33 protein-coding genes and 1 pseudogene (1 of these 34 only partly in view) are annotated in these 42,057 nt (G+C 45.1%); 1 reads left to right on the top strand and 33 read right to left on the bottom strand.

Translation table 11 applies throughout. The features are described 5' to 3' along the window. Positions 1 to 266 precede the first annotated feature (266 nt). Positions 267 to 1,007: a helix-turn-helix domain-containing protein gene (locus tag ACTQWB_RS10085; protein WP_441501125.1), complete on the top strand. Its 741-nt coding sequence runs from the start codon at positions 267 to 269 to the stop codon at positions 1,005 to 1,007. A 13-nt stretch (positions 1,008 to 1,020) separates the two neighbouring features. On the opposite strand, the gene ACTQWB_RS10080 is transcribed toward ACTQWB_RS10085, so the two are convergent. The 33 genes and pseudogenes from ACTQWB_RS10080 to hutI all read right to left on the bottom strand — a co-directional run. Continuing rightward, positions 1,021 to 3,882 (bottom strand): GH36-type glycosyl hydrolase domain-containing protein, encoded by a 2,862-nt coding sequence (locus ACTQWB_RS10080; RefSeq protein WP_441501124.1) that lies wholly within the window; start codon positions 3,880 to 3,882, stop codon positions 1,021 to 1,023. A gap of 138 nt (positions 3,883 to 4,020) precedes the next feature. Next, positions 4,021 to 6,438, bottom strand: a complete 2,418-nt coding sequence (locus ACTQWB_RS10075) for a GH36-type glycosyl hydrolase domain-containing protein (protein ID WP_441501123.1) — start codon at positions 6,436 to 6,438, stop codon at positions 4,021 to 4,023. A 105-nt stretch (positions 6,439 to 6,543) separates the two neighbouring features. Continuing rightward, positions 6,544 to 6,798 carry a hypothetical protein gene (locus ACTQWB_RS10070; RefSeq protein ID WP_441501122.1) on the bottom strand — a complete coding sequence of 85 codons (255 nt, stop codon included), beginning with the start codon at positions 6,796 to 6,798 and terminating at the stop codon, positions 6,544 to 6,546. Positions 6,799 to 7,169: 371 nt separating this feature from the next. After that, positions 7,170 to 7,862, bottom strand: a complete 693-nt coding sequence (gene rplA / locus ACTQWB_RS10065; RefSeq protein WP_441501121.1) for a 50S ribosomal protein L1 — start codon at positions 7,860 to 7,862, stop codon at positions 7,170 to 7,172. Positions 7,863 to 7,918: 56 nt separating this feature from the next. Next, positions 7,919 to 8,344, bottom strand: a complete 426-nt coding sequence (rplK, locus tag ACTQWB_RS10060) for a 50S ribosomal protein L11 (RefSeq protein ID WP_117852954.1) — start codon at positions 8,342 to 8,344, stop codon at positions 7,919 to 7,921. 68 nt (positions 8,345 to 8,412) lie between these two features. After that, the gene (gene nusG / locus ACTQWB_RS10055) at positions 8,413 to 8,928 is read right to left on the bottom strand and encodes a transcription termination/antitermination protein NusG (protein WP_441501120.1); all 516 of its coding nucleotides are present in this window, start codon (positions 8,926 to 8,928) and stop codon (positions 8,413 to 8,415) included. A 16-nt stretch (positions 8,929 to 8,944) separates the two neighbouring features. Further along, positions 8,945 to 9,169 carry a preprotein translocase subunit SecE gene (secE, locus tag ACTQWB_RS10050; protein WP_173718538.1) on the bottom strand — a complete coding sequence of 75 codons (225 nt, stop codon included), beginning with the start codon at positions 9,167 to 9,169 and terminating at the stop codon, positions 8,945 to 8,947. 25 nt (positions 9,170 to 9,194) lie between these two features. Next, positions 9,195 to 9,344 carry a 50S ribosomal protein L33 gene (gene rpmG / locus ACTQWB_RS10045; protein WP_117853039.1) on the bottom strand — a complete coding sequence of 50 codons (150 nt, stop codon included), beginning with the start codon at positions 9,342 to 9,344 and terminating at the stop codon, positions 9,195 to 9,197. Between the two features lie 181 nt (positions 9,345 to 9,525). Continuing rightward, positions 9,526 to 10,170: a 4'-phosphopantetheinyl transferase family protein gene (locus tag ACTQWB_RS10040; RefSeq protein ID WP_441501119.1), complete on the bottom strand. Its 645-nt coding sequence runs from the start codon at positions 10,168 to 10,170 to the stop codon at positions 9,526 to 9,528. Positions 10,171 to 10,235: 65 nt separating this feature from the next. Further along, complete coding sequence (locus ACTQWB_RS10035; RefSeq protein WP_441501118.1) at positions 10,236 to 10,625, bottom strand: ATP-binding protein; 390 nt, start codon at positions 10,623 to 10,625, stop codon at positions 10,236 to 10,238. A 107-nt stretch (positions 10,626 to 10,732) separates the two neighbouring features. Further along, positions 10,733 to 11,050, bottom strand: coding sequence for an STAS domain-containing protein (locus tag ACTQWB_RS10030; protein WP_441501117.1), 318 nt, complete (start codon positions 11,048 to 11,050; stop codon positions 10,733 to 10,735). Between the two features lie 89 nt (positions 11,051 to 11,139). Continuing rightward, positions 11,140 to 16,056 (bottom strand): amino acid adenylation domain-containing protein, encoded by a 4,917-nt coding sequence (locus ACTQWB_RS10025; RefSeq protein ID WP_441501116.1) that lies wholly within the window; start codon positions 16,054 to 16,056, stop codon positions 11,140 to 11,142. A 24-nt stretch (positions 16,057 to 16,080) separates the two neighbouring features. Then, positions 16,081 to 16,167 (bottom strand): annotated as a pseudogene (locus tag ACTQWB_RS10020) (hypothetical protein); the annotation flags it as partial. Next, a complete protein-coding gene (locus ACTQWB_RS10015; protein ID WP_441501115.1) occupies positions 16,164 to 17,558 on the bottom strand; it encodes an amino acid adenylation domain-containing protein in 1,395 nt (464 codons plus the stop codon). The gene ACTQWB_RS10015 and the pseudogene ACTQWB_RS10020, both read right to left, overlap by 4 nt. A gap of 13 nt (positions 17,559 to 17,571) precedes the next feature. Beyond that, a complete protein-coding gene (locus ACTQWB_RS10010; RefSeq protein ID WP_441501114.1) occupies positions 17,572 to 19,317 on the bottom strand; it encodes an MATE family efflux transporter in 1,746 nt (581 codons plus the stop codon). Between the two features lie 230 nt (positions 19,318 to 19,547). Further along, positions 19,548 to 20,534 carry an ABC transporter ATP-binding protein gene (locus ACTQWB_RS10005; RefSeq protein ID WP_441501113.1) on the bottom strand — a complete coding sequence of 329 codons (987 nt, stop codon included), beginning with the start codon at positions 20,532 to 20,534 and terminating at the stop codon, positions 19,548 to 19,550. Beyond that, positions 20,531 to 21,502: an ABC transporter ATP-binding protein gene (locus ACTQWB_RS10000; RefSeq protein ID WP_441501112.1), complete on the bottom strand. Its 972-nt coding sequence runs from the start codon at positions 21,500 to 21,502 to the stop codon at positions 20,531 to 20,533. Before ACTQWB_RS10000 ends, ACTQWB_RS10005 begins: the two co-directional genes overlap by 4 nt. A gap of 345 nt (positions 21,503 to 21,847) precedes the next feature. Further along, positions 21,848 to 23,428 (bottom strand): ABC transporter substrate-binding protein, encoded by a 1,581-nt coding sequence (locus ACTQWB_RS09995; protein ID WP_441501111.1) that lies wholly within the window; start codon positions 23,426 to 23,428, stop codon positions 21,848 to 21,850. A gap of 66 nt (positions 23,429 to 23,494) precedes the next feature. Next, positions 23,495 to 24,364 carry an ABC transporter permease gene (locus ACTQWB_RS09990; protein ID WP_441501110.1) on the bottom strand — a complete coding sequence of 290 codons (870 nt, stop codon included), beginning with the start codon at positions 24,362 to 24,364 and terminating at the stop codon, positions 23,495 to 23,497. A gap of 19 nt (positions 24,365 to 24,383) precedes the next feature. Continuing rightward, a complete protein-coding gene (locus ACTQWB_RS09985; protein ID WP_441501109.1) occupies positions 24,384 to 25,340 on the bottom strand; it encodes an ABC transporter permease in 957 nt (318 codons plus the stop codon). Further along, the gene (locus tag ACTQWB_RS09980) at positions 25,337 to 26,635 is read right to left on the bottom strand and encodes an L-cysteine desulfidase family protein (protein ID WP_441501108.1); all 1,299 of its coding nucleotides are present in this window, start codon (positions 26,633 to 26,635) and stop codon (positions 25,337 to 25,339) included. The genes ACTQWB_RS09985 and ACTQWB_RS09980 overlap by 4 nt, the downstream gene beginning before the upstream one ends. Before the next feature lie 89 nt (positions 26,636 to 26,724). Further along, positions 26,725 to 27,462 (bottom strand): SDR family NAD(P)-dependent oxidoreductase, encoded by a 738-nt coding sequence (locus ACTQWB_RS09975; RefSeq protein WP_441501107.1) that lies wholly within the window; start codon positions 27,460 to 27,462, stop codon positions 26,725 to 26,727. Between the two features lie 684 nt (positions 27,463 to 28,146). After that, positions 28,147 to 29,976, bottom strand: coding sequence for a thiamine pyrophosphate-binding protein (locus tag ACTQWB_RS09970; RefSeq protein ID WP_441501106.1), 1,830 nt, complete (start codon positions 29,974 to 29,976; stop codon positions 28,147 to 28,149). 15 nt (positions 29,977 to 29,991) lie between these two features. Continuing rightward, entirely contained in the window at positions 29,992 to 31,149 is a 1,158-nt protein-coding gene (locus tag ACTQWB_RS09965; protein ID WP_441501105.1) for a LicD family protein, read from the bottom strand. Further along, on the bottom strand, positions 31,146 to 33,425 hold the full coding sequence (locus tag ACTQWB_RS09960) for a LicD family protein (RefSeq protein WP_441501104.1): 2,280 nt from the start codon (positions 33,423 to 33,425) through the stop codon (positions 31,146 to 31,148). Before ACTQWB_RS09960 ends, ACTQWB_RS09965 begins: the two co-directional genes overlap by 4 nt. A 3-nt stretch (positions 33,426 to 33,428) precedes the next feature. Next, entirely contained in the window at positions 33,429 to 34,760 is a 1,332-nt protein-coding gene (locus ACTQWB_RS09955; RefSeq protein ID WP_441501103.1) for an adenylyltransferase/cytidyltransferase family protein, read from the bottom strand. Between the two features lie 248 nt (positions 34,761 to 35,008). Then, the gene (locus ACTQWB_RS09950) at positions 35,009 to 36,166 is read right to left on the bottom strand and encodes an acyltransferase family protein (RefSeq protein WP_441501102.1); all 1,158 of its coding nucleotides are present in this window, start codon (positions 36,164 to 36,166) and stop codon (positions 35,009 to 35,011) included. 198 nt (positions 36,167 to 36,364) lie between these two features. Then, complete coding sequence (locus ACTQWB_RS09945) at positions 36,365 to 38,197, bottom strand: ammonium transporter (protein WP_441501101.1); 1,833 nt, start codon at positions 38,195 to 38,197, stop codon at positions 36,365 to 36,367. Next, a complete protein-coding gene (locus tag ACTQWB_RS09940) occupies positions 38,194 to 39,402 on the bottom strand; it encodes a lactate racemase domain-containing protein (RefSeq protein ID WP_441501100.1) in 1,209 nt (402 codons plus the stop codon). The genes ACTQWB_RS09945 and ACTQWB_RS09940 overlap by 4 nt, the downstream gene beginning before the upstream one ends. Before the next feature lie 114 nt (positions 39,403 to 39,516). Continuing rightward, entirely contained in the window at positions 39,517 to 40,134 is a 618-nt protein-coding gene (locus tag ACTQWB_RS09935; protein WP_441501099.1) for a HutD/Ves family protein, read from the bottom strand. Between the two features lie 143 nt (positions 40,135 to 40,277). Beyond that, positions 40,278 to 41,108 (bottom strand): ABC transporter ATP-binding protein, encoded by an 831-nt coding sequence (locus ACTQWB_RS09930; RefSeq protein ID WP_441501098.1) that lies wholly within the window; start codon positions 41,106 to 41,108, stop codon positions 40,278 to 40,280. A gap of 51 nt (positions 41,109 to 41,159) precedes the next feature. Then, the gene (locus ACTQWB_RS09925; protein WP_441501097.1) at positions 41,160 to 41,966 is read right to left on the bottom strand and encodes an ABC transporter permease; all 807 of its coding nucleotides are present in this window, start codon (positions 41,964 to 41,966) and stop codon (positions 41,160 to 41,162) included. Positions 41,967 to 41,984: 18 nt separating this feature from the next. Next, a protein-coding gene (gene hutI, locus ACTQWB_RS09920) for an imidazolonepropionase (RefSeq protein ID WP_441501096.1) crosses the window boundary here: on the bottom strand, positions 41,985 to 42,057 show its end. The gene runs 1,178 nt beyond the window's last position; the window shows 73 of its 1,251 coding nt (coding positions 1,179-1,251); its start codon lies off the right edge, out of view; its stop codon occupies positions 41,985 to 41,987.

Here is a 42,057-nt window from a genome sequence, read left to right as displayed (position 1 = left end):
TACCTCTCTGTATAATAAGATTTTTACTAACCTGCCAGTCAGTAGTCTTATTGTACTCTGAGGTATTTTCAATTTTCAACATCCACGCTTTTTATTATACAGGAAGCTCCTTTTCAAGCATTCCTCTAATGCTTTCTCTTTTTGATGGAACTTAATATACCATTTTTATCCAGTCCATTATATTATTTCTCTTAACAAAATGTCAGATTCATGTCATAATATAAAAAAGACACATTTATTAATTATTAACACAAGGAGATACACATATGGAACTTTCCAAAGACTGGTATAACACCGAATTTGAAGCAAGCGAACAGGATTCAAAGCATCGTCCGCCATCTGTTGAGTATTCCTTTTACACAGCCGTCAAAACCGGAGATATGGAAGCCGTGCTCCAGAACTGTAATGCGGATTCCTTTTCCCAGCTGGAAGGCACAGGTGTTCTTTCCAGGAATCCGGTAACCAACCTGAAATATCATTTCGTCGTTACAGCAGCCATGATCACCCGGTATTGTATTGACGGTGGAATGGAGCCTGAGCAGGCATACCGGCTCAGCGATTTCTATATTTTAAAAATGGATTCCTGCACTACGATCCAGCAGATTTCCAGCCTTCATCATGTTATGGCGAAGGATTTTACCGGAAAAATGGCACTCCAGAAGAAAAGCTCTGTTCTCTCCAAACCAGTAATGCAATGTGTTGACTATATTTACAGCCATATCAAGGAACGTATAACCATTGAAGATCTGGCTGCCCATACAGGATTATCCACAAGCTACCTTTCCAGGGTTTTCAAGCAGAACCTTGGCGTTTCCATCAGTGACTATATCCGGGAGAAAAAAATAGAGAAGGCCACCCATCTGCTGCGTTATTCAGACAAAGCCATCATAGACATTGCCAATTACCTTGCTTTTTCCTCCCAGAGCCACTTTATACAGGTTTTTGAAAACTTTACCGGAATGACACCAAAAAAATACCGAAATAAATATTACAGGGCAATGTGGTAAATAAGCGTGGTTTTTATCCCAGAATTATATCAATTTCATGTACTTCCCCAGCTGGAAGGTTTTCAATTTTTGCTCTTTCCAGGCGGGCTCTTTTTTGTTGCTTAGAAACAGCTTCGCCCGAAGCTGTTTTTTCTTCCAGAACCTCTTCTACCAGTAATGTCTTTCCATCACAGAAGGCTTTCTGTATCTGTATTTCATCCCATTCTTTCTTCTTCGGGTTAGAGATACGGATAACAAATTTCCTGCCTGCAAATTCCAGATGCAAGGCTGCGTTTCCGTTCTCATCATACTGCTCTGCCATAAGTGCAGGTGCAATTACCAGATCACCAGACCGGCCTTTTACACCGAATACCTCTGTGATCATCGTCAGCATATACCAGCTGGCAGCACCTGTAAGATAGGCGTAAAGTCCTCTTCCCTGGTTATCGAAATATTCTGGAATTCCAGGATACATTTTGCTTCGTTGGAAATCCATGGCAGTATCCAGAAGAGTCTGCAGCACTTTATGCCCCTCTTTTGCATGACCTGTCTTGTACAATGCGTTGGCATACATAACTGCCATATGGGAAAAGACAGCTCCATTTTCTTTCTCCCCATAGGCGAAGCCAAACATTCTTCCCAGGTCAAATTTCTCCTCCTGAAAGTCTGTGTTCAGACGATAACCACCAGCTTTTTTGTCATACAGATACGTATCCGCACTTTTACAGATTGCCTGGATCTGTTTTCCCGTTGCAGTTCCACTCATAATGGCAAAAACCTGTCCGGTTAGCATCATGCGCACATTCTCTTTTTCTGCAGCACTGTGTTCAACTGCATTTCCGTGATTATCGTAATATCCGTTAAACCATCCCTTATCTTTGTCCTGGATCCACTCGTTTTTGCGGATATGGTCCATGAGCCATTCCGCTTTCTCCTCCAGATTTTTGTATACCAGATTCAATGGGAGTACAATGGTATTTCCGCATAGATTATGGGCACAAAGCTCTGTGTACTGCTGCAGAAGCTTCTGTTTATTTTGTGGACTGTTGTATAGCTGTTCTCCATAAGCAAACAGACACTCAATTTCCTCCGCAATTTCAATTTTATTCATCCCCCGGACGCGTTCAAGCTCCCGCAGTACAGCGGCGATCTCTTTCAGGTTTCCCGCATATGCACAGGTAAAAGCCACGCTCTCCCCTTTTTCCCATGCCATATCCAGCGCATCATTCCAGTCGGCTCCGTGAAGGCGCATCTCATTGTGGTCGCCTACATCGAAAAACGCACACAGATTCTGTAAAAGAATATGTTCCAGCACAGTTCCCAGATATACCTTTCCGTCATCTGTTTTCTGTCTGTTTCCATAACTGCTGTCCCACTTCTCATCATGCTTTGTTCCCCGTTTTGACTGAGGATCCTTGAAATACGGTATTTTTTCAAAAAGAATATCGAAGTCTCCTGTCTGATCCAGATACAATTTCGTCGTGACAAACGGCCAGAAACTATGATCCATCCATACTCGGGTAATATTGTTTCTGTCTGCAATAAATTCGCCCTGTTTGTTTCCTATTATAGTTGCATTTGTTCCGTCAATTCGGACACCAGCATAATTGTCAACGATCATCTGGCGTACGTCAGATGGCTCCATGATCAGAAGCGCCAGACAGTCCTGCCACAGGTCGCGCCAGCCCCGGCCACCTTTTCCATAATCATGATATGGAAGAAAAGAACATCCGTAAATTCTTCTGAGAATTGGCTGAAAGCAAATCCATTTCAGATAATTATCCGCTTCCTTGTCTCCGGTTTCAAAAGCCACATTTACCTTCTGGATCCAATGCTTTTTTACATTTTCAAACATTTCCATTACCTGGGCTTTCGTCCGTAATGAAGAGGTAAGCTTCTCAATTGCTTCAGAAATTTCGCATAAATGCTTTCCGATTTCTGTTTCTGAGCCCCCAAAACCACACTCGGCAATTCCTGCCAATAAAATATAACCGGTCTTTTCCCCTGGCTTCAGCATTTTTCTGCTAAATTTAATACCGCCTACAGCCTCTTTTCCCTGGATGACATTTCCACTTTTTATCCCGTGTTTTTCACTTCTCACAGCTTCCGGATTCAGGAACGAACCGCCTTCTCCTATAAACGCTTCTACTGTAGGATAAAATTCTTCTGGTTTTTCCCCGTTTTCTGTAGAGCCTGATACAAAATATGTGGTTCTGTTCTTCTGGTGTCCTCTCTCATCAAAAGATAATACAGGTGTCACTTCTACACCATAATCGGTCGTATGGATTCTGTGAAGCAATGACGTTACATGCCGGTGATCCCGGAGATTGTCTGCACTTCTTCCGTATATTGGAATTGCTCCTATTGGCACGATTTCCACATTTTTTTCAGAAATATTAGAGATTTCCACATATTCCACTTCCATGGCCCCTTCAAGGGTTATAAACGAGGTTACCTCTGCTTTTAAACCGTATCTTACTGACTTTCTGGAAAGCTTTTGCCACATAAAGCCAGCTTCCAGGATGCTTTCCTCCTGCTGGTCTGTGAACTTCTCCGCTTCCTGCCGTGCGGATTCCCCACATACAGACCAAATCCCCCATTTACCAGACTCTGCTTTTTTTTCAGGTTCTGAGCCGGTTTCCGTTGTGGTTTCTTCTTGCCCACTATATACGCGGCACCAGAAGTTCCTGGTATTGCGGTTATTATGCAGGTTTTCAATGCTTACCGGTTCCAGAAGGAAATGATTCTGATCCGTCTTGCAATCTCCACCCAGATTAGGCGTTATGCTGGACTTCAAACCTTTTTCACCGGCCATCGGCAGATATAGGCCACTGTAGTTTTCCGGGTTATGTATGATAAAGGTTCCGTTTTGGTCCTGAAATTCTATGTATTTCATCTTTTATTTCTCTCTTTCTGTTCCCATAATTATTCTTTTTTATAGCAAACGGACATGTCTGCTTACGCAGACATCACCATGAATAAAAGCCGATTGCTATAATTATTCAGAGATGATTCCCCCAATTTTACATATTATTTAAGAAAGATAAAGTTCCACTTCAGTCTCAGCCGACATTTCCTCCTGTGGAATGTAATTGCTCTCCATTTCCCTGCCATTCACCAGCAGCTTCTTAAACCCACTTTCAACATGTCCAGGATTTTTCACCACAATATGCAGGTGACAGCCACGGAAATCCTTTTCGATCTCAAATCCATCCCATTCCTTTGGTATGGATGGTGCGATCCGAAGTCCATAAAAATCAGGGCGCATTCCAAGAATTCCCTCCACGCATCCAACCATAACTGTAGATGCAGTTCCGGTAAGCCAGTGCACATGAGAGCGTCCAAAGTTCGGGCTTGCTTTGCCTTCTGTGAACTGTCCATAGCAATACGGCTCCAGTCTGCGGATCTGGGCTCTGTCATTCTGTGCGGCAGGAGCATTTTCCATAAAGTAACCAAACGCTCTTTCTCCATGTCCCATAAGTGCCTCTGCAAGAATGATCCAGCCCTGTGACTGGGAAAAAATCCCTGCATTCTCTTTCGTTCCTGCATTGTAGATAACAGCCAGTGCCCCCTCAAAGGCATGTGCATGATAAGGCGGATCCATAAGAATCGCACCATATTCCGTATTTAACCGTTCATAAACCTGCTCAAGTGCCTGCTCCGCCTGTTCTTTTTTGGCAAGTCCGCTGATTACCGCCCAGCTCTGGGGATTCAGCCACATATTCGCTTCTGGGTCTGTACGTTTCCCGATTACTTCTCCATTCTCTGTAAATCCACGGATAAACCGGTCTTCATTCCAGCAAAGCTTCTGGATCAGCTTTCCAAGCTTATCCTGGTTCTCATTCAGATACTCTATATATGCTTCATCCTTTTTGTACGCTGCAAACTCTTTCATGATCCTCATTGCATAATAGAACTGCAGTGCCACAAAAGTAGATTCCCCATCTTTTCCAAGTCTCAGACAGTCATTCCAGTCTGCATAAAGTCCTGCCGGCATTCCATGTTTTCCAAGATGATCCATGGAAAAACCAATCGCACGCTTCAGATGCTCATATACAGTTCCTTCATCTTTATTGGCAAAAGGAATCACTTCATCAATAAAGGACAGGTTTCCAGTTTCTGAAACATATTTATATACAGTTGGGAACAGCCACAAGGCATCATCTGCACGATAGGCCGGATGTCCGGTTTCCTGCACATAAGATGCATCATCCGGTGTATCCTCATGTCCTGGATTGTGCGTGAATTTCACCAGTGGAAGTCCGCCTCCATTGTCTACCTGCGCGGAAAGCATAAATCTTATTTTATCTGCTGCCATTTCCGGCGCCAGATGAATAACTCCCTGGATATCCTGTACCGTATCACGGTATCCATATCCATTGCGCAGACCACAATAAGTAAAGGACGCCGCTCTTGACCAGATAAATGTCATAAAACAGTTGTATGCATTCCAGGTATTGATCATTGTGTTAAATTCATTACTTGGAGTTTTAATCTGGAAATGCGAAAGCTGTCCATGCCAGTATCCGATCAGCTCTTCCAACTCTTTTCTGCACACTTCCTGACAATTTTCTTCATAATGAGCTATGATTTTCTCAGCTTCATTGTCCTTTTTCATCCCAACCAGAAAAGCAATTTCTTTGCTTTGTCCAGGTGCAAGCTTCAACACTGCCGTCAATGCACCACAGCTATTCTCATTGTAATTTCCCTGGCAATTCAGTCTGCCTGTGCTTACTCCGACCGGATTCCCATAACCATGATACCTTCCCAGAAACGCTTCTCTTTCCCCGCACCAGGAGTCCACCGGTACCCCTGCTAATCCAAGAAAACGGTCTGTTACATCCTTGTTATCAACTACTTCACCCTCATCAAGACAATCCAGATTCGCATGAATCATCTGACGCACACGATTTCCCCTGAACAACGTCCGCGTAATATACTGGGAGTACTGCAAATTCACCTGATCCTGCTCATAATTACTGTTGTTGGTAAATTCCGCATACCCCGTCACATTGATCTCCCGATCCCTATCCGAACAGTTTTCCACGCAAAGACTCCACACTTCATAAGACTGTCCCAAAGGTACATAATAACGGACCTCAGAATGAATTCCACTATAATCAGCCATCATTTTTGTATAAGCCGTACCATGATGACATTCACTCTTATACTTCTCAAGATCCTTTCCCACCGGCTGCCAGGAAGCAGACCAGAAATCCCCATTCTCATTATCCCTCAGATAAATATACCTTCCCGGCTCATCAAACTGATTAAAAATATATCTGAGAATCCGTCCATTCGCCCCCGACTTTGCGAAACTATATCCTCCCGCATTATTCGAAACAATCGCCCCATACTCCGGATCCCCCAGATAATTCACCCAAGGTGCCGGCGTATCCGGCCGCGTTATCACATATTCCCTTTTCTCATCATCAAAATATCCATATCTCATACCCAAATCCTCCTCGGCCCATACCCGGCCCCTATTTTCCCATATCATACCCCCTTTCTCCACTCCCATATACAAACCTCCCCCATAAAATGTCAAATCCATGACCTAACCGTCCCACCACTCCCCTTCGCCCTCCACCACCAGCGCAGCGTCCGCGTCCCTCCTTCTCCACTCCACCCTCCTCCCTTCCCGCACCTCACCGCCCTCCACCACCAGCGCAGCGTCCGCGTCCCTCCTTCTCCACTCCACCCTCCTCCCTTCCCGCACCTCACCGCCCTCCACCACCAGCGCAGCGCAGCGTCCGCGTCCCTCCTTCTCCTTCTTTTCTCCCCGTTCCGCCTCCCACCGCCAGCGCAGCATTCTCTCTTTCCATCCCCCCTCCTCCCTTCCCGCACCTCACCGCCCTCCACTACCAGCGCAGCGCAGCGTCCGCGTCCGCGTCCCTTGTACACGATTTTCCCGCCTTGAATACACAGCCGGGGGATGGTGCTGGGGCCGGGGGCTTCGTGGCGGGTTCTTGCAGGGACTTAGAGGGCTGGTGGTTACGTTGCCCAAAGATAAGGACACTGTCTGAGCTCCAACGGAGCGAGTTTGTCCTTATCTTTGGGCGCCCTTAGTAACCACCAGCCCTCTTAGACCCTGCAAGGTTCCTCCACCAGACCCCGGCGTACCTCATTCCACAACGCAAAAAAAGCACCCACCTCGCGGTGAGTGCTCTTCATTCTCATCTATTAAGCTAACTTGATCGGGTTGATCTTCACACCAGGTCCCATAGTCGGCGCAATAACAACGCTCTTTAAATACTGTCCCTTAAGTGTGCTAGGTCTAGCCTTAGCAATAGCTCCAATCAGCGTCTGGAAGTTGTCGCTTAACTGCTCCTCAGTAAAGGAAGCTTTACCGATCGGCACATGGATAATGTTTGATTTGTCAAGACGATACTCAATCTTACCAGCTTTGATATCATTGATAGCTTTTGTAACATCCATAGTTACTGTACCAGCCTTCGGGTTAGGCATTAAACCTTTCGGTCCAAGTACACGGCCAAGACGTCCAACTACACCCATCATATCTGGAGTTGCAACAACAACGTCGAAGTCAAGCCATCCTTCATTCTGGATCTTCGGAATAAGGTCCTCAGCGCCTACGAAATCAGCACCTGCAGCCTTAGCTTCCTCAGCTTTTGCATCCTTAGCGAATACAAGAACGCGAACAGTTTTACCTGTACCGTGTGGCAGAACTACTGCACCACGGATCTGCTGATCTGCATGACGTCCATCGCAGCCTGTGCGGATATGAACTTCGATAGTCTCGTCAAATTTGGCAACAGCAGCTTTTTTCACTAAGCTGATAGCTTCATCAGTATCGTATAATGTTGCGCGGTTTACTGCCTTAGCAGCTTCCACGTATTTCTTTCCTCGTTTCATTTCTATAACCTCCTGTGGTATTTGCGGGGAAAAGCCCTCCCACTTACTATTTGTGATTAATCAACTACTTCAATTCCCATACTTCTTGCAGTACCAGCAATCATGCTTGCTGCTGCTTCGATGGATGCTGCATTTAAGTCTTTCATCTTAAGCTGAGCGATTTCCTCAACCTGTGCTTTTGTAACTTTAGCAACTTTTGTCTTGTTCGGTACGCCGGAACCGGATTTAATGTTTGCAGCTTTCTTAAGAAGAACTGCAGCCGGCGGAGTTTTGGTTATGAAGCTGAAACTTCTATCTGCGTAAACAGTGATTACTACAGGAATGATCATACCATCCTGATCAGCTGTTCTTGCATTGAACTCTTTTGTAAACTGAACGATATTTACACCGTGCTGTCCAAGAGCCGGACCTACAGGTGGTGCTGGAGTTGCTTTACCAGCGGGAATCTGTAATTTGATATATCCTGTTACTTTCTTTGCCATTTTCGGCACCTCCTATGTGGTATTGGCGGGGGTATGTCCCTCCCACGATATTGTGTTACCTTTGTCTGTTACATTTTCTGAACTTCTGCGAAACTGATCACAACCGGTGTTTCGCGTCCAAACATCTCTACATTGATCGTTACAAGCTGCTTCTGCGCATTGATGGCAGTCACAATGCCTGTAGTCTCTTTCCAGGCTCCGCCTGTTACTACTACGGTATCGCCCTCAGCGAAATCAACGTGGACAGTCTCATCTTTGATGCCCAGCGGCTTCATTTCCTCTTCTGTGAGCGGTACAGGCTTGGATCCCGGACCAACAAACCCAGTCACTCCACGGGTATTCCGGACAACATACCAGGTATCGTCGTTCATGACCATGTTGATAAGAACATAGCTTGGGAACATTTTTCTCTGGACCTGCTTGGAAACACCATTACGCATCTCCACAACGTCTTCCAGAGGAACCCGTACTTCCAGAATCTGATCCTCAAGATGTCGGTTTTCAATTGTCTTCTCAATGTTGGCCTTTACCTTGTTCTCATAACCGGAATAGGTATGGACAACGTACCATTTTGCTTCTGACATACAATCACCTTTGTCCTTATTTGATTAAAAGATTAATGCATTCCAGAATGCCTGCATCCATCACACTGATGATCACACCGAGAATTACGGTTATGACAATAACAACAACTGACTGTTTCATCAGTGTATCGCGGTCTGTCCAGACAATTTTGTTGAACTCTGCCTTCAGCCCCTGGAACCAGGATTTCTTCGGCTCCTTAGCCTTGGCGGTCTTGCCTGCAGATTTTTCTTTTTCTTGCATAGCCTAACCTCACAATCTAAAGTGACTATTTTGTTTCCTTGTGCATTGTGTGTCTCTGGCAGAACTTACAATATTTCTTGGTTTCCATTCTCTCAGGATGGTTCTTTTTCTCCTTGGTCATATTGTAGTTACGCTGCTTGCACTCTGTACATGCTAATGTAATCCTAACGCGCACAACTTCCACCTCCAGTGTTTTCATTTGCATGGTCTTCAATCGCCTTTACAGTGTATCCGCCACCGCTTTTCAGGCATAAAAAAAAGACCTAACTTCCATGTCGCTTGTACAGTTTACCACACAGCGGACATATCCGTCAAGTCTTTTGCATATAATTCTTCATGATTTTTGAGGCAAAAAGTTACTGTTTTATAATATCTGTAAAGCCTTTCTGCATCAAAATAAAATCCGTTTCATTACAGACTGAAAAAATATAATCTTCGAATTCTATTGTCTTAAAAAAGCATTGTTTTTCTGAAGATTTTCCTAGTGTAAAGCCATCTGCTGTCCGGATTATTTCGAAGGAATCAAGGGGCAGACTCATTCCTTTACCTGTCATTTTCATATAGCTTTCTTTTAATGTCCAAAGTGTAAAAAAAGCCTTATTCTTGTCAGACGCATATTTTATATACTCATATTCTCCCGGGGTAAAATAATGCTCCGCAATCTCAAGTGGCGCATTCTCTGCTTTTTCAATATCGCACCCCACTTCATGGTCTGACAGGACTCCTACAACAAAATCGCCTGCGTGAGACACATTAAAATAGATCTTCTGCTTTTCCGCCACAGGCTTCCCATTTTCACCGTACTTCAGATCGTTTTCCGAAAGCCCGTTTTCATTTAAGATCTTTTTGATAATGATTCCTGCGCCAAGGCTTCTTTTACGGTCATCCGGTCTGTGATACCGGATGACCTTTTTTCTTCTTTCCGGCCCTGCCAGTTCCAGAAATCTTTCATTTTGCAAAGGATCTTCAAGATTATTAATATTGATTCTGTATAATTTCATTTTTGGTAACATTCAGCACAGGCTCACTTCTCCATTTAGGTGATAAATATGGTGTTTTGAAAAAACTAAGCAGTAAATTCCAGGCTTAAAATATTTTTCCCTTCTATATTACTGTAGTCAATATGGGAGCACAATTCTTTTACAAGGTTGATTCCCATTCCCCCCAGGTCAAAATCCTCGAAATCCTTTTCGATTTTGCTTTCCAAGGGATTAAATGCAATTCCATTGTCTGTGAAAGTGATCGTTACCTTATCTGTATTCTTAATACAACAAAACTGTATCCACTTTGCTCCGGAATAATTTGTAATATTGGAAAAAATCTCGTCACATGCAAGAAAAATTTTCTTCTTTATTCCATTTTCAACCGGAATCTCAAAGATACACGCTTTTATTCTTTCAAGTTCTGACAAATCACAGGACAGTTCCAGATATTTTTCTTTTTCGTTACCAGACATTGTAACCTCATCTCCCTGTTCCGTTTTATTGTTTCTGTTTACGATCCCGATTCATAACCGTTTCGCCAAGTTCAGAAATCATATGTTCACACGATTCAGGCTGCCTTTTATAAATAATTAATTGCTTCGTCTCTCAATATCAATTTTCTGGTCGAATCCGGTAAGGCTGAAAACGTCAAATACTTCATCCGAAACATTGATAATTTTGAAGCCGTCCTTGCCAGCCATTTTTTGTATGCAGCGATCACCAGACGCAGTCCTGCTGAAGAAATATATTCCAGCGCAGCAAAATCAAATACAAGACTGGTAATATCCCCGCCAAGAGCTGAAAGCTCTTTTTCCAGCTGAGGTGCAGTCTGGGTATCCAGCCATCCGCTGATTTCCATAGTCATTTTGCTTCCTTCTGTTTTGCTTACGATTTCCATTTGTATTTCCTCCTCTTAATCAGCTGCTATTTTGCAGTAATTCGCTTTATAATAATTTTTCTTCCTGTGAAAGTATTGTACTATTATGATTAATCAAAAAATGCAAGTCTGTCAAGTGCTTCTATTGCACTTTCCAGATATCTGTCATCTGTAACAGGCCATTTATAATCCAGTCTGTAAAGAACCTGTGCAGTAAACCGGTTGCTGTAATCCAGAGTGTAAATCTCATTCTCATTATGTGCCGTGTATGCGATAAGTCCGGAAACAACATCGGAGTCTTCACTGTTCTTTGCAAATTCCTTTACAGCGTTCTCGAATTCATCATCTTTTACAATATCAAGGTCAAATCCATAATTACGCATTGCATAGATCAGATCCGCCATATAAATATGGTGACTGTTGCATGCATGGAATACGGTAAATCTTCTGTCCGTCTGTACAAGCCTAAGTACCGCAAGTGCAGTGCAGTCAATTGGAGAAAGCTCTGCGATTTCATGCATACCGCCGATCGGGAATTTTCCAACAGCTTTATAACCTCTCAGACTGCGTAAGAATCCGTTTGTAATAAAGTTGATCTGGAATTCACCGTCGGAATTTCTGCTCATCAGATTTCCTACACGGATGATTTTGCCGTCAAGGCCGGCAGAAACAGCTTCCAGCACTGCCCTTTCAGCAAGGAATTTGGTGCGGATGTACTCGTTGGTAATATTCTGTCCAATATACAGATCATTTTCACAGAAAACCCTGGACATTGGCGGAACACCATCAGAGCCTTCCCCTGCAACAGAAACCGTGGAAATCTGGATCAGCCTGCGGCCATTATTTTTACAGAATTCAATCAGATTTTCAACTCCATGTACATTTATCTTTTCAAGTACATCTCCTGCTGCAAAGTGCTTCACACAGGCAGCGCAGTTGATAATGGTACTGAATTTATAGTCTGCAAATTTTTCCACCTGTTCTTTCGAGGTAATGTCTCCATCTACACAGATGATACGGTTCCTGAAGAGCTCCTGGCATGGATTATCGAAATAATACATCAACATATGCATCATTCGTTTCTCCATGGATTCATATTTACCCTTCCTTACCAGACAGTAAACCTTACCGTCATAATTGTCAAGATACGCTTTCAGAATATGAATACCCAGGAAGCCGGTTGCACCTGTGATCATAATATCGCCCAGCTGTTCCTTTGTTACCCGGTCAATATTTTCTTCCACGTTTCCACTGATAACGCTTTGGATCCTGTTGTAATTATAATCTGCAAATTCATTTCCACTCTGTGAATTTTCAAATGCCTCGCTATTGTCCACAATCGCCGCAAGCTCACGGATCGTAGGATATTTGAAAATATCCGCATATACAATGGAAATATTCTTGGAAAGACACATAACGGCAACCTTTGATGCGGTAAGTGAGGAACCTCCAATTTCAAAGAAATTATCCTCGATTCCTACCTTTTCAATCCCCAGTGCTTTTTCAAAAATCTCGCAAAGTGTTCTCTGAACCGTGGTAACCGGCTCTACATAATCCGCATTTGCTGCCGTGGTGATCTCTGGCATTGGAAGCGCCTTTTTGTCAATCTTGCCGCCTGGAGTGATCGGCAGCTCATCAATATGAACGAAAAAGGACGGCATCATGTAATCTGGGATAAGCGGCTCCAGGAAGGTCTTAAGCTGGTCATCCGGAATACTTTCGCCTGTATAATAAGCGGTTATATACTTGTTTCCACCTTTTTCAACCACCGTAACTGCAGCACCCTTAACAAGCTCATGCTTCAGAACGGCACCTTCGATTTCCCCAAGCTCAACACGGTATCCTCTTATTTTTACCTGGGAATCAATTCTTCCAATATATTCTATGTTTCCGTCACCTTTCATACGGACCATGTCACCGGTTCTGTAAAGGCGCTTGTCCTCCTCACATACAGAGAATGGATTTTCCACAAATACGGAGGCTGTTTTCTCCGGAAGATTATGATATCCCCTTGCGATCTGCCGGCCGGCATGGCAAAGCTCACCAGATGCTCCCACCGGAAGTCTGTTCAGGTTTTCGTCAACAATATAGCTGCGAATGTTCCGCTGGGATTTTCCGATCGGTATATTGTCATACTGTCTGTCAACCCAGAACTCTGTAGAAGATACTGTATTCTCGGTAGGACCGTAACCATTGATCATCTGGTAGGTTCTTTCCCGGTAATACTTGAATTTTTCGCCGCCCAGTGTAACGAATCTAAGTGCCGGGGCATCGTCAAGAAGCTCTGCAACCAGCTCACCCATCTGGGTTGGGAATGTTGCTGTTGTGATTTTTTCATCTTTTATGAATTTTCCAACCGCAACTGCATCTTTTCGTATGCTCTCTGGAAGGATATACAGTACTGCGCCTGCTGTAAGTGGGGCAAACAGATCTATCACCGATGCGTCAAAGCAGAAGCTTGCAAATTCTGCCACAATATCATCCAGTGTAAGTTTTCTTGTTATAAGGATATACTCAATCAGGTTCAGCAGATTCCTCTGCTCCAGCATAACACCTTTTGGTTTGCCTGTTGAACCGGATGTATAAATCATATAGGCAAGGTTCTCAGGAGCCGGAGGTGTAAGCTCTACAGAAAGTTCGAAATCTTCTGCTTCCTCTGCCACTTCGTCAAGGCTGATGATATTTTGGTCATAGAAGCCCACAAGACTGCGGTAACGGTTTATTACAAGCAGGTTTTCGGCGCCAGAATCCTTCAGCATGTACTCGATTCTGCTCTGGGGATATTCCGGATCAAGCGGAACATATGCTCCGCCTGCTTTCATAACGCCCACATATGCTACGGCAAATTCCTTTGTTCTTCCACACAGAATGCCTGCTGCCTTCTCCCTTCCAAATCCATTTTCGGTAAGCTTCTGTGCAACGTAATCCGACATCTTGTCCAGTTCTTTGTAGGTGATCTCGCCCATTCCGTCTCTGACTGCCGGTCTGTCCGGATATTTTTCCACAGCTTCCCGGAACAGATCTACAAAGGTCTTTCCAGCATGGAACGGATCATCCTCCATCCTTGTCTCTTCTTCAAACATAAGCCGGATGTCTGACGGATCACATTCCCTGAGGATTCCATCCGCTGTAGCTTCAAGGTTGTCAGCAAGATATTGAATGGTCTCCTCGTTATACATATCCCCTCTGTATTCAATCTCAAAGACAAATTTATTTCTTTCAATTGAAATACTGATGGAAACAGGTGCCTTCGCCATATTTAACTGAACAGGCTCTTCCTTTGCATATTCCCCGCCGATGTTATCAAATGCAAAATTATCTCCCTGATAGATGACCATTGCGTCTGCTTTGATGTTAAACTCATGGCTGATCTGTGAGAACGGATAAATATCATTGTTCATGGAATTGATCAGCTGCTGCTGGACATCATTCAGACAGTCCTCCGTGCTGCCTGAGAAATCACAGTAAACAGGAAGTGTCTTAACAAGCATACCAACGGTATCGGAAAGCCTGGAATCGTTTCTGCCATGATAAATCGTGGTAAACACAGCATCCTTCCTGAAATTGTATTTTCCAAGTGTGATACCAAAAGCGGAAATGAAAAATACATTTTCCGTAATTCCATGCTTCTTACAGAAAGCCTTCACATCCTGTACAGTAAATTCACTGGTCTCTCTGTGATAAAGCTCTGCTGTTGGAACCGGCCCGTTTTTATCCGGGTAGAAGTTTATACTTCCACCTGCTTTTTCAAAAATGGATCTGTAGTAATCCTCTGCATTCTTATATGTCTCACCAGCCAGCGCATCCCGGTTATCAAGGGCAAGGTCATAGGAAGTATAGACTTCCGTTTCAAGCGTTTCTCCACTGTAGGCCCTGTTGATATCATTAATGATAATGCCCAGGGATGTACCGTCAGCAATAATGTGGTGAATGTCAAGGAACAGATAATTTCCATCACAGGTTCTGTAAATCTCGAAGCGGAAAAGCTGTTCGTTAAACAGCATGTACGGACGAACCAGGTTTTCTTTGTTCATTCCGTTTATGATCTGTGTTTTATAGGCCAGGGCATCATCACGTTTCTGAAGAACCTCTCCTTCTTCGCTCATAAAGAGACGGGTCTTCAGATAAGGATGTGCCGCAACTGTACTGTCAATAGCCCTCGCAAGCTTGTCCAGATCTACCTTTTTGTCCAGCTTCAGAAGATATGGAATGTTGTAAATGGTGGATCCCATATTGGCAGTACACTCAATGAAAATTCCCTCCTGGGTATTGGTAAGAGGATAATTTTCCTGTATTTCTCTTGTTGTTTCTTTTCCCGCAGTTTTGACAAAGCCCTCCAGCAGCTGAATGGTCGGATTGCTCTTGATATCTGATGTTTTGATGACAATGTCAAAGGCTTTTGAAATCAGAATGTTCAGCTTGATGGCACTGATGGAGGTCAGTCCTGCTTCATAAACATCTGTGGTGATTCCAAATTCCGTATAACCCAGTAACTCTGCAATGCAGTCAAATAATTTCTGCTGGGTCTCATTCTGTGGCGGAATGATCTCTGCCACTTTTCTCTCAGGCATCGGAAGCGCCTTTTTGTTCACCTTCTGATTCTGGTTCAGCGGTATTTCGTCAATCTGCATGGTAACAGCAGGTACCATATATGCAGGCTTCGTTTCTTTGATAAATGCATTTAATCCATTTATGTCAACTTCGCTGTCAGATACCACATAGGCAGCAATGTACTTACCGCCGCCAGCTTCATCAAATGCAACTACCGTTGCATCCTTTATGCCTTTGTATCTTCTTATGACTTCCTCAACCTCTGAAAGCTCAATTCGGAAGCCTCTGATCTTAACCTGGGAATCTTTTCTGCCGATGATCTGGATATTTCCATCCGGAAGATATCTTGCAACATCACCGGAATGGTACAGCACTTCATAGCCTTCTGTAGCATCATAAATATTTTTCGTGTAAACCTCAGCGGTTTTCTCCGGTTTATTAAGATATCCTCTGGAAACCTGTAAGCCGGAAATCATCAACTCGCCACAGGCACCGTATGGCAGCAAATGCCCGAATTTATCGGTTATATAAAGCTTGAAATTGTCAAGTGCCTTTCCGATCGGTACGTTGGAATAATATTTATCTATTTCAAATATGGTGGTAAAAATCGTACATTCGGTAGGTCCATATATTTATTATCAACCGGTACGGTAATACTGGTGACAATTCCAGGGAAACTGTTTATTACTTCTTCAATTTCTCCAAGCTCGATTCGCAGGCCGCGAAGCTTGATCTGATTATCAATTCTTCCGAAAAATTCAATCTCGCCATCCTGGTTGATCTTTGCAAGGTCGCCTGTTTTGTATGCCCGTTCTCCATTCAGTTCAATAAAAACCTGGGCTGTTTTTTCAGGCAGATTAATATAGCCCCTGCCGACTCCCAGACCGGCAACTACAAGCTCTCCTGTTTCCCCGTCCGGAAGGACTTTATTCTCTTTGTCCACCACGTAGACCTTAACATTCCCATTTGGCGCACCAATGGTAATATTTTTGCCTTCGGTAATTACCTTCATGGTACAGCTTATGGTTGTCTCCGTCGGTCCATAGCCATTCATAATATAGGCATCCGGATTCACCAGACGGATTTTATCATAGAGAGCAGGTGGAAAAGCCTCTGCCCCTACATCAAAAACCTTAATTCTGGAAGCAGCTTCCCGCAGCTGCGGCAGGTCGATCATATTGGACAGATAGGTCTGTGTTGTGGTCATAATATCCACATTGTTTTTTACAATTAAATCACCAAGCATGACTGGATTCAGAATCTCTTCGTCACTTGCGATCACCGCAGTAAGCCCGTTTGTGAGAGGAATAAATTCCTCCAGTACAGATACGTCAAATGTCATAGCAGCCATGGAAAGAGAAACACTGCCTCGGCTTACATAGCCATAGGTTTCTCCATTCCTTGGATCTGGATTTACGAAGTTCGCAAGATTAATATGCTCGATCATAACCCCTTTGGGTTTGCCAGTGGAGCCGGAGGTATAGATACAATAGCAAAGGTCATGTTCTTTAATTTCGGTATCCGGGTTTCCGGTATTTTCGTTTTCAAGCAGTTCCGAAAGCAAGAGTACGGTGCCGGAAAGCCTGGAAAATAATTCCCCTCGTTCCTCCGCGATTTCCTTGGTTGTGATAATAAAAGGCACACCGGCATCTTCGAAAATAAACTGGATTCTGTCGTCCGGATAGTCAGGAGCTGCAACAGCAAACGCACCTCCGGATTTTAAAATGCCCTGCCGTACCGCATAGAAATCACAGCAGCGTTCAAGTACCACACCCACGATTTTCTCGCGGCCAACACCTTTTTCAATAAGTGAATTGGCAATTTTGTTTGCTCTTTCATTTAGCTGGGCATAAGTAAGGCTTTCCTTACCAGAAACCACAGCACATTTGTCAGGATGAAGCCGCACCTGCTCTTCAAACAGTCTCGTTACAGGTTGAAACGCAAAATCAAAATTGCTTCTTTCGTTGATCACAGACATTTTCCTGCACCTCCTAAAACGATATTATGGTATTGTTCATATCAATTGCACGGATATAATCCATGGATTTGGAAATCTTTTTCACCAGCTCGATTCCGTGGATATCAAAATCCTGATGGTCATAGCTGTATTCCAGCGGATTAAAATTAATTCCGTTATCTCTGATTCTTAAGCGGCAGATATCATCCTCCAGACAAAGATTAATGTCGATCCAGTTGGAGGTTTTTCCACCAAATTTAATAATATTCACGGTCATCTCTTCTGCACATACAGCAGCAAGATTTGCACGTTTTCCGGATACCCCATTTTCTTTACAGAAATCCATAATCTTTCTATTAACTGCCCCAGCTTCTTCCATGGTGCTTTTAATGGAAAAATCCAGATTGATTCCAGGATTTTTGTCCGGAACAATATAAAAGGTGGAATTTTTATGTTTCAATCTTCGGAAAATCCAGGCTGCGATCACGGTTATCAGCTCAGTAGCAACAAATCCTACCGCAATTCCATTGATGCCGATTCCGTCAATCTGCTTCCAAAGATAAATTCCCACAAATGTAGCCGGTAAAACTGCCACTGCATTTTCAAGAAATGTAACAAAGCTTGCGATTGCTGTTTCTTCAATAGATTCGTAGTAACTTACTATGAATTTATTCCAGAGATAAGGAATTACACAGAAAGCAAAAATACGCAGCGCATGAACCATCTGTCTGCCCAGTTCTCTGCCGCCGCTTCCAAAGAGAACAGTGATCTGTTCGGTAAACAGCATGATAAGCACAAAGATAACGGCCAGCACAATATAACTGTATTCCAGCATCTTTTTACAGAGGACACGGATTCCCACGTAATCCTTCTCTCCAAAAAGAATCCCTGCAACATTGGGAATCACGCCAATGATTCCGCCTGTAAGCATTTCCACGATCAGCAGAACATTGTCACAGACTGTGAATACTGCCATACCATCTTCCCCGATCTGATTCATAATGATCGTATTCAGACCAAAGGCTTTTATAAAATTGGCAGCCATAAAAACCAGCATGGGAACTCCTGTTACCACTGCTTCTTTGATTATCACGAAATCCTTTGCCTGCAGCCGGACAAAGCATAGATTCCGTTTCTCAGAGCGAACGTAAAACAGGAACACCACCATGGCAAGCAGAAAACCAAGTACCGTTGATAAGGACGCACCTGAGATTCCAAGAGGAGTAAATCTGAGGAATATGTAATCTAATATAAGATTCAGCACATTTGCTGCGATCAGATATACAGATGCAAGCTCCGGATGATTTTCCACCCCAAGGTAGTTTACCATCAACAGACCAATTCCAATTACCGGAGCACCAAACATACTAATGCGGATATAATCTCTTGTGTAAGTTGTCAGAATTCCATCCCCTGGTACCAGAAGTCTGGAAACAGGGGCTGCCGCGGAAAATGCACAGATGGAAAAAAGAATGCCGACCACAAGTGTCACTAAGAAAGTGGCTGTGAACAGCTTCGAAGCACTTTCCTTATCACGTTTTCCCAGCATATTTCCAACTGCTATGGAACCTCCTACACCAAGACAGTAACCTGTGAGCTGGACTATGGTCTCAACAGGAAGGCTCATTGTAACTGCCGACATGGCCTCTACGCCAATCAAATTACTTACCAGAATCGTGTCCACAATGTTTCCCAGCTGAAGTGCCAGCGACATCATAATCCCTGGAATGATATACTTGTTCAGCTTTGCATTCAGCAATCTGTTGTTTCTTTTTTCCACTGCTGCATCTCCTTTCGCCTTTGCAAAATATAACGAAATGAAACCAAGGCTTCCCTTATCATTTATACTTAGCCAAAAGCATTTTGTATTTTAATCCTCATAAGGAAAAAGGGGCTGCCAATATGGCAGCCCCCATATGTTATGGAGTAATTATAGCAATAAATAAGTCTTTTTTCTGATGCAGGGAACGAATCGAGAGCTTAGGGAACGAAATATATCAGAATATTTTTTCAGGCAAGCTCTTCTGCCCTGTGACAGGCTACCTGATGTCCTTTTTCCACCTCATGCATTGCCGGAATTTCCTGCTTGCACCGGTCTGTGGCATAAGGACAACGGGTATGGAATTTACATCCGCTTGGCGGATTATAGGCACTTGGCACATCCCCTTCCAGAATGATCCTCTGGCGCTTCTTCTTCACATCCGGAAGAGGAATCGCGGAAAGAAGAGCCTTTGTATAGGGATGCATCGGGTTGGAATAAAGCTGGGCTTTTTCGGCAACCTCTGCCACACTTCCAAGATACATAACTGCGATCCGGTCACTGATATGGCGGACCACGCTCAGGTCATGGGAAATGAACAGATAAGTCAGATTTTTCTTCTGCTGCATATTTCTCATAAGGTTCAGAACCTGGGCACGAACTGATACATCCAGGGCAGAAACAGCCTCATCACAGACAACAAATTCCGGATTCAGGATCAGTGCCCTGGCGATTCCGATTCGCTGTCTCTGTCCACCGGAAAACTCATGGGGAAAACGGTTCAGATACTGTTTATCAAGACCAACCTCCTGAAGGATCTCTTCCACCATTTCCCGGCGCTCTGCCTTGGTACCAACCTTGTACACCTCAAGAGGTGCACTGATCAGATCGTAAACTGTCATTCTGGGATTCAGGGAGCTGTACGGATCCTGGAAAATAATCTGCAGCTTCCGGCGCATTTCCCACATTTTCTTTTTGTCATATGTAAGAAGATCCTCTCCATTGTACAGCACCTGTCCTTCTGTTGCCGGAATCAGACGGAGGATCGTTCTTCCCAGAGTGGATTTTCCACAACCGGACTCTCCTACCAGTCCCAGAGTCTCCCCTTTCTTTACAGAAAGACTGACATGGTCAACTGCTTTTACTACGGATGGCTGACGGTTCAGAAGACCTTTTTTTGCCGTAAAATATTTGGATAAATCTTTCGTTTCCAACAAAATATTCGTATTCTCACTCATTCTTTCTCACCCTCGTATCTGAAGCAGCTTACCAGTGAATTTCCAGCATGGTAAACGCCTGGTTTTTCTTTCATACAACGATCCTTGTGATATGGACATCTGGGGGCAAAGCGGCAGCCTGCCGGCATTGCATCCGGCGCAGGGACGGTTCCCTCAATGGTATTCAGCATTTCCACATCCTCATCCAGCCTTGGGATTGAATTCAGAAGTCCCTGTGTGTATGGGTGCTTCGGTCTTTCGAAAATATCCTCGATACTGCCGTATTCCACTGCTTTTCCTGCATAGAGAACAAGAACATCATCCGCAGTCTCCGCGACCACGCCCATGTCATGGGTAATCAGCATGATAGCAGTTCCCATTTTTTCCCGGAGTTCACACATCAGCTCCAGAATCTGTGCCTGAATGGTTACATCCAGGGCAGTGGTGGGCTCATCTGCGATAAGAAGCCTTGGTTCGCAGGAAACCGCCATAGCAATCATAACTCTCTGGCGCATACCACCGGAAAGTTGGTGGGGATATTCCTTCATTCTTTTCTCCGGTGCTGCGATTCCCACACGCTTCAGCACATCCACAGCTCTCGTCCAGGCTTCCTTCTTATTGCAATTCTGGTGAAGCATGATCGGCTCCATCAGCTGGTTTCCAATGGTCAGCGTGGGGTTCAGGGCAGTCATGGGGTCCTGGAAGATCATGGCAATATCATTTCCTCTGATCTTGCACATCTCCTTCTCCGGAAGTCCTACCAGTTCTTTTCCGTCCAGCTTGATGCTGCCGCCGGAAATCCGGGCATTGCTGCTAAGAAGCTGAAGGATAGACATGGAGGTAACACTCTTTCCACATCCGGACTCTCCTACGATTCCAAGGATCCTGCCTTTTTCCACGGAAAAGCTTACGCCGTCAACAGCTGTATTGATTCCTTTTTTTGTCTGAAACTGTACCTGTAAATTCTCTACTGAAAGCAAAGATGCCATAACTGCACTCCTTTTTCTAAGCTGTAACTATTCAAATCCAGCTACAAAATAAATAACTATAAACTGCGTCTCTGCGATAAGCTTCGCAGACAAGTAAATGGTCTGGAATCCTTGGTTCCAGACAAATCCCGCAATCCGCCAAGCATGGGAAAGGTGCCACTGTTCACAAAAACGGAAAAGTTTCTGTATTCTCTCATGTTTGGCGCGTTCCAGGATTTTTCTGATTTCTTTCATTCATGGACATATCATGCTTCCGGCCGGCACTGCCTGTGCCCGCCAGGAAGCATGTCCCACTTTACGGTATATTTGTCCGAAGACCAATATAACACGCTTTATTGCTCTTTATTACTCTTTATCCCACTCCCAGGAAGACCAGTTCAGACCATTGAAGTCTGCAACGTTCAGGTTCTTCATGCTCTTGTTGTAAGCAGTGAGAAGGTTCTTTGTGTATAAGTATCCCATAGCAGCTTTTTCTACAACTTTTTCCTGATACTCATCAAAGTATGGTTTTCTTGCCTCAAAGGTCAGCTCTGCATTTCCTTTGTCGATCAGATCTGAAAGCTCTGTATCCTGAAGCTGGCAGAAGTTGCAGGAGCTTCCTGGATAGATCATCTCACGGCTCTCACTTGGATCCAGAGTTCCGCCGGAACCAATGATTCCAAGGTCATGCTCACCGTCAAGCATACGGCTCATCAGTGTCGCAAAGTCCATCTGCTCGATTTCTACCTTTACGCCAACATTTGCAAGATCCTGTACGATCAGGGCTGCACATCTCTCTGTAATGCTGCTTCCGGAAGAAATGAAGAATTTCAGTGTCTGGTCAGCCGGGAATCCAGCTTCTGCAAGCATCTCTTTTGCCTTTTCAGGATCGTACTGAACCTGTACTTTGTCATTGTAATATGGACTTACCGGTGCGATCGGGGTCATGATAGGAGTTCCTTCTCCCATGAGAAGACCATTTATCAGTACGTCACGGTTGATTGCCATGTTCAGTGCCTGACGGACTTCCTGTGTAAGATACTCCTTCTGGGTATTGAAGATCAGAGTAGAATAGGAAGTTGTAGGAACAGACTCTGTTACCAGGTTGTCCTGGGATTTCGCTGTTTCCCAGTCATCGGTAAGTACGGAACCGAATCCGATCATGTCAAGCTCGCCGTTCATAAGACCGGAAAGAACGTTTGCAGGCGGTACTACACGGATGATAAGACGGTCGATCTTCGGAGCGCCAAGATAATAGTTTTCGTTCTTTGTGAACTCCATACGCTCACCGTTGATCTCGCTGTCATAGATGAATGGGCCGGAACCAACCGGATTTGCCCAAAGGTCAGGGGCGTTGATCTCTTCTGCTGTTTTTCCCTCAAACACATGCTTCGGGATAATGAAAACAGTGTCGATATCCTGAAGGAATGTGTCCGGATACATAGCTTCTTTTAATTTGAAGGTTACTTCGTATTCGCTGTCTGCTGTTACTTCGATGGAATCCTCGGAAAGCTCTGCACCGGAATCATCAACACCTGCGATATACTCCAGGTGGTAACGGCTCTTTGCGTCTACAGAAGGATCAGAATACATCTGATAGCTGAATACAACATCGTCTGCTGTTACAGGCTCGCCATCAGACCATACTGCGTCCTCATGGAGCTTGAAGGTTACTGCATCACTGGCATCGTTTACTGTCCAGGATTCTGCAAGACGTCCCTCGATGGTTCCGTCTGCGTTTGTCTGTGTCAGACGGTCATAGATCTGGTCACAGATAAAACGGGTGTAGTTGCTGGTGGTGTTCAGCGGCATCATGGTATCCCATGCCTGGTCCATAGCTGCAGTTACCACTTTTTCTTCTGCCTCAGCGGCTGCAGGTACAGCAGAAGCTGCCACCATGCTTCCGGCAAGCAGAAGTGCTGCTGCTTTTTTCATGTTGAATTTCATAGGTTCCTCCTTTTTGCCCGTAGGCATATTTTTTTACCGTTACAGCTCACACCATGAACCGTAACTTTAAATCTTAATTTTCGGGTCTAAGGCATCGCGGATACCGTCGCCCAGGAAATTAATACTTAACACAGTGATCAGAAGTGCAAGTCCCGGCGGGAGCCAGATCCATAACTTCTGGGAAAGCACAGTGATGGACTGTGCATCATAGAGCATATTTCCCCAGCTTGCTCCCGGCGGCTGTACACCCATGCCAAGGAAGCTTAAGGAAGATTCGGAAAGGATGGCACTTGCCATCTGGAATGTAATTGCGATCAGAATCGGGGCAAAAGAGTTTGGAAGTACATATTTTGTCACGATTTTGAAATTGGAGGTTCCGATTGCTCTCGCAGATTCTACATACTCTTTCTCCGATACAGAAAGTACATTTGCATAGATCAGTCTGGCGAACTGGGTCCAGCCGAGCACACCGATCACACAGGTTACCGACCAGACGGACGGTCCGAGAACTGCAACCAGTACCAGGATCAATACAATTGACGGGAAAGACATGAAAATATCTGCAATTCGCATAATGATTGCTTCTGCCTTTCCTCTGGCATAACCAGCAACCAATCCAAGGGGTACACCGATGGCACAGCTGATCAGTGTGGAAACAAATCCAACCAGCAGGGAGGTTCTTCCACCATACATCAGGCGGGCAAAAACATCACGTCCGATGGCATCTGTTCCAAGGATATGTGCGCCGCCCGGTGCTACTGAGAAAGCCGTGTAATCAGAGGTATAAGGATCCAGGTTCAGTATGATCGGAAGAAAAACCACCATCAGGATTTCTACGATCAGGACTACCAGACCTGCCATAGCCATTTTATGTTCTTTCAGTTTATCAAGTACCTCGGAAAGATAGCTTACGTTTTCATTTTTCTGTTTTTTCATTTCTGTCTTCTATCCTCCCTTATTTATAGCTGATTCTCGGATCCAGGATTCCGTATGCCACATCCGTAAGAATATTGGCAATCAGTACTGCGGCTGCGATCATAACCGTAATTCCCATGATAACCGGATAATCCCTGCCATTAATGGCGGTTACCATAAGGGAACCGATTCCCGGCCATCCGAAAACCTGCTCTGTTACTACCGCTCCACCTACGATGGACGGAATGGACATTCCCACTACCGTAACAACAGGCGTAAGAGCGTTTTTCAGAGCATGTTTCATGATCACCTTCCATTTGCCAAGACCTTTGGACTTGGCGGTACGGATATAATCGTCCTGCATGACCTCAAGCATACTGCTTCGCATATGTCTCACCCAGCCACCGATCTGCTGGAAAGAAAGAACCAGACAAGGTAAGATTATGTGTTTCATCAGATCCCCGAAGGTATGGACTCCGCTGGAGCTGTACATTCCGCCAGATGGCAGAATATTGAACACGATGGCAAACAGGTAAATAAATACCAGACCAACAAAGAAGTTTGGCGTAGCCATCATCAGCATGGAAAGTCCACCGGAGAAATAATCTCTCTTGGAGTTTGGCTTGGATGCTGCAAAAATTCCAAGAGGAATGGAAACGATCAATGACAGTACAATGGAGCTTGCTGCCAGGATCGCAGTTGCAGGAAGTCTCTCCAATATCATAGCCGCCACCGGACGCTGGGTACTATAGGAAAATCCCAGATTTCCCGTAAGCAGCTGCTTCAGCCAGGTAAAATACTGGACGATCACCGGCCGATCCAGTCCCAACGCCACTCTCTTACGCTCCAGCTCTGCCGGGGTAATTCCCGGATCAGCCAGAAGTGCATCCAGCGGGGAGCCGGGTGCCAGATTCAGAATAAAATATGCAAGTATGGTGATTCCGAAAAAAGTGGGAATGGCGATCAGTATTCTTTTTAATATGTATTTCCACTTCATAATGTTTTCTCTTCATCTCCTTTTCCAACCATAATCCGGATGATTTCCTTATCCGTCTCGCACATGCCGTCTTTCGCCAGCTGGCCTACGTTACGGATGGTATTCTCTACTCCACGGGTAACGATTCCGTCTCCTCCATAGAACTGCTGCCCCTGTATATACATCTCGTAGCCCATGATTCCAGCGTCAACTGCAGCAGAAATCTTGGCTGCACAGGAAGCTTTCGCCCCATCACAGATGATTCCGGAAACAATTGCCAAAGAATTCACGACTGTATGTGCAATTACCTCATAATCGCCTCCATAAAGGTAAGCGATTCCGGCGCCACTTCCACAGCCTGCACTGACAGCGCCGCAATAAGCGGAAAGGGTTCCGATACCGGTTTTCAGATGAATGGTCACAAGATTGGAAATGACCAGTGCCCGAAGCATTTTCTCATGGGAAACCTGTAATTCCTTAGCAAATTCAATGACCGGAATGCTGGCCGTCATGCCCTGGTTGCCACTGCCGGAATTGATCACAACCGGAAGCTCACAGCCGTTCATTCTAGCGTCAGAACCAGCCGCAGCCTTTGCCCTGGCACGGATCTTAATGTTATCTCCATAGGTATGAAGGAGCACTTTTCCAATGTTTGCCCCATAATTTCCCCGAAGGCCTTCTTCTGAGATAGCCATATTATAGCGGATCTGACGCTCCAGAACCTCTTTCACATCTTCCACATCCACAGAATTGGCAAAATCAATAATATCTTCTATATTTAATATAGAATGATCGGTCTTCGTCTCTTTCCTGTCGGAACAGTCTGTCTTCTGGAAAACAGGCTGGCCGTTTTTCTCAACCAGGATAATATTGGTATGGGTGTCTACAATGCGGACACGGGCATTCTCATTCCCTTTCCCCACTGTCACATCAATTTCAAACACATAGCCATTAGATGCCGGTGTAATCTTTGGCTTCACCTGTTCCATATAAGCCTTGATTTCTTCTTTCTGTCCAGGGGTCACACCTGCGATCACTTCCAGAAGTGCTTCCGCATCTCCGGCGATCACACCTGCGCACAGGGCTGCTGCAATTCCCCGCATTCCTCCTGTGTTTGGAACAATAACGCTTTTTACATTCTTGATAATGTTCCCGCTTACTTTAATATCCAGAGTCTCTGGCAAACAGCCAAGGGTTTTCCTTGCCACGGCGCCTGCATAGGCAATGGCAATCGGCTCTGTGCACCCCATTGCCGGAATCAGCTCTTCCTCCAGAATCTTCACATAGCTCTGGTATTTTTCATCACTTTTGTGCAATGTTTTATCCTCACTTTCGCACAGCAATATAAATATTTTATCACACTGTTCCTCTAAAATCAATTGAATCTGGAAACAAAATATAATAGTTAAAAATAATCATACCCTCCGTGGATATCCACGATACTTCCATTCATATATCCATTTTTCAGAATCTCATAAGCCATGTCTGCCACCTCGGAAATCTCGCCGAATCTGTGCAGCGCGATCTTGCGGTTGATCCGCTCATAGCTTTCCGGGGTGCGGTTCTTATGCCAGCTGGTTTCAATAAATCCAGGAGCAATGGCATTTACCCGGATCTGCTTCGGCTCCAGTTCTTTCACCAGGGATTTAGTAAGGAAATGGATGGCTGACTTGGTTACACCATAGACCAGGGAGGAGGAATATGCCTGCTGTCCTGCATAGGAGCCTGTGAAAAGAATGCTTCCACCTTCGCTCATAACCGGGCGGAGTTCTTTTACCAGAAATACCGGGACGGACAGATTGGTGTTTACGATTTTGCTCCATTCTTCGAATGTATAATCTTCATATTTGGCGTAGGTGCTGATTCCCACGTTGTTTACCAGCCAGTCTACATGGTCTGTCTCCACTTTGATCCTGGTGACAAAGTTCATCATCTCTTCGTAGGAGGACATGTCTGCCTGGAGCAGACGTATTTTCTGCTGATTTTCTGTGGTCTGCTCCTGGAGAAATTTTTCTGCCTGCTCTTTGTTGTGTCCGTAACTTACATATAAAATATCCCCAGGCCTAGAATTCGCCAGAATTTTTTCTGCAATCCCTCTTCCGATCCCGGAGGTTCCACCGGTGATTATGGTAACTTTGCTCATGTTTTCATCCTCTCTTACATTGTTCTCGTGATCTTGCTATTTAATGTGCTAATTATTGGTTTCCCATACGCGGTCTGACAATGTATATTCACCGCCGTGCGGAGCAACGTTCCGGCAAGCTAATGACTAACTACGACTAAGACGCTCAGGAGAGCCTTCGCGCCTAAGTCTCCGTAAGTCATGGATCTCGCCTCCACTAAAACCGCTCCTGAAATGCACGGCTACGTGAATATACATTGCCAAACCGCTGGTTATTGACAACTGCAACTAACCAAACAGGAATTTATCGGCTAGAACACAAGTATCTCACAGCTATTGATTGTAGTGGGGGAACTTTCAGTTACCAGTTACCCACAACTGAAAACAATTAGTTCCAGCCAGTTCACAGCAGTTGGACAACTGTTATTGCCTAGCGGGCCATTTCAGGTGCGCTCTTAGCGAAGGTGAAATCCGATGCTTACGTAGACTTGGCGCGAGGGCTCTCCCGAGCGTCTTAGTCGAAGTTAGCAGCTAGTTCACCGTAGCGTTGCACCGGCCCGCGGTAATAACAATTGTCCAACTGCGTCCGGCTTCGATAAACTACAGCAGAAACCAGGAAACTTCCCCAATATGGTAATTGAAAAGTCCCCTGGTTCCTGCAATATACTCTATTGAAAATCCTCTGAATTCCGTCGCGTGGATTCTCTACAAACTCATCAGTCTTTCGTAAACATCCTTCGGAATATATGGCTGCTGGTTATGGATCGGCTCACCAAGACAGGTCTTGGGATACGCGAAAGTCCCCGGCTCCATACGAATCTCAAGCAGCTTCGGTACACTGGTCTCCTGCAAAAAGCCCGGCGCTTTCTCCTTCACCTGATCGGCTTCCATACAGATACTGCTGATTCCATAGGCCCTGGCAACCTCTGCGAAATCACAGGATGAAAATCCGCTTCCCTCTGAGGTATCTGCATAAACCTGTTCGAAGTAATCTCTCTGGAGATGGCGGATCATTCCAAGGGCATGATTGTTCATTACCATCATTGTAATAGGAAGATTCTCTCTTTTTACCCATTCCAGCTCCTGGATATTCATCTGGAAAGCTCCGTCCCCGCAAATGCAGGCAACCGGTTTGCCAGTCGCATAATAAGCTCCAATCGCAGCCGGAAGTGCATATCCCATAGCGCCATGCCCACCAGAGAAAAGAAGCTTCTGGTCTTTCTGGTTGTGGAATGACTGATAACTCCATACCATATGCTGGCCTACATCTACTGCCACTGCAGATGTGTCTGCAAGGGCATCACTTAAAGCGGCGATCATACGGTTCGGATAGCGCTCTGGGGTGGCATCGTCCACTTCCCGTAAAGAGGTCCGTATATCCGTACAGATATCCAGCCAGCTGCTAAAATCATACTCCCGCACAGCATCCTGTGATGTCTCTATCGTCTGCTCCGTCTGCACATGCTTCGCATTTTGTATAAGCTGCGCATCCTCTGCAAGTTTCCGGATTACCAGGGCGGCGTCTGTACAGAAATTCCGTTCATCCGTACCGTTTTCGTGTATGTTTCGCTGCAAATTATAGTTATCAATATCTACCCGGATAATTTTCGCATTTTTCGCAAATTCATGGACTTTCGTACCGATCTGACGGGTGCAAAGGGAAATACCAAGGCAGATCAGAAGGTCACTTTTTGCATTAGCGATCATATTGGCATAACGGTGTCCATATGCGCCTCCGATACAGCCAAAGTTCAGCGGGTCATCCCAGGGAAGCGCAGACATTTCCAGGACGCTTGTAATCACCGGGATTTTCCACTGGCGGGCAAGGGTAAACAGACTCTCACGTACTGCTTTGTCGCTGACGCCATGGCCCAGCATGATCACCGGACGGCTGGAATGAGCAAGCGCCTCGCGGATTGCTCTCGCAGCCTGGGATGCGGTCTCTGCAACACCTACCGGATGTTTCTCACTTACAAGTCCCATCTCTTCTGGTTCCATGTCATACACCGGGTTCTTCACATCCCCGCGCTGGATATTCATAGGTAGGTCAATAAGCACCGGACCCTTCCGGCCGGAATTTGCGATATGATAAGCTTTATTCAGCTCTTTTACAATGTCTTCCGCCTCCCGGATCTGCACGGCATATTTGGTCACAGGCTTCGCCATGGCTACAATATCAATCTCCTGGAAGCCCTGCTGTCTCAGTCCCGGAATTCCGGAATATTCGTAGGTATTCAGCTGTCCGGTAAGGAAAACCACCGGCAGAGAATCAAAATATGCATCCGCGATTCCCGAGATCAGATTGGCAGCTCCCGGACCGCTTGTAGCATAGGCACAGGCGCACCGTTCACCGGCCTGGGCATAGCCGCAGGCTGCAAAAGCCGCTCCCTGCTCATGATAGCTGGAATGGCTTCTGGTATGGGGATTTTTCTCTATGGAATCAACCAGATGGGCGATCATGGTTCCCTGGTAGCCAAAGAAATTATGGATTCCCTTTCTCTGTAAAAACTCAACAATGTAATCAGTTACTTTCATATATAATCAGCCTTTCTACTTCCAGAACTTCTCAATCCTCTTTTTCAGCTTGGTGCGTCCGGCTTTTTCCAGCACATCCAGATAAATATGCAGGATTTCTTCATCCGGGATAAAAATCTCATCATTTTTAAGGCTCTTCACCGTAACTTTGGTATAATCCTTGAAAATCTTTTCCAAAGCCGGATAATCCTTATTCTTATACAGATTTATAATATAATCCTTATTGTCCAGATAATATTTCTCGAGCTCAATCTTATAAGCGCAGAATTTTACATAATTCCAGCTCCAGTTCAGATACTTCTTTTTTCTGTTGGCGCGGCCGGATTTCCTTCTTACGCGGATACGCTTCTTGATAAAACTTTTCTGGCTTCCCACTTCCTGGAAATAATCTTCATAACGGATGCGGGCACTTACCATCTCCGATACCTTCGGAGTATAAACAGGCAGGATCTTCTGCTGATAGTCTGCCCCGTAATATTTCCTTAAATACATGTCCGTGTCTGCTGGAACCGGGAATTTCTTCCCTTCAATCTCCACAGTTCCGGTTTCATCAAAGGTCTCCCTTGGAAAATAAACCGCCTTTTTCTTCAAACGGACTACATATTCCTGGGTGTCCTCCACATCCATCCGTCTGCAAAGCATACGGTATAAGCCCTTCGCCAGACGGCCACGGCCTGTGATCAGACGCAGCCGCATTGCCAGACGGCACACGGCTTTCTTCTTGCCCCACCGGTCACCATAATAATCCGCCAGCTCGTTCCAGCCCACTTCCTGGGCTCTTGTCCACAGATGAGCCAGGCGGAAATGCTGTTTTCCACGCAAAGGAAGGATATCCACACCCATACCCGGATATTTGTAATTCCTTCCCTCATTCAGCCGGAAACATAAGGTGTCAAGATCTGTATAACGAAGGAAAAATCCATAAAATCTCTTATTATTATTCATGGATTCCACAATTCTTCCGTCTACGGGTTCTCTTTCCACAGCCAGGCGGAACCGCTCCATATCCGCAACACGCATATAAACCACTCCGGCATGAGGACTGGTGATCTCCTGTCCGGTAACACAGCACAAAGTAAGCTGAGGTCCCAGGTAATAAGGGATTCCTTCTCTTTTACATATTTTGTCTATTTCGGTCAGAAGCTTTACAACTTCGTTAATTTCTCTGTTCATATCAAATCCCCTACAAACTGCTGCAATTCCTCTGTACTTCCATATCTTCCAAGCCACTGGTCCAGGAAATCAGACGCATCCCCGGATTTTGCATAAACAGCCGCCCGTCTGCTTCCCTCATAAAGGTCTGTAAGAAAGATTCTCGCAAGCTCTGTGCGGACAAAGCCATTTCCCATATGACGGACAGCTTCCCTGTAATTCCGGAAAGCTTCCTCTGTCTGTCCCTGTTTTTTCTTCACATCCCCGATTACCTTGTATACCTGCGCCCGTTTTTCTTTGCGGATCTGACAATCCTTCGCCCGCTCCGCAAGCCATTCCAGGTCATCCATCTCAGTTGCATAAACCAGGTCTGTACGCACCTGTGCCAGTTCTCCCGGGTATCCCAGGCGCTCCCACGCTCTTGTCAGCGCCTTCTTATAAATCTGCGTATCATTGTTCTGGGCAGGACCTTCTGCATTCTCTGTATCGATCCGTTTCAGGATTTCTTCTATAAGCTCTTCCATCTCCTGCCGTGTCTTCGCCATGTTGGCACGGCACAGATAATAGTATTCCCGTACTGGCAGATTTTCAGGAAGAAGCCGGTGCCAGAGTTCCATCAGCTTCATGGCTCCATCTTTCTGTCCATAGTCCAGAAGCATCTGGCAGGTTTTCACAGTCTCTTTTCCGTAAGGATTCAGGAACTTATCCAGCTCAAGCTGGGTAATACCATTATTCGTCTTCTCACGGGCCTGGGCAAAAAGCTCCAGTGCATCTGCGCATCTGCCTTTCATCCATAAAAGTTCCCCTTTGTATTTCAGGAAATAGCCATCCTCCGGGAAAACACGAAGTGCCTCATCCATATAAATTTCTGCTTCCACCACATCAATTCCATTGCGGGCACGCTCCATGAGAAAACGGCTCTTAAATTTCACAAATCCCGGCACTTCCGGATAACGCTCCATCAACGGCGCCAGAGAGTCCTCTGCCTCCTGATAACGCTTAAACTCATAATCACAGACTGCCCTTCTGAAAAGCTCAATGTCTGATTTCAGCTGGGCCATATCGGACGGCAAAGTTCCTGTCTGTTCCTTCACCACCAGCATGCGCCATGCCTTGCCGATTCTTTCTGTATAAACCAGGGTCAGCATTGCCGCATAAAAAGTCTCATCACTGATTTCCAGCAATGTAGGATGATAAAAGGCGTAGATACCGCCGAAATCCTCCCTGCCGATAAACGGTGCACTTAGCTGTATCTGGTAATATCTGGTAAAAATTTCGTTTAATTCTTTAAAATCACGTTCTTCCAGAAGCCCCTTGATTCCTTTGGAATGCTCCGAAATACGGGCTTCCAGATCCATCACAGTACTCTTGGCAAGCAGAAGATTACGCTTCTTCTGCATACGGTGATTACGCTTGGCTCCTGCAAGTGAATAAATCTTGCGCCATACGGAATCCCTGCGCAGCTTGCCCTTCCGGATACCAGGCAGATAATCATCCCGGAGCTCTTTATAAGTAATTCCCTCCACTGTAACCGCATCATGGGATTCTCTTTCCCCGTGAGGCGGAATGTAGGACCACTCATCTCCATAATGCCAGATCAGATAATCACTCATCCGGTTGGGCACCATTACCTTGGTATCCTCAAAATTCATATATTTCACAGGGAACATCATATCCTTGTCAAAAAGGAACGGACAGCCGCCCCAGCGCATGGCATAACGTGGACAGTCAGCTTCCTCGTAGGAGAACATGATCTTCTCCAGCTTCTTCAGAGTACGGTCTTTCCCGAGAAATGTATAGGAAAACAGCCAGCGAAGATAAGTTGTCACCGGAATTTCCCAGCGTGCACCATATACCACCACCATATTTACCAGCTCGGAATAGATCATCATATGGGTACGGTATTTCTCGTATTCCCTATCATCTGCCGGAATCGGATCCAGAGTCAGCACATCGATAATCTCTCCTGCACTGTCCCTTCCTATGATCTGATGCTTATGCAGCGCACAGCTGTCTGTGGCAACATACCGCGGAAATGTATTGGTATAATTCCTGTCCACATCCACACACTGAAGGGCGCGGTGCTCCGGAAGTACAGAATCTGAGATCTCCACCAGCTTATTCCAGTCATCCCTTGGCATATAGATATCCACATCATCATCCCAGGGAATAAATCCCTCATTTCTCACAACTCCAATGGCTGTGCCTCCAGCCATTACATATCTCAGATTATTCTCTTTACAGATCTCATCCAGCTCACGAAAAAGCTGCAGCAGATGTTCCTGTTTCTCTGTCATTGGTTATCCTCTCTGGTTTATGATTTCCAGAATGTCTGCCAGGGTCTCTGATTCCTCATTGAAAAGTCTGGTACATTCCGTTCTGTCGTCACTGATCATAATTAGCAGCTCCTGCAAAAGATAACGTAATCCGTTACCTTCAAAGTTAAAGCAGAAACGCTTCAGACCTTTACTATCGTCAATCTTCGCCTCAAAATATCCGGTATTCCACCAGTCTCCCGGGATAGTCACACGTCCCTTCGTACCGATCACCACAAATTCATCCTCCACATCCACCGTGGTTCCGATTTCAACCGTGGCAAGGGCATCCTGGTATTTCATGGTGATCATATCGTAAATGCAGTTCCCGGACCGATCCTTCACTACATTTGATTTAACTTCCTGGTAATTCCTGCCAAGGATCTTAATAATGGCACATAAGGGCAGAACTGCAGTCTCGGAAAAGCTCCGCCCACCCTCGAAGTGATCCTGGGAAATGGAACATTTCACACTGACGATATCCCCTACAAGTGCACTGTGTGTCTGCCATACCAGCTGGTTAAAGGCCCGCAGATACACCAGATTGATCTTCTCCACAAGAAGTACATGATGTGCAGCTGCCAGCGCAAACAGCTCCTTCAGCTTGTCTTTATTATCCGTCATAGGCGCATCACTGATCACATATTTACCGCGCTCCAGTGACCGGCGGATGTATTTCTCCCGCTTCTCCTGGGACGTCTTAATATAAACCATATCTACCTGGGACAAAAAGCAGTCAAAGCCTTGTTCCCATTCGCTGGTATCCGCTCCCACACAATAATAGGAGTCCAGCTCATACTTGTCGCAAAATGACCGGGCCGAATCTTCATTTTCGGAAAAAACGCATTCCACATGAAGACCGCTGACGTATTTCGTCTCCCAGACAATTCCATTATCCTCGTCGTCATCTGTAACCACGCCTACCGTATAGGTCGTACCCTCACCGCGCAGCTTGGTACTGGAAATATTCTTGGTTCGCTCCAGATACACCACATCACAGTAATTCTTCAGATAGTCAAATTTACCTCGCCAGTCCGAACCCAGTACAAGAAGATCCACCTTGTACTTGATAATATCACTAAGCTTCTGGCCCTGGTATTCCTCAATAATGATCTCATCTGCAAAACCGGTACGGCGCACATTCTCAATCCTCTTCAAAAGGCTGTCCCGTACATTCAGTTTGCCACGCTCAATGTCGTAGCTCTCACTGGTCACACCTACGATCAGATAATCGCCCAGTGCTTTCGCGCGCTTCAAGATATTATAATGCCCCTCATGGAACAGGTCAAATGTCCCGTAAGTGATTACTTTTTTCATGTTGTTGTCCCCTGTAAAATACTGTAGTTTCCTGTTGCAGCAGTTAAATACGCCCCATCAAAAACTCCCAAGATACTTCTTCTTAAATGGCAGTCTTAAATAGTTTTAGTATAACACATTTTACCTATTAAGTCATTATGAAAGAATAACTGTTAAAAAAAACTGTTAAAAAGCATTCCTGCACTTCCACGATCTATGCAGTGCCGCTTTTATACAATTCCACTTTTTAACCAAAGAAAGACAATCCCTTAGGACTGTCCTTCTTCATGCGTTTCCTTCTCTTCCGTATCCAGCATGGCGGCAAGCTCATCGATTGCCATCCGTCGCTGGGTTAATACTGCAAATCTGTCTTCTTCCTCGTCATCGTATTCGTCTTCCAGGCCTTCATCCTCCACCTTCTTCTCTCTCTTGAAAAGAATAAATGTGATAAACCCAAGAATGTTCGTGTAGATCCAGTCTACCGGAAGGCTTCCAAGTATCAGCACAAACAGCACCGACACCCCGAACAGCGCCCATACATTCAGCAGCTGTGGAATATTCAGGATCAGAAGTCCATTCATCAGGATCATGATGGGATAATGGAAAAAATAAACTCCCATCGTATTCCTACCCAGGAAAATGAACGCGTGACGCCGGTCTGGCATCAGCATAAGCAATGCAAAAATAATGGTAAAGGAAATCAAATACATCATTGCCCTGACTACCATTCCCTGGACGTTATCCATCCCGCTGGCCAGATACGAATGATTGCCACGGAAAAGATCTACCGGGATGTTATTACCGATCATATAATTGGTGGCCACAAACAGTAGTATGACCACGAACAGGGCTACTACGATCTTACCTTTAAATTTACGGATCACCTTTGTATATTCGCTCTTCCACAGATAGCCTGCCACAAAAAACGGAAAAAATACCACGATTCTGGAGGCTGATAAAAATGTGCTGAACTCCATCCTGGTTCCTGCCCACAATGCAAAAATAATGCTAAGGGGCACTATGAACCGGATCTTTCCAAACGCTTCAATGGTCAGACGGTATGCAAACAGCGCAAGCACATACCACATAACCGTCCCTGACGGGCGCAACAGTTCGTAATCCATATTATTTCCAAGCCAGATCTGGGATGCCCAGGTAAGTGTATATCCCAGAATATACGGGATCAATAAATTCTTAACATTTTTTAACACATCCTGTGGCTTCTTGGACAGATAACCGGAAATAAAGATAAATGCCGGCATATGAAATATGGTGATCCCATACCAGATAAAACGCACCACCTGATCCACCTTAACCAGCTGAAATGCAATAATATGGTTAAAAACAACCAGGAAAATCAAAAGTATCTTTATGTTATCCACAAGATAGGAATATGGAATTTCCTGTTCCTTCGTCTTCTTGCTCATCTTCGTCACCTTTACAACAGACACATCCCAAACGGCAGACATGCCGATTTGTAACCGTTCAGAGCCAAGGATTAGAAATCCGTCTGGCTCTTAACAGTTGCGTCAATTTTATGAATAAAGGATAACATACTTTTGCTTTTTTGGAAACAACTTTTTAATATTTTGAAATATTTCCCTTATCTTTTCCTTATTATTTCTTTACTCTACATCCTGCAGAGCTGCCATATTCACCTCACCTGTTCTTACTTTTACCACTTTTTCCACTTCATATACAAAAATCTTTCCATCACCAATGTTTCCGGTATATAAAGTATCCCTTACTACCTGTATCACCTTGTCTACCGGAATCGCACCTACCACTACATCTACTTTCACTTTCGGAAGAAGAGAGGCATCCATTTCCACACCTCTGTAATACGCATTGGCGCCCTTCTGGATTCCACAGCCCATTACCTGGGTAACGGTCATTCCGGTGACACCCAGATCGTTCAGGGCCTTTTTCAATTCTTCGAATTTCACCAGTCGGGCAATGATGATCACTTCATGGATTCCGGTACCTTTTCCACCGGAAACCTGCACGGCCGGGATTGCTGCAGCTTTGATTTCCTGGTCTTCCTCTCCTGAAGCCGCCGGTCTGTTTTCCCGACTCTCTGCAGTTTTTCCCATTATATTCCTGTGGTCTGCTTTATCCTCCACGCTTAGAACTGTATGTTCATTGATTGACATTTCCATGGTATTGTCAATATCCATAACTGAAAAACCAGCATAGGCTGTTGCCAGACCATGTTCTGCCTGGTCAAGACCCACTATTTCTTCTTTTGCTGTAACACGCAAGCCAACGGTCTTTTTTATAAGAAAGAAGGTTATGAAAATCGCCACAGCTGTGTACGCTGCAACGCTGATAAATCCAAGGAACTGGATTCCAAACAGCTTTGGTCCCCCGCCATAAAACAGCCCGGTCATCACGTTTCCAGCAGAATCGGCAATGGAATAGCCAGGGACCTGATCTGTGGCAAACAATCCAACTGCCAGTGTTCCCCAGGCACCATTTAACATATGTACGGCTACCGCTCCAACCGGATCGTCCACACGCAGCTTATGATCCAGGAACCACACTCCCCAGACTACCAGAAGACCGGAAACTGCCCCGATCACCAGTGCCCCAAGGCAGTCAACCGAATCGCAGGGGGCTGTAATACCAACAAGACCTGCCAATGCCCCGTTCAGACACATGGTAACATCCGGTTTCCCATAGCGTACCCAGGTAAAGAGCATACACACTACCGTTGCCACCGCTGGTGCCACTGTAGTGGTAAGGAAAATAGACCCCAGCTGCTCCACACTTCCTGCTGCCGCACCGTTGAAGCCATACCAGCCCATCCACAGAATAAACACACCCAGACATCCAATTGGAAGATTATGTCCTGGAAATGCATTGACACGCACAATTTTCCCCCACTTGTTTTTCGGATATTTTCCAATACGGGGGCCCAGCATAGCCGCACCGATAAAGGCGCAGATCCCGCCAACCATATGGATGGCGCAGGAGCCTGCGAAATCATGGAAGCCCTGCTGTGCCAGCCAGCCTCCGCCCCAGATCCAATGGGCTTCTATGGGGTAGATCAGCCCGGAAATTACAGCGGAATAAATGCAGTAAGACAAAAATCTGGTTCTTTCTGCCATAGCCCCCGACACGATCGTGGCAGTTGTAGCACAAAAAACCAGATTAAATACAAAATCCGACCAGTTAAAGCTGGAATAGGAACTAAAAATAGCCAGCTGTGGTTTTCCAAGGAATCCTGCAAGATCCGTGCCGGAAAGCAGCGAATATCCGATAAAAATAAACAAAATAGTTCCAATGCAGAAATCCATCAGATTTTTCATCAGAATATTTCCTGCATTTTTCGCTCTTGTAAATCCAGTCTCAACCATGGCAAATCCAGCCTGCATCCAGAAAACAAGCACGGCACCTGCCAGGAACCAGACACCAAATATATTCTCTTTTACCATTTGTAAAATCGTATCTGTCATGATTTCTCCTCCCGATAAATTGCTTCTGATACCTGTATTTCCTCCAGATTCAGTGTATTTTTGATCCGGATGATACGCAGATTTTCCATATCCAGACTACGGCAGGATTTTACTGCGATCCGGACAGCTTCGTCCTCATCTTTTGCGATCATAGGAATTCTTGCATCCAGAATACACTTACAGGCAATTGCATTGGCATACGTTGCTTCCCTGTCCATTTTTGAAAAAACCTTTTCCGTGATCACATCAAACAAGCCTACCCCAATGGCATTCCCGTGGGAAGCTTCTGTTACATCCAGTAGTACCAGCTTCTGAAACTCTGGTATAGGAAGCAGATATTTGCTCCGCACTGTACTCCTCCCCAGGATATTTGGGTCAAAGCCCGCGCCTGAAATATCTTTCCCAATCTCTTCCACGATTATAATATCTGCTTTTTTCACCTGTATATAAGGCATTTTTTCCACGCACAGCTTCACCAGCTCTTTTTCCCTGGCGATTATCTGCCCGGCTGGAACCGCTTCCAGAAGACAGGTCTCATCGAAAGCATTTTCCATGATCGCCACTCCGAAGCCAACAGGTGCTTTCTTAATAATAAGCGCTGCGCTTTCTTCCAGCATATCGGAAAATTCTTCAAAATCCGTTTCATGTGCAGCGGAGCACCCTTTCTGGTTTCCCAGGCCAATCACCAGCATTTTACAAAGTCCGCTTTGCAGTTCGCCTACAAAATCCGTATGCAGCTTGATCCGGTTAATGGGAACGATCAGGTCTGCCTGATAAGCAGCACGGTCAAACCATACATGCTGCCCGTTTTTCCTTGCACCAAGATCTACCGTATCCGTATCCGTCACCACAGGCACACCCATGTTCTCTTCCGTAATGCCATAGCTGGCAAGCACCTCTCTTTGTCCCTCCTTTGTTCCACCTCCGTGACTTCCCATAGCAGAAACAATAAAAGGGCTGGCGCCCAGTTCTTTCAGATAATCTATGGTTATTTTCACAATTTGGGAAATTCCGGTAATCCCACGGCTTCCCACAGCCACAGCCACTTTCATCCCTGGTTTTACCAGGGCGCGGATTTCTTCGCGGGAAAGGGACTCTTTTAACACGGTTTCGGGTTCATCCAGATGTGCATCCGGAAAATGCTGGTGTATGGTGTACATTCTGGGTAGTTTATATTCATAATCTTCTGGGAGTAAAACTGGCATGTAAACACCTCTTTTCTGTCCTCAGCCTGTTTCGGGACTTGTAAAGACCTTTTTGCATTTCTGTAAAGGCCTATTTGCGTTTTCACAAGTACTATTTATAGCACTGTGTATTACTTATCCTTTACATATAATCTGCGCAAGCACAACTTCACTGTCTTCTTCACTTTTCATTTCCCAATTTCCAAGGTTTTCACCCTCGCGGAACATACAGAAATCATTCGCCTTTACAATCGTCTTGTCCACTTTATGACTCTTTGACAGAGTCATTTTTCCTTTTACCACATAGACTGCGAAGTAACATCCATCTGGCAGATCCGGCTTTCTCTTCACAGAAAAATCCTCCAGCTGGACTTTTTTCCCTGGCTGTAGTTTCCTGTAAAGCAGATTTCCCTCTGTATTTCCCTTCATCATCAGATTGAAATCCACACAGCCACCTGTGCTTCTGGTGGTTTCATCCCCGGTGAAATGGTCCTGATCACCAGGCTCCAGGGTAACTTTTCTTTTTCCATCATGACAAAGAGTGATTTTTCCATCCAGAACCATAAGGATTCTCCTTACTCCGGGAAGACTGGTAAAAACCGATTCTGCATCCTCGCAATCGGCACTGCTTAGCCGGAACTGGAAATTCCGATCGGCATAACTGCCATCTGGCGGGTATAAAAACAATTCTGTTGTGGTTCCGCCGGACCACTGACTTGTTTTCTGGTTCTGTTTCCGGATGATTTCCGGCATCCTGGCCACCTGCCTTTCTATTTCGACAGCTACATTCCGTCAACACTGCATTCTTTTTCGACTGCTGTATTCCATCACTATATTTTTCAAATAATACAGCCAGCTAAAACGCAGTTCTTTCTTCTGCTCGCTATGCTGCTTATTCACTCATTCACTGCTGAGATCAGCTTCATACTTTCCTCGCGGATGATATCGGAGCAGCGCACCTTATATTCCATGAATTTCTCTGTATTTTTTACCCGGTAATCCCTTGGACGTTCCAGGTCGATATCAATAATTTCTTTTACAGATCCCGGTCTTGAGCTCATGACCACAACCCGGTCTGCCAGGAAAACAGCTTCCTCAATATCATGAGTTACCATCACGATAGTTTTCGGGGATTTCTGCCATACATCCAGAAGCAGCTCCTGCATAACTGTCCTTGTCTGCATATCAAGAGCTCCAAAAGGCTCATCCAGAAGCAGTACATCCGGGTCATTGGCAAGGGCACGGGCAATGGCAACCCTCTGTTTCATACCTCCTGAAAGAGACTTTGGATACAGCTTTTCAAACTTCCGAAGGCCTACCAGATCAATATAAGAGTCTACAATTTCTTTGATTTCCGCATTTGTTTTGGTCTTTCTCTGTTTCAGGCCAAAGGCAATATTTTCTTCCACAGTCAGCCATGGAAAAAGGGTATAAGCCTGGAATACCATTCCAATATGGGCGCCAGGTCCTGTGATTTCCTCTTTCTTGAACATGATCTTGCCTGTGCTGGGATGATCCAGACCTCCGATCATGCGGAGTAATGTAGATTTTCCACAGCCGCTGGTGCCAAGAAGGGAAACGAATTCCTTACTGCGGATATGAAGATTGATTTCTTCCAGTGCCTGTACCCTTCCTTTTTTCGTATCAAACGCTTTTGTCACACCGATAATATCAAGACCGTTGTGCAGCTTCACAACATTTCCGTTAGGCTGTTCATAATATTCCATAACCAGCGCCTCCTTTTTTCTGATTCCGGATTTTTCCTTTTCTTTCCCGTTTTATTTCTCATTCCAAGGGAACAATACTTTTCGTAAAAACATGCAGAGCATATCAAGTGCCAGACCGATAATTCCAATGGTAATGATTCCCACAAAGATCTTGGAGATCATAAACTGGCGTCCTGCCTGGGTGATCATAAAGCCAACACCCTCGGAAGCACCGATCATCTCTGCTACAATAATATAAGTCCATGCCCATCCAAGAACGATTCGCAAGGTATCTACAATATCCGGCATGCTCTTTGGAAGAATGATTTTCCAGAATACACCAAACTTGGAAACACCAAGAGTATAGGAAACTTCGATCAGGGAAACACTTACATTACGCACATTGGTAGCAACCATCAGAATAATCTGCGCTACACTTCCTACTATGATAATGGCAATCTTTGCACTTTCACCGATACCGATCCAGAGAATGAACAGCTGGATAAATGCAGATGCCGGCAGATAACGGAAGAAAGAAAAGAAGGGCTCAAAAAATGCCGCCACAGGAGCATAAGTTCCAATCAGAAGGCCCAATGGAATTCCCACAACTGCCGAGATCAGAAATCCGATAAGAACACGCTGTACAGACATCCGGATGTCTGTAAGATAACCGCCGACAGCGAACATATTCTTCGCAGATTCCAGAGTTTTTTCCGGTGATGGAAGGAACATACTATCCACCCCTTTTACATATGCTGCGTACATCCAGATTGCAAATATCAGTGCAAAAGACAGTACCGCCAGAATAATATATGCTGCTTTTGATATGGACCCCTTAGGTATAAACGCATCAGAAATTTTCCGTTTCAGTTTTTTCATAAGCTTATCACCCCTTCTTTACCTTTTGCTGTACACCATATTTCCATCTTTATAGACTTCCCCGACAATGTTTTTCGCTGTGTGATACACA

The sequence above is a fragment of the Blautia sp. HCP3S3_H10_2 genome, assembly GCF_052122375.1.
Lineage (GTDB): Bacteria > Bacillota > Clostridia > Lachnospirales > Lachnospiraceae > Blautia_A.
This window is presented reverse-complemented; position numbering and strand designations above follow the sequence as displayed.

Bases quoted from the DNA above. Each gene is read 5' to 3' on its own strand.
- ACTQWB_RS09975 (WP_441501107.1), bottom strand. From the start codon at position 27,462: ATGAGCAAAGTTACCATAATCACCGGTGGAACCTCCGGGATCGGAAGA.
- ACTQWB_RS09935 (WP_441501099.1), bottom strand. From the start codon at position 40,134: ATGCCGGAAATCATCCGGAAACAGAACCAGAAAACAAGTCAGTGGTCC.
- ACTQWB_RS09950 (WP_441501102.1), bottom strand. From the start codon at position 36,166: ATGAGCAAGAAGACGAAGGAACAGGAAATTCCATATTCCTATCTTGTG.
- ACTQWB_RS09990 (WP_441501110.1), bottom strand. From the start codon at position 24,364: ATGAAAAAACAGAAAAATGAAAACGTAAGCTATCTTTCCGAGGTACTT.
- ACTQWB_RS10000 (WP_441501112.1), bottom strand. From the start codon at position 21,502: ATGGCATCTTTGCTTTCAGTAGAGAATTTACAGGTACAGTTTCAGACA.
- ACTQWB_RS09995 (WP_441501111.1), bottom strand. From the start codon at position 23,428: ATGAAATTCAACATGAAAAAAGCAGCAGCACTTCTGCTTGCCGGAAGC.
- ACTQWB_RS10035 (WP_441501118.1), bottom strand. From the start codon at position 10,625: ATGTCTGGTAACGAAAAAGAAAAATATCTGGAACTGTCCTGTGATTTG.
- ACTQWB_RS10005 (WP_441501113.1), bottom strand. From the start codon at position 20,534: ATGAGTGAGAATACGAATATTTTGTTGGAAACGAAAGATTTATCCAAA.
- rplK (WP_117852954.1), bottom strand. From the start codon at position 8,344: ATGGCAAAGAAAGTAACAGGATATATCAAATTACAGATTCCCGCTGGT.
- ACTQWB_RS10030 (WP_441501117.1), bottom strand. From the start codon at position 11,050: ATGGAAATCGTAAGCAAAACAGAAGGAAGCAAAATGACTATGGAAATC.
- ACTQWB_RS09965 (WP_441501105.1), bottom strand. From the start codon at position 31,149: ATGAACAGAGAAATTAACGAAGTTGTAAAGCTTCTGACCGAAATAGAC.
- ACTQWB_RS09940 (WP_441501100.1), bottom strand. From the start codon at position 39,402: ATGCCAGTTTTACTCCCAGAAGATTATGAATATAAACTACCCAGAATG.
- ACTQWB_RS09985 (WP_441501109.1), bottom strand. From the start codon at position 25,340: ATGAAGTGGAAATACATATTAAAAAGAATACTGATCGCCATTCCCACT.
- ACTQWB_RS09930 (WP_441501098.1), bottom strand. From the start codon at position 41,108: ATGGAATATTATGAACAGCCTAACGGAAATGTTGTGAAGCTGCACAAC.
- ACTQWB_RS09970 (WP_441501106.1), bottom strand. From the start codon at position 29,976: ATGAAAGTAACTGATTACATTGTTGAGTTTTTACAGAGAAAGGGAATC.
- ACTQWB_RS09945 (WP_441501101.1), bottom strand. From the start codon at position 38,197: ATGACAGATACGATTTTACAAATGGTAAAAGAGAATATATTTGGTGTC.
- ACTQWB_RS09960 (WP_441501104.1), bottom strand. From the start codon at position 33,425: ATGACAGAGAAACAGGAACATCTGCTGCAGCTTTTTCGTGAGCTGGAT.
- ACTQWB_RS09955 (WP_441501103.1), bottom strand. From the start codon at position 34,760: ATGAAAAAAGTAATCACTTACGGGACATTTGACCTGTTCCATGAGGGG.
- ACTQWB_RS09925 (WP_441501097.1), bottom strand. From the start codon at position 41,966: ATGAAAAAACTGAAACGGAAAATTTCTGATGCGTTTATACCTAAGGGG.
- rplA (WP_441501121.1), bottom strand. From the start codon at position 7,862: ATGAAACGAGGAAAGAAATACGTGGAAGCTGCTAAGGCAGTAAACCGC.
- ACTQWB_RS10040 (WP_441501119.1), bottom strand. From the start codon at position 10,170: ATGAAATTATACAGAATCAATATTAATAATCTTGAAGATCCTTTGCAA.
- secE (WP_173718538.1), bottom strand. From the start codon at position 9,169: ATGCAAGAAAAAGAAAAATCTGCAGGCAAGACCGCCAAGGCTAAGGAG.
- nusG (WP_441501120.1), bottom strand. From the start codon at position 8,928: ATGTCAGAAGCAAAATGGTACGTTGTCCATACCTATTCCGGTTATGAG.
- ACTQWB_RS10080 (WP_441501124.1), bottom strand. From the start codon at position 3,882: ATGAAATACATAGAATTTCAGGACCAAAACGGAACCTTTATCATACAT.
- ACTQWB_RS10025 (WP_441501116.1), bottom strand. From the start codon at position 16,056: ATGATTTCCGGCTTACAGGTTTCCAGAGGATATCTTAATAAACCGGAG.
- ACTQWB_RS10070 (WP_441501122.1), bottom strand. From the start codon at position 6,798: ATGCTGCGCTGGCGGTGGGAGGCGGAACGGGGAGAAAAGAAGGAGAAG.
- ACTQWB_RS10015 (WP_441501115.1), bottom strand. From the start codon at position 17,558: ATGTCTGTGATCAACGAAAGAAGCAATTTTGATTTTGCGTTTCAACCT.
- ACTQWB_RS10075 (WP_441501123.1), bottom strand. From the start codon at position 6,438: ATGAGATATGGATATTTTGATGATGAGAAAAGGGAATATGTGATAACG.
- ACTQWB_RS10085 (WP_441501125.1), top strand. From the start codon at position 267: ATGGAACTTTCCAAAGACTGGTATAACACCGAATTTGAAGCAAGCGAA.